40 protein-coding genes (1 of these 40 cut by a window edge) are annotated in these 43288 nt (G+C 45.9%); 26 read left to right on the top strand and 14 right to left on the bottom strand.

Annotated features, from left to right (window positions below):
- Window positions 1–2036: phosphopantetheine-binding protein (locus FS818_RS24530; protein ID WP_260989962.1), on the top strand; the 2036-nt coding region annotated here is incomplete at its 5' end.
- Window positions 2037–2363: 327 nt separating this feature from the next.
- Here FS818_RS24530 and FS818_RS24525 read toward each other — a convergent pair.
- Both FS818_RS24525 and FS818_RS24520 read right to left on the bottom strand, forming a co-directional pair.
- Window positions 2364–3413, bottom strand: a complete 1050-nt coding sequence (locus FS818_RS24525; RefSeq protein ID WP_145335552.1) for a glycoside hydrolase family 53 protein — start codon at window positions 3411–3413, stop codon at window positions 2364–2366.
- A gap of 379 nt (window positions 3414–3792) precedes the next feature.
- Window positions 3793–4020, bottom strand: a complete 228-nt coding sequence (locus FS818_RS24520) for a hypothetical protein (RefSeq protein ID WP_145335550.1) — start codon at window positions 4018–4020, stop codon at window positions 3793–3795.
- A gap of 247 nt (window positions 4021–4267) precedes the next feature.
- On the opposite strand from FS818_RS24520, the gene ppk1 reads away from it, so the two are divergent.
- Window positions 4268–6349 carry a polyphosphate kinase 1 gene (gene ppk1 / locus FS818_RS24515; protein ID WP_145335548.1) on the top strand — a complete coding sequence of 694 codons (2082 nt, stop codon included), beginning with the start codon at window positions 4268–4270 and terminating at the stop codon, window positions 6347–6349.
- Here the strand turns inward: ppk1 and FS818_RS24510 are convergent.
- Window positions 6309–7838: a Ppx/GppA phosphatase family protein gene (locus FS818_RS24510; protein ID WP_186375585.1), complete on the bottom strand. Its 1530-nt coding sequence runs from the start codon at window positions 7836–7838 to the stop codon at window positions 6309–6311. The genes ppk1 and FS818_RS24510 overlap by 41 nt on opposite strands.
- A 25-nt stretch (window positions 7839–7863) precedes the next feature.
- Complete coding sequence (locus FS818_RS24505; protein ID WP_145335544.1) at window positions 7864–8118, bottom strand: hypothetical protein; 255 nt, start codon at window positions 8116–8118, stop codon at window positions 7864–7866.
- Window positions 8119–8354: 236 nt separating this feature from the next.
- Between FS818_RS24505 and FS818_RS24500 the strand changes: the two genes are divergently transcribed.
- Both FS818_RS24500 and sda read left to right on the top strand, forming a co-directional pair.
- Window positions 8355–9014, top strand: coding sequence for a YheC/YheD family protein (locus FS818_RS24500; protein ID WP_145335542.1), 660 nt, complete (start codon window positions 8355–8357; stop codon window positions 9012–9014).
- Between the two features lie 356 nt (window positions 9015–9370).
- Window positions 9371–9514 (top strand): sporulation histidine kinase inhibitor Sda, encoded by a 144-nt coding sequence (gene sda / locus FS818_RS24495; RefSeq protein WP_145335541.1) that lies wholly within the window; start codon window positions 9371–9373, stop codon window positions 9512–9514.
- 21 nt (window positions 9515–9535) lie between these two features.
- On the opposite strand, the gene FS818_RS24490 is transcribed toward sda, so the two are convergent.
- Both FS818_RS24490 and FS818_RS24485 read right to left on the bottom strand, forming a co-directional pair.
- Complete coding sequence (locus FS818_RS24490; protein ID WP_145335539.1) at window positions 9536–9787, bottom strand: hypothetical protein; 252 nt, start codon at window positions 9785–9787, stop codon at window positions 9536–9538.
- 76 nt (window positions 9788–9863) lie between these two features.
- On the bottom strand, window positions 9864–10865 hold the full coding sequence (locus FS818_RS24485) for an NAD(P)/FAD-dependent oxidoreductase (protein WP_145335537.1): 1002 nt from the start codon (window positions 10863–10865) through the stop codon (window positions 9864–9866).
- A 510-nt stretch (window positions 10866–11375) separates the two neighbouring features.
- On the opposite strand from FS818_RS24485, the gene FS818_RS24480 reads away from it, so the two are divergent.
- Both FS818_RS24480 and FS818_RS24475 read left to right on the top strand, forming a co-directional pair.
- Window positions 11376–12569 (top strand): NAD(P)/FAD-dependent oxidoreductase, encoded by a 1194-nt coding sequence (locus tag FS818_RS24480; protein WP_145335535.1) that lies wholly within the window; start codon window positions 11376–11378, stop codon window positions 12567–12569.
- Complete coding sequence (locus FS818_RS24475) at window positions 12566–12820, top strand: hypothetical protein (protein ID WP_145335533.1); 255 nt, start codon at window positions 12566–12568, stop codon at window positions 12818–12820. Before FS818_RS24480 ends, FS818_RS24475 begins: the two co-directional genes overlap by 4 nt.
- A gap of 360 nt (window positions 12821–13180) precedes the next feature.
- Here the strand turns inward: FS818_RS24475 and hemQ are convergent, their stop codons facing one another.
- The gene (gene hemQ, locus FS818_RS24470) at window positions 13181–13927 is read right to left on the bottom strand and encodes a hydrogen peroxide-dependent heme synthase (RefSeq protein WP_145335531.1); all 747 of its coding nucleotides are present in this window, start codon (window positions 13925–13927) and stop codon (window positions 13181–13183) included.
- Window positions 13928–14154: 227 nt separating this feature from the next.
- On the opposite strand from hemQ, the gene FS818_RS24465 reads away from it, so the two are divergent.
- The 4 genes from FS818_RS24465 to dnaI all read left to right on the top strand — a co-directional run bounded on the left by FS818_RS24465 (window position 14155) and on the right by dnaI (window position 18507).
- Window positions 14155–14448: a YuiB family protein gene (locus FS818_RS24465; protein ID WP_090919489.1), complete on the top strand. Its 294-nt coding sequence runs from the start codon at window positions 14155–14157 to the stop codon at window positions 14446–14448.
- 386 nt (window positions 14449–14834) lie between these two features.
- Window positions 14835–16370, top strand: coding sequence for a replication initiation and membrane attachment family protein (locus FS818_RS24460; RefSeq protein ID WP_145335529.1), 1536 nt, complete (start codon window positions 14835–14837; stop codon window positions 16368–16370).
- A 109-nt stretch (window positions 16371–16479) separates the two neighbouring features.
- Window positions 16480–17394 (top strand): tetratricopeptide repeat protein, encoded by a 915-nt coding sequence (locus FS818_RS24455; protein ID WP_145335527.1) that lies wholly within the window; start codon window positions 16480–16482, stop codon window positions 17392–17394.
- Between the two features lie 162 nt (window positions 17395–17556).
- Entirely contained in the window at window positions 17557–18507 is a 951-nt protein-coding gene (dnaI, locus tag FS818_RS24450; protein WP_145335525.1) for a primosomal protein DnaI, read from the top strand.
- 91 nt (window positions 18508–18598) lie between these two features.
- Here the strand turns inward: dnaI and FS818_RS24445 are convergent, their stop codons facing one another.
- The gene (locus tag FS818_RS24445) at window positions 18599–18754 is read right to left on the bottom strand and encodes a YqzM family protein (protein ID WP_090919461.1); all 156 of its coding nucleotides are present in this window, start codon (window positions 18752–18754) and stop codon (window positions 18599–18601) included.
- Between the two features lie 264 nt (window positions 18755–19018).
- On the opposite strand from FS818_RS24445, the gene trxA reads away from it, so the two are divergent.
- Together trxA and uvrC are read left to right on the top strand one after the other, a co-directional pair.
- Window positions 19019–19336, top strand: coding sequence for a thioredoxin (trxA, locus tag FS818_RS24440; protein ID WP_090919457.1), 318 nt, complete (start codon window positions 19019–19021; stop codon window positions 19334–19336).
- A 342-nt stretch (window positions 19337–19678) separates the two neighbouring features.
- A complete protein-coding gene (gene uvrC, locus FS818_RS24435) occupies window positions 19679–21766 on the top strand; it encodes an excinuclease ABC subunit UvrC (RefSeq protein ID WP_145335523.1) in 2088 nt (695 codons plus the stop codon).
- Here uvrC and FS818_RS24430 read toward each other — a convergent pair.
- Window positions 21735–23432, bottom strand: coding sequence for a CPBP family intramembrane glutamic endopeptidase (locus FS818_RS24430; RefSeq protein ID WP_145335521.1), 1698 nt, complete (start codon window positions 23430–23432; stop codon window positions 21735–21737). The genes uvrC and FS818_RS24430 overlap by 32 nt on opposite strands.
- Before the next feature lie 497 nt (window positions 23433–23929).
- On the opposite strand from FS818_RS24430, the gene FS818_RS24425 reads away from it, so the two are divergent.
- The gene (locus tag FS818_RS24425) at window positions 23930–25249 is read left to right on the top strand and encodes a TrkH family potassium uptake protein (RefSeq protein WP_397351814.1); all 1320 of its coding nucleotides are present in this window, start codon (window positions 23930–23932) and stop codon (window positions 25247–25249) included.
- A gap of 33 nt (window positions 25250–25282) precedes the next feature.
- The gene (locus FS818_RS24420; RefSeq protein ID WP_145335517.1) at window positions 25283–25954 is read left to right on the top strand and encodes a potassium channel family protein; all 672 of its coding nucleotides are present in this window, start codon (window positions 25283–25285) and stop codon (window positions 25952–25954) included.
- 28 nt (window positions 25955–25982) lie between these two features.
- On the opposite strand, the gene FS818_RS24415 is transcribed toward FS818_RS24420, so the two are convergent.
- Window positions 25983–26906, bottom strand: coding sequence for a LysR family transcriptional regulator (locus FS818_RS24415; protein ID WP_145335515.1), 924 nt, complete (start codon window positions 26904–26906; stop codon window positions 25983–25985).
- 362 nt (window positions 26907–27268) lie between these two features.
- Between FS818_RS24415 and FS818_RS24410 the strand changes: the two genes are divergently transcribed.
- The 7 genes from FS818_RS24410 to FS818_RS24380 all read left to right on the top strand — a co-directional run bounded on the left by FS818_RS24410 (window position 27269) and on the right by FS818_RS24380 (window position 33681).
- The gene (locus tag FS818_RS24410; RefSeq protein WP_123064670.1) at window positions 27269–27937 is read left to right on the top strand and encodes a succinate dehydrogenase cytochrome b558 subunit; all 669 of its coding nucleotides are present in this window, start codon (window positions 27269–27271) and stop codon (window positions 27935–27937) included.
- Between the two features lie 58 nt (window positions 27938–27995).
- Window positions 27996–29738, top strand: a complete 1743-nt coding sequence (gene sdhA, locus FS818_RS24405; protein WP_145335514.1) for a succinate dehydrogenase flavoprotein subunit — start codon at window positions 27996–27998, stop codon at window positions 29736–29738.
- 189 nt (window positions 29739–29927) lie between these two features.
- Complete coding sequence (locus FS818_RS24400; RefSeq protein WP_145335512.1) at window positions 29928–30107, top strand: hypothetical protein; 180 nt, start codon at window positions 29928–29930, stop codon at window positions 30105–30107.
- 108 nt (window positions 30108–30215) lie between these two features.
- On the top strand, window positions 30216–30980 hold the full coding sequence (gene sdhB, locus FS818_RS24395) for a succinate dehydrogenase iron-sulfur subunit (protein WP_090919432.1): 765 nt from the start codon (window positions 30216–30218) through the stop codon (window positions 30978–30980).
- A gap of 190 nt (window positions 30981–31170) precedes the next feature.
- Entirely contained in the window at window positions 31171–32127 is a 957-nt protein-coding gene (locus tag FS818_RS24390) for a metallophosphoesterase (protein ID WP_145335510.1), read from the top strand.
- A 31-nt stretch (window positions 32128–32158) separates the two neighbouring features.
- Window positions 32159–32890 (top strand): metallophosphoesterase family protein, encoded by a 732-nt coding sequence (locus tag FS818_RS24385; RefSeq protein WP_145335508.1) that lies wholly within the window; start codon window positions 32159–32161, stop codon window positions 32888–32890.
- A gap of 143 nt (window positions 32891–33033) precedes the next feature.
- Window positions 33034–33681 carry a GNAT family N-acetyltransferase gene (locus FS818_RS24380; protein WP_145335506.1) on the top strand — a complete coding sequence of 216 codons (648 nt, stop codon included), beginning with the start codon at window positions 33034–33036 and terminating at the stop codon, window positions 33679–33681.
- Between the two features lie 696 nt (window positions 33682–34377).
- Here the strand turns inward: FS818_RS24380 and FS818_RS24375 are convergent.
- Both FS818_RS24375 and FS818_RS24370 read right to left on the bottom strand, forming a co-directional pair.
- The gene (locus FS818_RS24375; protein ID WP_145335505.1) at window positions 34378–35187 is read right to left on the bottom strand and encodes a histidinol-phosphatase; all 810 of its coding nucleotides are present in this window, start codon (window positions 35185–35187) and stop codon (window positions 34378–34380) included.
- Window positions 35188–35446: 259 nt separating this feature from the next.
- Window positions 35447–36349, bottom strand: coding sequence for a LysR family transcriptional regulator (locus tag FS818_RS24370; RefSeq protein ID WP_090919420.1), 903 nt, complete (start codon window positions 36347–36349; stop codon window positions 35447–35449).
- Window positions 36350–36799: 450 nt separating this feature from the next.
- Here FS818_RS24370 and FS818_RS24365 point away from each other — a divergent pair, with 450 nt between their 5' ends.
- The 5 genes from FS818_RS24365 (at window position 36800) to FS818_RS24345 (ending at window position 41650) form a co-directional block, all read left to right on the top strand.
- Window positions 36800–37258 (top strand): chemotaxis protein CheX, encoded by a 459-nt coding sequence (locus tag FS818_RS24365; protein ID WP_145335503.1) that lies wholly within the window; start codon window positions 36800–36802, stop codon window positions 37256–37258.
- 58 nt (window positions 37259–37316) lie between these two features.
- On the top strand, window positions 37317–38090 hold the full coding sequence (locus FS818_RS24360; protein ID WP_145335502.1) for an SDR family NAD(P)-dependent oxidoreductase: 774 nt from the start codon (window positions 37317–37319) through the stop codon (window positions 38088–38090).
- A 183-nt stretch (window positions 38091–38273) separates the two neighbouring features.
- Entirely contained in the window at window positions 38274–39653 is a 1380-nt protein-coding gene (locus FS818_RS24355) for a DEAD/DEAH box helicase (RefSeq protein ID WP_145335500.1), read from the top strand.
- A 25-nt stretch (window positions 39654–39678) separates the two neighbouring features.
- Window positions 39679–40431, top strand: a complete 753-nt coding sequence (locus FS818_RS24350; protein ID WP_145335498.1) for an ABC transporter ATP-binding protein — start codon at window positions 39679–39681, stop codon at window positions 40429–40431.
- Window position 40432: 1 nt separating this feature from the next.
- Window positions 40433–41650 (top strand): ABC transporter permease, encoded by a 1218-nt coding sequence (locus FS818_RS24345; RefSeq protein ID WP_145335496.1) that lies wholly within the window; start codon window positions 40433–40435, stop codon window positions 41648–41650.
- 173 nt (window positions 41651–41823) lie between these two features.
- Here FS818_RS24345 and FS818_RS29120 read toward each other — a convergent pair whose 3' ends face one another.
- Complete coding sequence (locus tag FS818_RS29120; protein WP_208606778.1) at window positions 41824–41949, bottom strand: YjcZ family sporulation protein; 126 nt, start codon at window positions 41947–41949, stop codon at window positions 41824–41826.
- Window positions 41950–42229: 280 nt separating this feature from the next.
- Window positions 42230–43288 carry the 3' portion of an aminotransferase class I/II-fold pyridoxal phosphate-dependent enzyme gene (locus FS818_RS24340; protein WP_145335588.1) on the bottom strand. The gene runs 240 nt beyond the window's last position, so 1059 of the gene's 1299 nt are visible here — the last part of the coding sequence; its start codon lies beyond the right edge, outside the window — the gene reads right to left on this strand; the stop codon is at window positions 42230–42232.

Below are 43288 nucleotides of genomic sequence, written 5' to 3'. Positions count from 1 at the left end.
TGGTGAGCCGTGGCGTATTTAATGCATCCGAGTTGCGCACGTATTTGAAACGGAGTTTGCCTGAGTATATGGTGCCGCCGTATCTGGTGGAAGTGGAGCAAATTCCACTGACGGCCAACGGGAAGGTGGACCGGAAATTGCTTCTGGGTCAGACAGAAGGTCTACAAAACAGCCCATTACAAGTATTACCTGAGACAGAAATCGAATATAAACTGGCGAATGTTTGGAGAAAAGTATTAGGTATTCCAAGTCCAAGTGTTCTGGACAGCTTTTTTGACTTGGGTGGGCATTCACTAAAAGCATTGGTGTTAAAAGCTGAATTGGAAAAGATTGGTCACCATGTTAATCTAACAGAAATTTATAACTACAAATCAATCCGGGCACTTGCCGCTTACATTGAGTCTGCAAAAGAGCCAGAAAGTCTTATTCAATTGAAAGAAGAACTAGTTTCTTGGCTTCGCCGTGAAAAGGACGGAGTTTATGAACTTGTTTCGTATCAGGTTCGTGGTGTGTTTGAAGAAACACAAAATATCAACGTTCTATATAGTGACGATGTAGGAGAGAATCGCGTCAAAAGCCTAAAACAGATAATGAACAGAAAGGTCTCCAAAGATCTGCTACCACACTACATCATGCCACTGTATCGAAAGAATGGAATGGATTCGAACGAAACTATCGATGAAGAAGTTTTTTACCAGCATCTTGGCTTAAATAAGTTAGAACGGGATGAGGCAATAACTATTCACGAAAAACTGAAGGATGAATACCGTCAGATGAATCGTTTAATAAAAAAGGGTGATGTAGTGCGGGAATATCCGTTGGGGGCGGTACAACAAATGCAAATCAAGTTCCAAACGCCTCCTTCTATCGTTTTCTTCAAGCTTGACGAATACGTGGATTATACGTTACTGGATCAGTCCTACGCTCAACTTGTAGAACATCAAGGTTTGTTGAGAAGCGTTCCCGTCCAAGGTGAACAATGCATTTGCTGGAAAGAATACGCCACACCTTCCTCCTGTCAGCCAAAGCTTCATCTTATCGACGTATCGGATTCCAATTCAAATGGTCCTTTTATGGATATGCTGCAGGATTTCATTCACAACACTCGTTATGAAGGAGAGCGTATCTTATATCAAATGGTCCTGTTGAAGCGTAATTTGCGCGAACATTACGTGATTGGTCTTCTGCATCATGCTATTTGTGACCGGGTTACGGCCGAAATCATCGAACATCAAATGCTCTCTTGCTACAGAGGTCTTCTGCAAGGTCAAGTTCCACCTTCTGACGAAAGAAAAACTTTTGTTGAGTACGTTACTCATATTCAAAGTGGTCCACGAGGAATAAGTGAAGAGGAATTAATTTCCGATTTTGAACTAAAGTCATTTTATCAGAGTAAGCAGGATATTTTGAAGCGGCTAAAGCATCGAACCAGTAACGAAGCTTTTTTGTTCGACGTTGCTATTCCTGTTAAAGAACATTCCTTAGAACTTGCACTTTCCGTTTATACTAAGGGACTGCAGCTTTACTTGGAGACAGATCATTTTCCCTTGCTATTTTTGTACGACGGACGAAGATATGAAGGATCAACGTACTACAATACAATTGGTGAATTCATTGATTTTGTGCCTCTTTTCATCGATGCAGGTTGGACTCCAAATAAAACAATGCGTTCCGTAAGAGCTAGACTAGATTTGTTAAAGGACAAAACTCTTAATTTTATGCATTTGCTCGTTGATCCTACTTGTCGTTACAATTGGTCAAATATCAAGAGATTTGTACAGTTTGGGGAACAGTATGAGTACCTTGATCTGTTCATGTTTAATTATTTGGGCAATAGCGCCAAGGGGAATCTGCAGGAAAGCTACGACGATACTATAATAAAACAGCCCAATCCGTTGCCAATTTATTCGTTGTTCAATTGTATTGCAAAATCATGCTCTGACGGGCTTATTTTTTCTTTTCGCTGTAGCTACAAGATAGATGTTGAAGAAGTCAGAAGGGCTTTTCTCAAGGTTGCAAGCGAACTCAATACTTAGCCGGACAAACATGTAACTATACATGGGAGGGGGATATACACTTTCGTTTGAGTGTTAATTTTCTCACCGATTCGTCTTTTTGAGGTTTTGTGAGACAATTCTTTTATTCTTTTCAAATTTAGTAGACTGTCCCTGAGGAGCAATACATAGTGGAGGGGGCGGGAGCGCTTCTGTAGAAGCGAAGCGTTCGCGTTTGTCATCGGAATTTCCCCTATGAAGGGGAAGTTCCAGAACGATCCGAGGACAACCAGCGATCGAAAGAACGCCCCGCCCCCGGAACGTCCACTCGCAGCTCCCGCCCGCGCTTAAGGCTTCTAACTCCCGTGCTTAGTCAATGAACCCTTCCATGGTAGCCGTTGGCATCATATTGGACTGCCAAGCGCCTTTGCCGTATCCTCCGTTATAGCCTGGTGTAGCCTGCGGTTCCCAGTAGAATACGCCTTTTCCTTTGCCACTTGGCAAATTTCGAATCTGATTTTTCATCGCTGCGACAAAGCTTTTTCCTGCCGCGGCCTGATTATTGTCCATGCCAATTTCGGAGATCATAATTTCTTTACCATAACGATTAATCATGTCTTTTGCATTGTTGACCGTGTTCGTCACAGCTGTATTCCAGCCGGAAGCAGAAGGGTAGAGAGACATGGCAATCATGTCAAAATTGGCCCCATTGTTGATGAGTCCACCGATATTCCAGACAAACAGGGCATTATCGTCTCCGTTTGCAAGATGCACTATTGTTTTGGTACCGCTGCTTATGGATTTTACAGCATTATGTCCTGTGTTCACGAGCCAAGCATAATTTTTCATATTAACCGAAGCTTTACCATCATCCCACAACATACCGTTGCTGGTTTCGTTACCGATCTGTACCCAGTCTGGAGTGACACCTTTGCTCTGCATGGTTGTCATAACGTCACGGGTATAACTCCAGACAACATCCATTAACTGCTGGAAACTGTAATTTTTCCATGCGGCCGGTTTAGTTTGTTTCCCTGGGTCTGCCCAGGAATCGCTGTAATGCAGTGTCAACATGACACTCATACCTGCATTTTTAGCACGTTGTGCGAGAGAGGCAGCTCGATCCTTATTCATGTAACCGTTACCATAATCATTCGAAGGATTAACGAAAACACGGATGCGGACAGAGTTAATCTGGTAATCCTTTTTCAAAATATCAATGATGTCTCGTTGGACTCCGTTTTTATCTTTCCACTTGTACCCTTGAGCTTCCATACCGGGAACCCAGCTAATGTCTGCTCCCTTGGCAAAACTCGGTGCGGCACTGGCGTGCTGGCCTGCAGGTAGCAGGATCGAAGTGAATAATAAAACAAAAGCTAGCAAAATACTTACTTTGAAACCCCTTACATTTTTAAACATAACAACATGCCTCCTTGGTTATAAGTTGAGATGCATCCTCATTATAGCCTTCCGAAATCATGCTCCTAAAGGGTCCGTTTCCAATATTTTGGTTGTTTTCTTAACTTCTCATCTTTTTCACACGTTACATTTCTATATATGCTAAAAAAGACAAAACAAAAAGCCGTCCGAAGACGGCTTTTCTACCCGTGGCGCTTATTAAAACATTGATCCGTATCCCGCGCCTCCATTACCGTCCAATTTATTTGGAAGTAGTGGATCGGGTAAGGGACACGTTCAACATGACATTAGAAATGTTGACGCACCTCCTTTCCTTGTGGCAAGAGTATACAACACTCTGTTTCGGAAAGCTAGTCTTTTTTTCATATTCACGCAAAAATTATTTTTCGGTTTGAAACATCGTGGTTTCCCGTGCATAATGGCTTTTCGTTCCATTATCATTGCGAATCCGTACACTGTCATCACTGATCTGCTCCACAATGCCGCGACCGACTTCGCAATATACACCTGCGGGATCTTCCTGCCATGCCGTCACGATACATTGGGATAGTGCAGCAGTGAAAAATTCGATATTTTTTTGTAACGTTCTAGGTTTGTTCGATTTCATGAGATACTCCTTTAAAATAACGTGAATTTGGGATAATAACGACAGCCGATCAAATCACACTGTAGTTCACTTTACCTTGTCTAATGTGCTTTGTAAAGGGATGGAAAAAGTTGCGGTCATGAGTTATCATTTACATAAATTTAACACTGCGTTAACATTCCGATGACGCTAGGAGCCAATTACGAATAGTACAATTACAGTAGAAGTTCGAATAAGAATTAACATGCATCACATTCGGAGGCCATACATGCATAAAGATCTCAAAACAGGCAACTATGTTAATCGTGATTTGAGTTGGGTTGAATTTAATCGGCGTGTGCTTCAAGAGGCACAGGACGCGACAACGCCTATGCTGGAGCGGATGAGGTTTCTTGGCATCGTTGCCAGCAATCTGGATGAGTTTGTCAGTGTCAGGCTCGCAGAGACCAAGGAGAAAATCAAGGCTGGATTTACGCAAAAAGACTTCACAGGTTATACCCCTTCGGGGCTATACCGCAGACTCATTAAACGAACCGGGGCCATGGTCGCGGAGCAATATAAAACGTACCGTGAGCTCATTCGTCTTCTCGCCAAGAAGGGTGTGCACATCCAGGAGTATGTGGATCTTAATGTGACACAGCAACGGGCAATGGATCAATATTATCATGACATTATTTTTCCGGTGCTTACGCCGATGGCTATCGACCAGAGCCGGCCTTTTCCGCTGGTGCACAACAAGTCCGTTTATTTGTCCGTAATGTTGCAAAAAGAAGACGAGCAGGATGGCGAGCCGTTTATGGCGATCGTGCAGGTACCTTCCAATCTTCCTCGCATTGTTAAGGTTCCCCTAAGGGCTAATAGTAAGAAAAAAAGTTTCATTTTGATCGAAGACTTGATTAAACAGCATGTGCACACCTTGTTCAGCGGATATGTATCGCTGGCTGTGCAGGAGTTCCGGGTAACTCGAAACGCAGATCTCTCCATTAATGAAGAAGAAGCGGAAGACTTGCTGGAGGCCATTGAAAAAGAGTTGCGCCGCAGGCGTCGCGGAGCCCCTGTCAGGCTGGAAGTGTGCAAGGATTTCCGTAGTGACGCGCTACAGGAGTTGCAAGAGGAGTTTGAAATTCAGGACCCGATATTTGAAATTGATGGGCCGCTGGATCTCAGCTTTTTAGCCGGATTTGTAGATAGCCTCGAAGGTTTCTCTCATCTCAAATATGGTTCTGTACAACCTGTATATCCGCCTGAGTTCCTGCCGAGAGAAAGTCATTTTGAGCTGCTTCGGAGACAGGATGTGCTGGTTCACCATCCGTATGAATCGTTTGAACCAGTGACAGATTTTATACTGGAAGCTTCAGAAGATCCGCAGGTTCTGGCGATCAAAATGACACTTTACCGGGTAAATGGTGACTCACGCCTTATTCCAGCGCTTGCGCTCGCTGCAGAGAGCGGGAAGCAGGTTACCGTTGTTGTGGAACTGAAAGCCAGGTTTGATGAGGAACGGAATATTGCATGGGCTCGGAAGCTGGAAAAGGCAGGATGCCATGTCGTTTATGGTTTGGTCGGCCTGAAAACACATGCAAAAATCATTCTCGTTGTACGCCGGGAGCAGCAAGGGCTGCGGCGATATGTTCACGTTGGTACGGGGAACTACAACGAAAGCACGGCCAAAGTCTATACGGATGTCGGTTTGTTCACCTCTAACCCGATCATCGGTGAGGATGCATCCGAACTGTTTAATGAAATTACCGGTTATTCCGGCCCCAAGGCACTGCAAGCATTCCGTGTTGCGCCAGATGGCATGAAGGACGAGTTGTTCACATTGATTCGCCGAGAGACAGAGCATGCATTAAAAGGCAAACGTTCCCGAATCATTGCCAAGATCAACTCTTTATCACATCAGGAAATGATAGATCAATTATATGTGGCTTCGCAGGCAGGGGTGCAGATTGACCTGATTGTCCGCGGCGTATGTTGCTTACGTCCAGGTGTAGAAGGGCTGAGCGAGAACATTCGTGTTATTAGTATTGTAGACCGTTTTCTTGAACATTCCCGGTTGTTTTATTTCGAAAATGACGGTAACCCCGATGTTTTCATTTCCAGCGCGGATTGGATGTCACGGAACTTGAATCGGCGGATTGAGCTGATGTGTCCTGTATTTGATCCTTCGTTGAAAAAGATGCTGGTCGATATCCTCAATCTGTCTCTGAACGACAATGTGAAGGCGAGAGAGCTTATGCCAAACGGCAATTATGTGTTTGTAAAAAATCAAAAGCCCCCGCTGAGAAGTCAGACGGAGGCCATGGGCATTATCCCTTGGAAGCCCGCTGGGTGGAGTGTTTTAACGTAACTCCCCAGGATTCTTGCAAATCTTTGACGGCATCTTCGAGGCCGTTCAGTTCCAGTAAAGGCTCGTCTGTACAGGTTAACGTGACCTGCAGCGAGTCTTTTTCTTTTATTGCATGAATAGCAAGGATACTTTCTGCACGATGGATCGCTTCGACTACACGTAGTAACGAGCCGATGCGGTGAGCATGCTGAGTATCCGAATCTTTCAGAATGTCCTCATGCTTCTGCAGCAGTTGAGGCGTTCTTTTTTTCGGATGATAGTCGGCTGCAATGGCACTTAAAATGGTTTCCCTGTGGGACAGACCGTAAATGCTTGCATTCATAATCCAGTATGCCGAGTGTTGCGTGTACCGGAAATAGTTAATTTGTTTGCCAGCCATATGAAGCATAGAGGATGCGTACAAAATTCGCTCATCAGAGGCATCAGGCGTAGCCTCTTGCAAGGCAGTGTATAAGGTAACCGTATCCTGATGAATCCGGTTCAGGCGTTTCTCCGGAATCTGTGGGCCGTAATAAAGGAAATTACGGATGCTATCCTTTAATGCATCAGGTGCGGAAGGCTGACCAGCAGCGAGATAGTCCCTCAGAAGTCCGTCGCGAAGTCCTGCTCCGCTTACCACATAACGATCCCCCTGGATGATGCGGAAGACGGTACGCAGAATCAATACGCCCGGTACGATGATGTCAGCTCGATCCTTAGCAAGACCCGGTACCTTTTTTCGTTGAGCGGAAGTAAGGTAGGGCAAAGAAAGGGCGATATTTTCCATCGCTTCCTCTCCAATTTCATAATGATGCGTTACCGGCAAAGAATATTGCGTACGCTTTTGTTCTACTTTTGCGAGTGTACGCATTGTACCGCCCAGTCCGATGAGTGGCAAACCGGGATGTTCCTGAGTCCAAGTCTGTCCCTTTAATGCTTCAATAACTTCATTGCAAAGGGATTGTTCATTGGCCTCGGTCCATTGATCCTCGCCTCCATAACGGGCATGTGAATTCACGGCACCGATTGGCAGCGAGACACTGTGCAATCTTTCGCGATTGCGGAATACGGTGATCTCCGTGCTGCCGCCCCCAATGTCAACGACAAAACCGTCGGTCAGGTCAATCGACTGTATCACACCAAGGAATCCGTAATAGGCCTCACGATCTCCCGAGACACATTCAATTGTAAGTCCAGTCTCGCTTTCCAGCCATGCAATAACTTGCGCCGCGTTGGTCGAATTGCGAACTGCGGCAGTTGCTGCCGCCCGAATTAACTCAGTCTGATAAGCATCACAGGTGGCTTTGAATTGACGCAGGACGGTTATGGCAGTGGATAAGGATGGTTTTAGGATACTGCCATCCGATTCCACAACCCCGCTTAGCCGGGCAGCGTATTTGTCTTCATGAATAATTCGGTACGCTCCATCTACACTCACCTCATAGATCACTAGACGAATGGAGTTTGAGCCAATATCAACGATTCCAAGTGTTTTATTATTTCGTGTCATAAGCATCTCCTTCTACAAAGATCAGTTACCCGTAATGCAACAGGGCAGCCAGGGCTTCCGGTGAGCCTGGAGGCGTGGCAGAGAAGGGCGTGGTGAACATCACAACGATGATAAAGACGATGAAACAGGCAAATAAAATACAACTTACGGCAAAGCCGCGATTACGTTTTTTGATAAACAGTCGAATACCGATCACGAAGAGAAGTACCGTTACCGCGACCAATACAACGGACATTGCGAAATAGGCCACGCCATAAAGTGATTTGAAAAATGCTTCCATGTCTTTTGAACGCTCCTTAGATCCTCATTTTTAGCCAAAACAAGTCATTCTTTAGTAGCATACGACAGATTGAACCGTTTGAAAAGTAAACCGGCGTTTGCCCTGGAATCCGCTCAGCATAGCAGGACATGTTCCACAGAAAAGGGGCCTTTGCCTTGGACAATCATCCAAGAAAACCATCCTCGGGGTGAGTATGTATAAAGAAGGATCATGGTTTGGAGAGAGGAGATCAACCTATGTCGAGACAGTTAGCAAGCAAATGGCGGAAGACTGCTGCACTGATGAAATATCCGGTAGCTGCTGCTCATATCCCGCAAACAAAAGTGTTTAATTCAGGCAACCTGATGTACATGCTACAACGTTACGGAATGGTATATATTAAACCCGTTGTTGGCGGCGGAGGGTACGGCGTAATCCGAGTATCCAGCAGCGGTGGAGCTTTTAGATATACACATATGAAAGTTACTCGATCTTTTGCAAGCTTTACTAAGATGTATCGCTCCCTTGTACGGGTAAAGGCCAAGCGAAGATATATCATTCAACAAGGAATTCATCTCGCCACCATTCATGGAAGACCTGTGGATTACAGAGTTAAGGTAGTGAAGACGGGACAGGGCTGGGTATTTCGTTCTTTGGTTGGGAGACTTGCCCGTCCAGGTCTGTGTGTAACGAATCTGAGCAAGGGGGGGACGATGCTGTCGGGCAAAAGAGCCCTCGCCTTATCGCTGCCTCACATCGCTAATCGATACAAACGGCAGGAGATGCGTTCATTAACATTAACTTGCACACATATCATGGAAAGTCAGTTTCCTGGCATAGGTCAGCTGGGATTCGATTATGGATTGGATCAATCCGGCAGAATATGGATTTTGGAAGTGAATACCAGACCTCAATGAAAATTACTGGAAACGCTAAAGAAAACGGAAGAAAAACCGATAGTATATACAAGAGAAATTGGTTGAAAAGCGTTTGAAAATTTTAAGTTTTGGGTAATACATTCGGAGCGTCTATGGAAACTATGAAAATTGCTCTAAATTTTCTTTTAATCTCGAATTTTATAGAGATGCTTTCCATCCTGTGTATAATTAATGTCCACATTATCCACTGATATATATTCTATGTTTTTTCCAATTATCAACAAACTATACACAGGATTTCCACATATTGTTGTGGATAACAAGAACGCTTGTTCTCTTGTTCGATCTCTGATATGATAGTTTTGAGGAAAATAAAGGAAAGGTTGTGGCGGGAAATGGCTATGTTATCCGATGAGATGTTGTTGGATTCCTACCATAAAGCGATCGAATTGGAGCTCGAGAGAGATTTCATCGCGCTGCTATTGGCAGAAATCCATAAGCGCAAACTGGGTACTGACGTATCTGCCATACTTCACTAGAGATCCTCATTGCAGGCAATGTTACAGGTTTCCGGACAAGTCCCATAAAGAGACAGGCAGTAGCATACTTGTCTGACAATGGTGACAATACATCAAGTGATTGCAAACGCTCTCGGTTTCGTCTGCCATGTCAGAGGAAGCTTGAAGTTCGTAGGGGCTGTATGGTCCGGTGTAGTCGTCTAATTTGCCGCATTCTGACAGTCCCTGAAGGCAGTGGGGACAAGCCTGCTCCGGTACAACCAGACCGTTACACAGCGGGCATATATAAGACAAGGGTATCCCTCCTGATCATGAGATTGCTCAGGAGTAAGATACCCTTTTTTGTACCATTATATGTGATTTCTTCGAATTAGCGTTTCATATTACTGCTGTGTCCAGGAGACAATTTGGCATCCGGATCGAAGTACACTTTCGCATTGTTCACTGCAGTCGGAGCTTCACCGAAGCCAACAGCAATCAGTTTCAGCTTGCCTGGATACGTCGTAATATCGCCGGCAGCAAAAATACCCGGAATAGATGTTTCCATGCGGGAGTCGACAACGATGGAATTGCTGTCAATTTCGATACCCCACTCAGCTATTGGACCGAGGGAGGATACGAAACCAAAGTTAACAATGACATCATCCACTTCAATTTCCTGTGTTTCTTTCGTCTTAACATGAGCAAGAGTAACTTTGGTAATGGTGTCATCTCCGTGAAGTTCCGTAATTTCAGTCGGTGTTACAACGTTAACTTTGGAGTTCATCAGGTTTTCCACACTGTGCTCATGTGCACGGAATTTGTCCCGGCGGTGTATCAGAGTAACCTGTTCAGCAATTGGCTCAAGCATAAGAGCCCAGTCTACAGCAGAATCTCCCCCACCGCTAATCAAAACTTTTTTACCCGCAAAAGCGTTTAAATCACTGATGAAGTAATGCAGGTTGGTTTTCTCAAACTTCGCTGCACCTTCAAGTTCAAGGCGACGAGGTTCAAATGCACCAACACCAGCCGTGATGATAACCGCTTTGGCGTGATATTCATTCTCATCTGTCTTTACGACGAAATGCTGTTCTTCTTTTTTCTCTACCGATACCACTTTCTCTTCCAAGCGAATGTTCGGGTTAAAGTGGCTCATCTGCTCGATCAGGTTATTTACCAGTTCTTGAGCAGTAACCTTTGGAAAACCGGCTACATCATAAATGTATTTTTCCGGGTAGAGGGCAGCCAGCTGTCCGCCAAGCTGTGGCATGCTTTCAACCAGTGTAACGGAAGCCTGACGCATACCTCCATAAAATGCAGCGAACAGGCCCGCAGGACCCCCGCCGATAATAAGTAAATCGGTCATTTCATGACCGGACGTCTGTGCAGTCAAAAATCAACAACACCTTTCTTATTTTAATAGGTAGAGAACAGTGATTATTTTCGCAAATTATGTCACATCATCTGCATTGTTGCCAAACTGTCTTTCTTATTATAAACGGTGTAATCTGGGTTGCAAAGTTAGCGGGATCACTAATCTGAAAATAAATGATGAAGTTCTGGTGAGAATAGGATGAAATTGGAAATGAAAGGTTATGAAAAATAACAAAAAAAACCTTGATCTTTACGAGAAATACAGATATCCTTGACCTGTACTATGTGTTTTTTTGTCAAAATTAGAGTCATAACCTCAGGTTAAGAAATAACCTCGTTTTGTGGAAACTTGTGGTTAATTTCACAACTATAATCGTCGATATTATACGTACAGAAGTTAATATACACTCACAAATTTTACATTTGTCGTCATATTGGATAAGACCTGAGCAATATTTGTAAGTAAGAGCATTTTGCATTCCACCTTAATATCAGGAAGGATGCGAGCGAAACCGGAAGGAGTACAGATATGAGCAGCATTCCCAAAATCGTCATTCTCGGAGCGGGATATGGCGGAATTCTGACAGCGCAGCGGCTGCAGAAGGAACTCAACTATAATGAAGCTGACGTCACATTGGTGAATCGGCATGATTATCACTATATTACCACCCATCTACATATGCCGGCAGCCGGCACGGATAAAATAGAGCATGCGAGAGTTTCTATTTCCAAACTGATCGATGAATTCAAGATTGATCTGGTAAAATCATCCGTGAAGGAGATAAGGCTTCAGGATCGTAAAGTCATTCTGGAGGATGGAACGTTGTCCTATGATTACCTGATTATTGGACTAGGCGGAGAGCCGGAAACTTTTGGCATACCGGGTATGTTGGAACACGCGATGACCATTCGCAGCATCAACTCGGTGAGGCTGATTCGGGAACATATCGAATATCAATTCGCAATGTACAAAAACGACAATAAACGAAACCGTATTCGGTTCGTTGTAGGGGGAGCAGGTTTTAGCGGCGTAGAATTTGTCGCAGAACTTGCTGACCGTATCCCGCAGCTGTGCAAAGAATTTGACGTGGACCCGAAGCATGTGCACATCTATAATGTTGAAGCTGCACCTTCGGCATTACCGGGATTTGATCCGGAACTTGTAGATCATGCGATGAACGTACTGAAGAAAAAAGGTGTTACGTTTAAAATTGGTGTTCCCATCAAGCAATGTCTTCCTGATGGAGTAATTGTTGGTGAAGGCGAGAAAATTGACGCAGCCACAGTTGTATGGACAGGAGGCATTCGGGGGAATTCCTTACTTGAACAGGCAGGGCTTGAAGTGATGCGTGGTCGTGTGAAGGTAGATGAGTATTTGCGTGCTCCTGGGCACGAACATGTGTATGTGATCGGGGACAACTCCCTTGTATTTAACAAGGAGGGCAGACCCTATCCGCCAACAGCACAGATTGCCATGCAGCAAGGTGTGAACTGTGCAAAAAATATAGTCGCAGCCATTCGCAACAAGCAGCCTCAGCCTTTTGAATTCACCAGCAAAGGTACCGTTGCCTCTTTGGGTAAAGGGGAAGCAATTGCTGTCGTTGGGGATAAGAAATACAAAGGTTGGAAGGCAGCACAATTAAAAAAATTAGTAGATATGCGCTATTTGTTTATCATCGGAGGTATTCCGCTGGTCCTGAGGAAAGGACGGTTTTTCGGATGAGACATTGCAGTGTACAGGTTCGAGGTCTGTTAACCCGTGAGGAACTGGATCGATACAATGATCTGATGCAGGTCGGTGGGTATCTGGAGGATCAAAATCAATATGACCTGGCTTACATCGTTCAGAAAGAAGTAGATATTCTCATCCTGCCGGCAATTGAACGGCTGAAGGAGAAGAGCCGTGACCGTGATCGTGCAACTGCTGAATTTCTCGAATCTCTGAAAGCGGTTGATGAGGAAGAGCAGGATTAAGATTTTTTATAAGTTTGAGAGATTAATTTACACTTATCACTTCGATGACAGAATAACCTTATAATCGCCGTTATCTCCAAAATTTTCTGATTCCCTTTTTTAAAGGGGAAAATTTGGTGATAAATGCGACCGCTTCGCTTTTCCAGGTTTTTTCTGTCCTCTCCGTTCTTGTGTAAACATTAAACAATTCAAATTATATAGATCCTAATCAAGCTTGAAGTAGGTAACAGGTATGAAAAAAATCACCGCGGAGCAATACGTCCGGCGGTGATTTTTTTGCTGTTCTGAAAATAAAAAAAATCGTTCAACCTACCTTAAGAGAAGGCAAGCTGGACGATTCTTACATGTATAAAAAATAAATTACAGTTTCAGCATCTCTTCCAGTGTGCTTTCGTTCAGCAAGCTTCCTACATAGAAGGAGCCAAATTCACCGTAGCGTGCACTTACTTCATCAAAACGCATCTCGTACACGAGTTTTTTGAATTGAAGCGCATCATCGGCGAACAGCGTAACGCCCCATTCCCAATCATCAAATCCGACGGAGCCGGTAATGATCTGTTTTACTTTACCTGCATAACTGCGGCCGATCATGCCATGACTGCGCATCATGGAGCGGCGCTCGTCCATGGACAACATGTACCAGTTGTCGTTCAGCTCACGCTTTTTGTTCATCGGGTAGAAACAAATATATTGGCGCTGTGGTAAAACCGGTTTAAGACGGGCGACAATCTCCGGATTTTGCATCGGATCTTCGCCCTCTTTGCCAAGATAGTTACTCAGTTCAACTACACTGACATATGAATAAGCTTTAGTCGTGTATTTGGCAAACGTCGTTTTGTTGAAAGCGTTCTCTACTGCCTTCAGATCTTCCAGCGTCTCGCGCAGATGCATCATCACAAAGTCAGCCTTCTGGCCTACGACTGTATAAACTACAGTGCTGCCTTGGGAAGTCTCCTCAACGTTTTTCCAATCATTCCAAAACTCTTGAAGCTCGTCCAGGGCAACAGCACGCTCTTCATCGTCGGCTGCTTTCCAGGCGGTCCAGTTCATCGAGCGAAAATCATGCAGGGCATACCAGCCCTCCAGGGTTGATGCGGCTTCGTTCATGGATATTGTTCCTCCTGCGGATTATATTTCCAAATCCCGGTAAGGGATGGTTTAGTGCTTTATCGTTATATTGTATCCCAATATGAAGCAGAAGGGCAAATGATCTTCTCGTGAAAATCGGTAGATTTGTCCAGAAAGTTCGTTGCTTCGCCACATTTTTTGCGGTAAACTTACTACTATCCAGAAGGGAAAACCGAAAGTGTGAAAGAAGAGGTGAACGTCAGCCGATGCAGTTTATACCTGTGCTTGTATTAATGGTATTATTTTTTGTCATGATGTTTGGTATCGGTTTCATTTTGAATATGCTTATGAAGACCACCTGGTTTCCTTCCTATCTGTTCGTCATCGTTATTTTGCCTGTGGTGGTATATTCCTTATGGGATCATTCATCTACGCTCGTGTCGCATCTTGGATCATTCCAGTTGGTTGATTACATGACCGGGGTTGCAGGTCTGGCGGGTGCGATTATCAGCGGCTGGACGATTCAGAAGCTGCGTTTGGGCGGATATCGGATGTTCTAATGACTGGAAAGTGAAGGCATATGCCGCAATAACTTGAAAAAGTCTTTATCTTTGACGCAAACGCTTACGCGTGCAAAGGGAAGGCTTTTTTGTTGTGATGAACGGGGGAGGAGAATGTTTGTCCGCTTTTTTTCATAAGCATAAGATGATTAGATCTAAACGATTTTCGCTTGTAATCTCGCTCTGTAACTTTTATAGTATTCTAGCGACTCTTTGGCTTTTGCTTATTTGAAAATTCGCCCAATTCTGCGAAAACGTGAACGATGTCGACCTAGGACGAAACGGAGAGAGAACGGGTTGGTTTTTTACCTGTTTTTGAGCATTTGAGGATCGGACATTTATGATAGAATAGAAAAACAACCTTTGGGGAAGAAGGAGATCAGGCTATGCGCATGAAGAATTTGCATCATTATACGGAACATCATCGCTACTGCGTATACAGGGAGTTTGGATTAAGCGCCCTGGACGACCGCATGCTTACAGGAGCTTACCAGCCTATGGTAGGTGCTTTTGCGGTTGGCTTGTATCGGCTGTTATTTCAGCATCTCCCCGGAGAACAGGTCGGTTATTCCCCGCTTGAGCAGCAACGAAGGCTGTTCATGACATTGGGGCTGGAACCTAGCGAGAAAGGACGTAAATATCTCGTTGAACAGGCATCCAAGCTGGAGGCCGTAGGTCTTCTCCAGACGTCACGAGTTTATATTCCAGAAAATGATGATTACATCTATGAGTACGAATTGCAGCCGCCGCTCTCGCCAGGAGAGTTTTTCCGCACACAGCATCTGACACTGTTGCTCCGGGACAAAATTGGCAAGTTTGCTGTGTTGTCCCTGCGATCTGGCTTTTCGGCGGTTGAAAATGGGGAAGCACCTTACGTTGCAGCCAACAAAGAGAATATTTCAGTTCCCTTTTACGATATATTTGAGCTTAACACGCATGTCATTGATTACGAGCTGGAGCAGGCACTATCCGAAGTATCCACAACGGCACAGCGAACAGGCACGAATGATGCTGTGGAAGAAAACACACTGAATTATGCGGACATTATTTTGCGATTCCCGCGTGAGTCGGTGAACCGACGTTATGTGGAACAACTTCGTTTTGATCATGAACAGCTGGGGATCGTCAATTTTGTAGTGAACAAGTTTAATCTTAGCGTGCAGGACGTATGCCGACTACTCGACGAGGACGGTGTATTCAGCCCGCAAGGACAATTATTGCTGGATGATCTTCAACACAAGGCGAGCATGCAATTCAGGCAAACGAAGAAACGTCAGGAACAGCAGACGGTACAAGCCGCCAAGGTGGTTGCACTTCGCCAGAATATGGAGGAATCACAACCATATAATGACTCCGGTGAACCACCAGTGGAGCATGTTGTTCAGATGGAGTATTATGTTGAGGTGCCGCCGCAATTTGCAACCAAGTGTGATATCCATCAATATAACATGATGCTTCGTAACGAGCCGTACACTCGGTTGTTACAGACATTTTTCCCGGGGGCTGTACCGGATAATCTGGTTGATATTTTCGAAAAAATTGATCTGAGCTACAAGTTGCCGGGTGAAGTGATCAATGTATTGATTCATTATCTGATGGCATTGCTTGTATCGGGCGGCGAGCAACGGATTAATCGTAATTTTGTCGAAGCCATTGCCTCCAATATGTTGCTGAAGCAGGTTAATACGTATGAGAAGGCTGTGCAATATATTCGTGATCAGGCGAAGGTCAAAGGCAAACAGGCTGCAGGAGCAGCTGGAACCCGTACCCGTACATACGGCAAAGGAACCAAAGCCAAACCCGAAATTCCGATTGTACAAGACATAAGCCAAGATGGGGAACATGTTTCGGAGGAAGAGTTCGAAGAGATGATGCGATTTGCTCAGGAGATGCAGGCAAGCAAGCAAAAAGGAACGTTATAGTTGTAGATACGTGCGGGTCCCTTGGAAGAGGTGACTCGCTTTTTTTCAATAGATATGATGGATTTTAGACAGCCAGGGGCACCAGGCCATTTAGGAGGGAGCAGAACCGTTGACTACGAATCAGAAAGCCATAGAATGCCTTGAAAATAATGATTATGATGCAGCGTTGACTTTATTTCAAAAAGCATTGAATGATTCAAGGGATGTTCAGTCCTTGACGAATCTGGCCTGGATTTATTATCACGAAGAAGATGAGGTAGAGAAGGCTATACATTTGGCTCAGGAAGCAGTGGCGTTGAAACCAATCTCACATTTTCCATATAGTCTGCTTGGTGAATTACTTGTTCAGACGGAGAGATGGGAAGAAGCCGCGCTTGTATTATCGGACTCTATTGCTGTGGAGCCTTCCAAAGAGGCATACAATAACTTGGCTATTGCGAAGTACCATCTCGGAGAGTTGGAACGGGCTTCAGCTTTATTTTTGAAAAGTGCCGGGCCTTCTGATTACGCCTTGTATAGTCATGTGCACTGTTTAATTCAGCTGGGACATACCTTTGAAGCAAAACACAAACTGGATGCCTTCTTGGAAAGTGATGAAGATTTTGTCGGAGAAGTACATGTGGCAGAACTGTACTTGGAGCTTGCGTGTTTTACCGAATCGTTACATTGGTTCAAAAAGTCCTGGAACACCTACGACAAGTCGCCCGACTGGGTAAGTAGATATATTTATGCCTTGGTTCAAACGAATGCGATGGAACGTGCGGATGAAATTGCACAAGAGTGTATTCGGTTAAAACAAGATGATATTGAGGAAGCACTGGCAGAAGAGTGCGACGAGGATTGGACAGAAAGTGACCAGGCGGCATACGTGATTCGATTGCAAAATGAAAAACAAGAATATGAACACATTCTCGAACAGATTGCCTCGGGTTTTGTCCCACCATTTAAATTCAAGACATCTTTAAGCTCCAAATGTTATTTATTCGGGTGCTCCAGACATGAACATCCGGAATATAAGGGTTAAATGAAATACCTGTATGATATGGGGAGATGTTTTTTCCAAATGTATCAGTTGAGTTATTGTGTGCTTTTCTATAGAATGAACAGTACGAATGATTGAATATTTGGCGATAGACTTGTCCCATGTTTTCATAATATTAATATTTCAAAAAGGGGGCTTGAAGCCATGGAATCCTTGGGAGGACTGCTTCAGCAGCTGAACCCTTCCTTTCGTGAGCAGTCGCGGCGAATTATGGCGGATTTGTTGGAAGACCCGTATGTGCGCGAGTTCCGCGCAGGTCATCCTGAACTGAAAGATGCACAGCTCATGCCCGATCTGAGCAAGCTGTTTCAGTATGCCAAAGATTCGAAGAACTGCGCGAATTGTCCGGGACTCGACAACTGTCCCAACGATTTTCAGGGTCATTTCTGCAAACTGGAAGTAGAAAACTTCAACGGTAAACCCGAAATTATAGATATCAAAGCTCCTTGCTCCAAACAGATCGCCCGGCAAAATGAACATATCATCAAACAGCGGATTCGCAGTTTTTATGTGGATGAGCGTGCTCTAAGCGCTGGATATAATGATGTGGAAATTATGGGCAAAGATCGCATGCGTGCGCCAGCGGTGAACCGTGTTCTTCGTTATATTAGCGAGACCAAGGCCAATGGACTTTCGACTCAAGGGTTATATCTGGAAGGTTCGTTTGGAACCGGCAAAACGTTTCTGATGTGTTATCTGCTACATGAACTCGCGGTTGCGGGTCATACAGGTGTCATTATTTATATGCCTGACTTCGTGGAGGACTTGAAATCCATGATCAGTGAAGGACAGAAACTCAAGGAAATGACGGATGTTCTGAAAAGCTGTGATCTGCTCATCTTTGATGATATTGGTGCAGAGAACCTCAATCCATGGGTACGGGACCATGTGATGGGCTCTATACTCAACTATAGGATGAATCGAAAGCCAACGTTCTATACGTCCAATTACAACCTGGAAGGGCTTGAGAAACACTTGAGCTTTACGAACCGGGATGGCGAGGAATCGAACAAAGGCCAACGTTTGATGGATCGCATTCGTCCATTTGTGGATGTCATTCAGGTGCGGGGCGAGAATCAGCGAGGGAAGAGATAAGATACTGATGAACCAAAAAAAGCCTGGCTTTCGCAATATGCGAGAACCGGGCTTTTCTGGTCTGCGGGAGCCTGAAACTGACTGGAACATCCTATTCGGTCAGGAATTTAAAAATTACCATTCCAAAAAAGATAACAGTCATCAGGCCGCCCATGCCGACAACGCCCATAATCAGATCAAAGAGATCGCTACGCGGCTCCTCGTTCACATGTTCACGCGGGTCGGTCATCCGAATATTAGCGTCCATTTTGTTGCCTCCTTTGAGGATTGACAGCTTGGCCTGCAAGCAGGGCTACAATCCGGAGTATTTTTAGTATACTTGGAAAAGAAAGCGTTTGTAAAGATTATACAGCCGACCTGTTACACCTGTAATTGTGAAGATTTCATGTTGGGAAGATGAACATTATCTGTTCATTTCACATGTCTAACGCACATGTGTTATACTGGAAGTGTCGTTCACGACGTTACAGGTTAAAATAAAACCGTAAGTATATATAAGGAGGACAATTTCATGGCTATTGTTAACGTATCCGATCAATCCTTTAACACGGAAGTCGAAGGAGAAGGAACGGTTCTGGTTGATTTCTGGGCGCCTTGGTGTGGTCCTTGCAAAATGCTCGCTCCAATCCTGGAAGAGCTGTCCACAGAAGTTGGCGATTCCGTAAAAATTGCTAAAGTAAACGTGGATGAGAATCCAGAATCTGCTTCCCGCTTTGGCGTAATGAGCATTCCAACACTGATCTTCTTCAAAGACGGTCAACCGGTTGATAAAGTGGTTGGTTTGAACTCCAAAGAAGCTCTCAAAGGAATCATCGAAAAACATCAATAAGCAGCAAGCCACATCATAAATAAGTGCAGGCTGACACATCGCCTCCGGTTTACATGCCGGGGGCGTTTTGCGTCGATAAGTGATATGTAGGACAATATAAAAGTAAAATTAATTTTTACAACTTCCTTGAACCATTCACACAATAACGAAAAGGACAGAAAAAACCTGAAAAAGCGAAGCGTTCGCCTTTATCACCGGATTTTCCCATTTATAAAGGGGATCAAAAAAATCTGGGGATAACAGCGATTGGAAGGTTCTTCTGTCATTGAAGTGATCGGTGTGAATTCCTTTGTGTAACCTATTATTTTTTACTTTTTTTCGGAAGGGAGGACCCACCGAATTATGGATCCATTTATGCAGGAGTTAGACGCACAGGAAAAGGCACTGGAACAGATCCGTCATAAGCTTGCATTGCTTCCAGACCTGCCGGGCTGTTATTTGATGAAAAACAGTGAAGGCACCATTATTTACGTTGGTAAAGCGAAAGTGCTCAAAAATCGCGTGCGCTCTTATTTTATTGGCAGTCATAACGGAAAGACACAGCGTCTTGTATCCGAAATCCGTGATTTTGAATACATCGTGACAGGCAGCAACATGGAAGCACTGATTCTGGAGTGTAACCTGATTAAAAAACATATGCCGCGTTACAATGTGCTACTCAAAGACGATAAAACATTTCCTTATCTTAAAATAACGAATGAAAAGCATCCGCGGCTCGAAGTGACCCGCCGAGTGCTGAAAGATAAAGCCAAATACTTCGGTCCCTACCCAAACTCATATGCGGCACACCAAACGAAAAAACTGCTGGATCGGATGTATCCGCTCCGCAAATGTGGTGTGATGCCGAAGGAAGTTTGTCTGTATTACCATATGGGCCAATGCCTTGCTCCTTGTGTGAAGGAAGTAGGCAAAGAACAGTATGACGAGATTTCGCAGGAGATCGGGTCATTTCTGAGCGGCGGGCATGAGGAGATTAAAAAGGACCTGCAACGCAAAATGCAGGAAGCCGCTGAAGATTTATATTTTGAACGTGCCAAAGAGCTGCGTGACCAGGTGATTGCAATTGATGCGATCATGGAAAAACAGAAAATTACGATGGCGGATGCCAGAGACCGTGACGTCTTTGGATTTGCGATTGATAAAGGCTGGATGTGTGTCCAGATTCTATATATGCGTCAGGGAAAAATGATTGAACGTCATGTATCCACTTTCCCGTTCTACGGTGAGGCCTACAATGATTTTATGTCCTATGTAACCCAGTATTATAGTGATAACCCGGCGCTGCCACAGGAAATTTTGCTACCGGAGATGCCGAAAGAACTGCTCTCTGGCGAGACAACAAGCGATTCCGCAAAAGTAGATCATGCGAATACATCCGGGGATAAGCATTCTGAGGGAACGGTTGAATCCACTCACGAGGAATTACAAGTCGGGATGAATCAGACCGCTGCTTCGATGCCAGTTGTTGCCGAGACACTTGCGGCTTATGGGTCGGAGGTAACCGAGGAAGAAAAGAGCAATGCTGCCGAATTGCAGGAAACATCCAATGCCAAGCTGCCATCCGAGATGGATGATCCGTCGCAGATGGCTGCTTCTCTGCAAGAATGGTTAGACATTAAAGTGCATATCCCGCAACGCGGACTGAAACGCCAGATGATTACGATGGCACTCGACAATGCACGGGTGGCATTGGAGGAGAAGTTCCGTCTTATTGAGCGTAACGAAGAGCGGACATCCAAGGCTTCCGAGGGATTGGGACGCTGGATCGGTCTGGAGCAGTTAAGACGAATTGAAGCTTTCGATAACTCGAACATTCAGGGGACGAATCCGGTGTCTGCCATGATTGTGTTCACCGACGGTAAACCGGATAAGAAGGAATATCGTAAATATAAAGTGCGCTCTGTCGAAGGGCCGGATGATTATGAAACGATGCGTGAAGTTATCCGTCGCCGTTATGAGCGAGTGCTTAAGGAAAACTTGACCCAGCCTGACTTGATCGTAGTCGATGGAGGTAAAGGACAGATTTCCGCAGCTGTAGACGTGCTTGAAAACGAGCTTGGGCTATTCATTCCGGTGTGTGGATTGGTGAAGGATGCCAAACACAAAACATCACAGCTGATGATTGGTAATCCGCCAGAGGTAATTGCCCTGCCGAGGGACAGTCAGGAGTTTTATCTGTTACAGCGGATTCAAGAAGAGGTTCACCGGTTCGCCATCTCATTTCACCGTGAACAGCGCGGTAAGTCGATGGTTACGTCCCGCCTCGATGCTATTCCGGGTATCGGGGAGAAACGACGTAAGCTACTTTTGAAGCATTTTGGCTCTCTGCGCAAAATAAAAGAGGCCAGTGTCGAAGACTTCCGGCCTCTATCGATTGGTGATAAACTGGCAAATCAAATTATTGCAGCACTTCGTGATGAGGAGTCGTGACATACGGCTTCTCTTTTTGTTTTGGGTTGAAACGGTAGACCACATATCCAACAATGGCAGGTAGCACAATCCAGAAGATTCCGGCACCCATATTCAGTGCGTCTCCCATGAAAATCAAGCTGAGTCCCATCAGCAGACTATCGAAGATGACATGTGCAAAAACGACGGCAATGAAGCCGTGACGCAACATGATCAGACTGAAGAGCAATCCGATGACGGTCAGTTCAATCGGACGTGTAATGACTGGGTAGATTGGATACAAGGTGTGTCCAAGTGCCCAAATAATTGTAGGGATCAGACAGGCGATAAACGTGTTACGCACAACTTTTTGCATCATGCGAATACCGAACAGCCGATATACAGCCTCTTCCCCGATTCCAGCCATCCACGCCATTATCGGGAAGATCCAGGCATACGTCATGTTATATGTCGATTGATCTGCCGATGTGGTGGACCATGTGCCGATGCTACGTTCAAGAATAAAGAACAGAACGGATTGTACGCCTAGCAGAATAAATGCCCATAGATAACCGGTGTACATACTCTGTAACACATATTTGCCGTAACCCGGCTCCTTGGCACGAGGCCATGGATTAAATCCGATTTTGCGCCACATGCCGTCACCAGCGACAAGGGACAGATAGATCGTAGCACTCATCACGATGGTTATGCCGGTCTGAATGAGCATAAGAAACACTAACATGAAGCTTGAAAGCCCCTGTGCCTGGAAGAGAGGCAACATGTTCAGTGTACCAATCATAGAAGCTGCAAAGTACACCAGTGACAATACCACGCCTCGTTTGAACGATGTATTTGCACGAGCCAGAATGCTGTATATGATGGCAAGCACACCAAGAACAAACGTCAGAAAAGCGTAACCACCGTAAGTTAACCAATTGGCTAGTTGGGTCTGGTCTTTAACATAATCCGTGTGGGATTTCGGTACGGAGAACTCCGGATCGAACGAACGGACAGCCCCATTTTCAAAAGTGAAATTCAATTCCAGTTTGGAGTTGCCAATCGTTTTACTTGCATCCGTGTACTTTAGACCCGGCTCGCCATCTCGTGTATCCAGTTGGAGTGTCGGGATATCATATCCGAATTCTTTCAAAACTCCGGCCGCGAGTTTTTCTTTTTCGTTCAATGGCATATTGCCTTCTGCAAGCGACTCTGAAGTGCTTCCGATGCCCTGTTCTTGCTCTGATTCAACGGCCGTATACAGGGAGGAAGGCAATATCCGCTTGAACGCGACTACCTTGCCTGTTTTCATATGTACGTCAATGTTAAGGTAACCCCCGTTGTTCTGATCAAGCAAACGTACGCGGTACACATCGTAAGGATAGGTTGTCTCCCATTTTTTATTGTACGTGGCAAGCTGTTTCGTCTTTGCCATATAACCGTAAATATCCGAGTGGGTCTGATACGTTACAAGAGGTTTACTGGCATTGCCTTGGAGCGTATAGTCATCAACAGAAGCCGCGAATGAACGTGCAGCTTGGATCGCTTGATCCTTGCTAATGAAGGATGTTGACGAAATTTCTGTCGTTTGTGATGAAGTCGCAGGAAAGATCTGAAAGACAAAAAATAAAATCAGGCCGATCACCGCAAGCAACCCCAAACGCTTGAAGTTAGCCTTAAGCTGTAAAGGCTGCCCTAAGGGATTCATGGAATGGTGTTCCTCCTTTTTCAATTAAATCGTAATGTAAAGATAGCACAGGGGATGTCCCCAATGCCAATGACAGGGCGAAAACAGGTGTAAATCTATGAAAACGAATGAAAATGATCGAAAAAATCCGATCTTGTTGTCCGGGTCTAGGTGTTTTTCCCGTTTTGAACAAATTCGATCTTATTTACCCAAAAATCGTTTTGTGTGCATTTGCCGCAGCGCTTATAATTTTGAAGCAAATATGCAAAAATCCGCATGCATCCGGTCTTACAAGGGAACGAATAGAACGGAAAGAGCTAACAAAGCTAACCTGAAGCTAACAGAGCAGACATCCAGAGTAGACATTCTGTAAAAGATGTATACTAACTCTAGTCGGATGCATATCAACTCCAAGTATATGATGTTTTTTATGAATCATACATGAGCTCCACAGGGTGGAGTTATTTTCTTTTTTAGCAGAGGTGGATGATACGGAAGTGAAAGCAAATGTTCAATGGATGCGATTATCGCCGCCCCGTATTCTGGTGTTAGGTTTTGCTGGCATTATTATGCTAGGTACACTGCTGTTGATGCTTCCGGCATCCAGCCGAAGTGGGGACAGCCTGGCCTTTATCGATGCACTTTTCACGGCAACTTCGGCTGTATGTGTGACAGGGCTCGTTGTTGTGGATACTGGAACCTATTTTTCAGTGCTGGGTCAGGTAATTATCGCCATTCTGATTCAGATCGGCGGTCTCGGTTTTATGACGATGTCTACGTTGGTTGCCATTGCGTTCAAACGGAAAATATCGCTTAAGGAGCGATTGATCTTACAGGAGGCCATGAATCAGAGCACGATGGAAGGCATTGTGAGGCTGATTCGCAAGGTCGTGATTTATTCGCTTATTCTGGAGGGGATTTGCGGTACGCTGTTCGCACTGCGCTGGTCATTCGATATGCCAATTGGCCGGGCCATGTATTACGGTTACTGGCACGCCATCTCCATGTTTAACAATGCAGGGTTTGATATGTTTGGTCAATTTAGCAGTCTGACGGGCTATGTCTATGATCCGCTTGTTAATTTTACCGCCATGTTTCTCATTGTTTCGGGCGGGATCGGTTTTGTGGTGTTGTCCGATTTGGTGGAATATCATAAAACAAAGAAGCTATCGTTGCATTCCAAAGTCGTTTTGCTGATGACGGCTTTGTTAATTGTGTTTGGTGCACTGGTCATTTTCGTGTTTGAGTTCAGCAACCCGCGAACGCTGGGCGGCCTGAACTGGGGTGGTAAGTTGCTCGGGTCTTTCTTCCAATCCGTGACACCAAGAACGGCCGGGGCAAATACGGTGGATATCGCCGGACTGCGGCAGGCCACGCAATTTTTCATGATTATATTGATGTTTATCGGTGCATCGCCAGGGTCAACCGGAGGCGGCATCAAAACAACAACGTTTCTCATTATGGCCGGGGCAGTCATTGCCATGATGCGCGGCCGGGAGGATATCGTCTTTTTCCGATATCGGCTTGTGCAGGAACGTATTTTCAAGGCACTCACCATCACGCTACTGGCGCTGTTGTTCATTATTACGGTGACGATGGTACTGAGTACGACTGAAGACAGTAATTTTTTAATGATATTATTTGAAACGACATCTGCTTTCGGTACCGTAGGGCTTTCTCTTGGCTTGACGCTTAAACTCACCACATTTGGCAAGTTATTGATCTGTTTTACCATGTTTGCAGGGCGGCTAGGACCAATTACACTGGCGTATGCACTGGGGCAGAAAAAGGGTAAGGATTTATACAGGTATCCGGAAGGCAAAATGATAATTGGTTAGTGATTATTAGGATAGAGGGGTTCGTGAAGAACGATGAAAAAACAGCAGTTTGCGGTCATTGGACTTGGGCGGTTTGGCTCCAGTCTGGCACAGGAATTAATGGAACTAGGCTATGAGGTGCTTGGCATTGATAAAAATGAAGAGCTTGTCGAAGACATGAGTGACCTGGTCACTCACGCTGTCGTGGCGGACGCTACGGATGAAGAGGTGCTACGCTCCCTCGGCATTCGTAATTTTGACTGCGGCATCGTTGCCATTGGCGACGATATTCAGACGAGTATCCTTACTGCCATTCTGCTCAAAGAGCTGGGTGTCAAAACGGTTGTAGCCAAAGCGATTTCCGTTCTTCACGGACGAGCACTAGATAAGCTGGGTATTGACCGTGTCGTTTACCCAGAACGGGATATGGGCATCCGGGTCGCTCACCAATTGGTTACACCAAACCTGCTGGATTACATCGAATTGTCCAATGATTACAGCATTGTCGAGATGAAGGTACCTGCATGTCTGCACAATAAAACCCTCTCCAGCCTGAATGCGCGCGTACGCTTTAACTGCAGCATTGTGGCCCTGCAAAAAGAAGCCGGGGTCATTATTGCCCCGACGGCGATGGATTCCCTGCAAATGGGGGATATTATGGTCATTATTGGCAATAATGATGATATCGACCGGTTTGAGGAAGAGGTTATTAGTCAAGAGAGCTGAGCAGGTAAGCTGCTTCTTCTGAATTATATCAAGGCGTTGTTGTCCTTCGTGAGGGCAATGACGCCTTTGCTGTAAAAAATGCAGCAGTCTCCCTGACCCATTGTCTGGCGGTTTCGCTGAGGTTTTCTTTTTCCCCATAGATCATGCAAGTCGTTCTTCGGGTCTGTTTCAACTGAGGTAAATGCACGGCAACGAGATCGTTATCTGCCAGCAGCTGTGGACGAAGATAAGATTTGGGGAGAAGGGCAGCGGCTTTACAGGTCGGCAGAAGACGGATAATGGCTTCGAATGAATCAATCTCCATGCGAATGTCAGGCATTACGGTGCAACGCTGGAACAGATCGTCTGTCAGTTTGCGGTACCATGTTCCTTTGGAGAACGTAATCATCGGCAGGTCCTGCAGATGCTCCATGCCTGCTTCCTTGCCTGCCAGTGGGTGCGTTAGCGGCACAACCAGCTCCAGGTGGTCGTCAAACAGTGGCACACAGTTGAGTCCTGCTTCGCTGATGGACGAGGCTACAATGCCCACATCTGCTTTTTTATCACGAACAAAAGAAACGATCTCATGGGTCTTGCCCGTCAACAGCTTTAATTCTGCATGAGGATGCTTCTCCATAAAAGCGTTGACGAGCGGAGGCAAAGTAGTCTGAAGTGTCGTCAGGCTCGCTCCCAGCATAATAATGCTCTGTTCCTCGTCCTTGTATTGGGATAACATGGTGAGAAACTTTTGTTGCTGTTGTTTCTGCTCAACCGCGAAGGTGTAGGCGAGTTGGCCTACGCTGGTTAATTCCAATCGTTTGCCGCGGCGATGAAAGAGGGATACGCCCAGTTCATCCTCCAGCTTGGAGATTTTACGAGAGAGTGCAGGCTGAGACAGATTCAGTAGCTTGGAAGCACGGTTTAGACTGGACTGCTCCACGACCGCTGCAAATGCGTTTAATTCCTCGAACATGAACACTAACCTCTCTTCATTATGAGTGTGATTCTTGCCCTTGATTAATTGTTTGTCTTATTGTATGGCACTTCAACGTGCTACCTTCATTGATATGTTAGGCTACAAACGCATCGTTGCAATACGATAACCCTTACAAAACCTTTGTTTCATCACTTATACCTATAGGTTATAACATTTAATAATTATATTGCAATTCCCTTATAAGAAAAAAAGGAGTAACATGAATTGTGACACAAGTTGTTCACACCTGATCAAAACGGAACAATTTGTCGAACCTTCCCATGTAAGAAGGATTCGTGTCATGATATAAGAATGGATTTATGAAAACGTTGTATTTAGCGAAAGGGGATCGACATTTTATGAAAGGGTTTTACTCGAGAAAGCTGCACTCCTTGCTTGGCGTCATTCCGCTCAGTTTGTTTTTTCTAGAGCATCTGGTGACGAACTTCTCGGCAGTTGAAGGCGGCAAAGAAGCTTTTAATGGTGCGGTTGCCTTCTTGAACAGCCTGCCACTCGTTATTGTTCTGGAAACGTTTCTGATCTGGCTACCGCTGTTCTATCACGGTGTATATGGTTTGTACATCGCTTATCAGGCCAAGCCTAACGTGGGTCGCTACGGCAATGAGCGCAACTGGCGTTATACGTTGCAACGGATCAGTGGTGTCATCACGTTTGTATTTGTGATCTGGCACGTATGGGAGACTCGCGTACAAGTGGCTCTCGGCAACGTAACTCACGAAGAGTTAGGCGGTGTTATCCATAACATCGTGATGAATCCGGTAACATTTATTCTATATCTAATCAGCGTTGTGGCCGCATCATATCACTTTGCCAACGGACTCTGGTCGTTCCTCGTTAGCTGGGGAATTACAGTGGGACCTCGTGCACAGCGCGTGTCCTCGTATGTGTGCATGAGCTTGTTCGCACTGGTATCCATCATGTTTATCGCTTCATTGTTTGCTTTCCGGAATGTAGATTTCCAGACAGCTACTTCAATGATTGACGCGGTAAAATCCGTTCTGGTCTAACATTTACTGATTTTAAATTTCAAGAATAACGCTTACTTACTAAGGGAGTGAACTAGCAATGGCATCATCGAATGTAATTATTGTGGGCGGCGGTCTCGCGGGATTGATGGCGGCGATCAAATCGGCTGAAGCCGGAGTCCATGTTCATTTATTTTCACTGGTTCCTGTTAAAAGATCCCACTCCGTATGTGCCCAGGGCGGTATCAACGGTGCGGTAAATACGAAAGGGGAAGGCGACTCCCCATGGGTACACTTTGACGATACGGTTTATGGCGGAGACTTTCTCGCCAATCAACCGCCCGTTAAAGCGATGTGTGAAGCAGCGCCTGGCATCATCCACCTGATGGACCGGATGGGCGTTATGTTCAACCGTACACCGGAAGGATTGCTCGATTTCCGCCGTTTCGGAGGAACGAAGCATCACCGTACAGCTTTTGCCGGGGCGACAACTGGTCAACAGCTGTTGTACGCACTCGATGAGCAAGTACGCCGCTGGGAAGCAGCGGGTCTCGTAACCAAATATGAGAACTGGGAGTTTCTGCAAGCCGTTATTGATGACGAAGGCGTGTGCCGCGGTATCGTGGCTCAGGATCTGAAAACGATGAAGGTACAAACGTTCCCGGCCGAAGCGGTTATTCTTGCGAGCGGTGGCCCGGGTATCATTTTCGGTAAAACAACAAACTCCGTTATCAATACAGGTACTGCGGCAAGTGCGGTATATCAACAAGGCGTGAATTATGCAAACGGTGAGTTCATTCAGATTCACCCGACAGCGATTCCAGGAGATGACAAGCTGCGTCTGATGTCCGAATCGGCGCGCGGTGAAGGTGGACGGATCTGGACGTACAAAGACGGCAAACCTTGGTATTTCCTTGAGGAAAAATATCCATCCTACGGTAACCTTGTTCCGCGTGATATTGCAACGCGTGAAATTTTCAGCGTTTGTGTAGATATGGGACTTGGTGTAAACGGCGAGAACATGGTTTATCTCGACCTCTCTCACAAAGATCCGAAGGAACTGGATGTCAAACTGGGCGGAATCATTGAAATCTATGAGAAATTCATGGGTGACGATCCTCGTAAAATCCCGATGAAAATCTTCCCGGCCGTTCACTATTCCATGGGTGGCATGTGGGTAGATTATAATCAAATGACAAACATTCCAGGGCTGTTTGCAGCTGGCGAATGTGAATACCAATATCACGGTGCAAACCGCTTGGGTGCAAACTCACTCGTATCCGCAATTTATGGTGGTATGGTGGCAGGACCAAAAGCGGCTGAATATATCAAAGGACTTAAGAAGTCTTCTGCGGATATCTCTTCTTCCGTATTTGATGGTTATACCAAACGTCAAACAGACAAATACGAAGGCATCATGAAAATGCAAGGTACGGAAAATGCCTATGTGATTCACAAAGAGCTGGGCGAGTGGATGACAGCCAACATGACGGTGGTTCGCTACAATGACAAGCTGGAAGCAACCATTGGCAAAATCAAGGAACTGAAAGAGCGCTATGGCAAAATCAACATGTACGACAATTCCGGCTGGAACAATCCGGGTGCGGCATTTACTCGCCAGTTGTGGAACATGCTTGAGCTTGCTGAGGCGATGACACTTGGCGCACTGCTGCGTAACGAGAGCCGCGGAGCGCACTACAAACCGGAATTCACGGAGCGTAACGATGAAGAGTTCCTGAAAACGACTATCGCGAGTTGGTCAAAAGAAGGCCCGCAAATCTCGTACGAGCCAGTCGACGTATCCCTGATTCCACCACGTATCCGGGACTACTCAAAAGACTAATACGGGAGGAAGCGGAAATGCCCGAAAGAAGCAAAGCGTTCGCGTTTATCATCGAATTTTCACCCCGGTAAGGGTGGATCAAAAATTCGAGGATAATGGCGATCCAAGGGGCATTCCGTGACCGGAGCGTCTACCGAGCACCCAAACAAACAGCTTTGCGCACCTTCATTCATTTCAAGGAAGCTCAGCATGAGCAGGCTTCCACAAAAATTTAAAGCAATCCAGATGAATGGATTGCAACTTCCAGCAAAGCAGCACAAGGTGCACGGCGTAGCGCAGGAAGCGGAAATGCCCGAAAAGAAGCAAAGCGTTCGCCTTTATCATCGAATTTTCACCCCGGTAAGGGTGGATCAAAAAATACGAGGATAATGGCGATCCAAGGGGCATTCCGCGACCGGAGCGTCCACCCGAGCACCCAAACAATCAGCTTTGCGCACCAGCAATACAATCATCGTCACCAGAGGAGGGGACAACGATATGGCGGAACAAGCAACAGTGAGTAAAACCGTCAAGTTTATTATCACCCGTCAAGACAGCCCGGAGTCATCTTCATATACTGAGGAGTTTGAACTTCCGTACCGTCCGAACATGAACGTGATCAGCGCCCTGATGGAGATTCAGCGGAACCCGGTAAATAAGGATGGTAAATCCATTGCGCCGGTTTGTTGGGAATCCAACTGTCTTGAAGAAGTGTGCGGCGCCTGCTCCATGGTTATTAACGGCAAACCGCGTCAAGCGTGTGCGGCTTTGATCGACAAGCTTGAACAACCCGTTCGCATTGAACCCATGAAAACTTTCCCGGTGGTACGTGACCTTGTCATTGACCGTACGCGGATGTTTAACGCTCTGAAGCGCGTTAAAGCATGGATTCCAATCGATGGTACGTATGACCTTGGTCCAGGGCCCCGTATGCCTGAGAAGAAACGTCAGTGGGCTTATGAGCTATCCAAGTGTATGACTTGTGGCGTATGTCTCGAAGCTTGTCCGAACGTTAACGAAAAAACGGATTTTATTGGTCCAGCTGCGCTGTCCCAGGTTCGTCTGTTTAACGCTCACCCTACCGGTGAGATGAACGCAGAAGAACGTCTGGAAGCGTTGATGGACGATGGCGGTATTGAAGGCTGCGGAAACTCGCAGAACTGTGTGCGTTCATGTCCAAAAGGCATCCCGCTCACAACGTCCATCGCTGAGATGAATAAACAAACCACCAAGCATATGTTCAAACGTTGGCTGGGTGTATAATGGTGTAATCGAGAAGCAGAGGTTCAATCTGCTCCTCTGAGAAGTCGTGATCCCGCGCAGAATTTGGCGGGTCACGGCTTCTTTTGTCATCAATCGAAGGAAGCAAGCATGCAAGGCAGAATATGGTATACTACAGGGATGGATATGACCTGTAACAACTTTTAAGAAAACTGAGCCGAGGAGGGGAATGATGGGAAAGACACCACGGTTGAACCGCGGCAACTCGCCGTCCCGACACTTGAACGGGCCAAACCGTTCGAATTCACCTCTTTTTCCTGGAGAAGAAAAGGATCATGATCCTTCTCGTCGAATGTTCCAACTACGAAAACATGTAATGACTTTGGTAGCGAGTGTGCTGACACTGGGATACGCGCTTTGGGAGCCGCGGCGTCTACAAGTCAATCATATTGATCTTAAGTTCCCCTCATTTCCTGAAGCGTTTAATGGACTGCGTGTCGTTCATTTCAGTGATGTACACCTTGGTTTTCATACAGGGCGAAAACAGTTGAGCAAACTGGCAGAGCAAATCAAGGATCAGCAACCGGATCTCATCTGTTTTACCGGAGATATCGTTGAGAGACAATCCGAGCCAATGCGTGAGTGTGTACCGATTCTTGCCTCTATGACAGCAAGGTACGGGAAGTTTGCGGTGCTCGGGAATCATGATTATCGAGGACGTCAACAGCAGGATGTGATGGAGATGTTCCGTGAAGCGGGCTTTACCCTTTTACTCAACCAGCATATCGTTATTGAACGTGGAAACGGAAAGTTTGCGGTAGTAGGTCTGGATGATGCGTTAACAGGAGAGCCCGACTTGGAAGAGGCCGTTACAGGGTTAAGTGAGAGTGTGTGGAAACTGCTACTTATGCATGAACCGGATTATGCCGATTATGCCGCTCCGCATGGATTTGGGTTGCAACTCTCCGGTCACAGTCATGGTGGTCAAGTCCGTTTTCCCTGGTTCGGTGCAATGACGACTCCGCGGGGGTCACGTAAATATATCCAGGGATTGCATTATACATCTACGCCCCAGATGCCTGTTTACGTGAATCGGGGATTTGGCATGACGCAGCTTCCCATTCGTTTTCTATGCAGACCTGAACTGACCGTGCTTCATTTAAGCCGGGATGATGTAAGTGAAAGATGAGGCTTAACATACATGAATGGGGGTTAACCAGATGGAACGTATAGCGATTGTATCCGACATTCATGGCAACATGACTGCCTGGGAAGCTGTGATGAAAGATATGCAGCATCGTGGTTTGAACAGGATATTTTGTCTGGGTGATCTTGTGGGCAAAGGGCCGCAACCAGCTGAAGTGGTGGATCAGGTCAGAGCAACATGTGAAGTGGTCATTCGTGGCAACTGGGATGAACTGATCGCGGTGAATCAGGACGTCCGTGATTTCACATGGCAAGCTGAACGACTGGGAGCCGACAGAGTGGCTTATTTGGCAAGCCTTCCCTTCAGTTATGAATTCAAATTAAGCGGACGGACCGTTCGATTAGTCCATGCTTCACCGCAAAGTGTCTACCATCGCGTACAGCCATGGGATGAGATGGACAAGCGGCTGGCCATGTTTGATCCTCCGACGGACGAATCAGAGGCTGGAGCGGCTGACGTGGTGGGTTATGGTGATGTTCATAATGCTTTCCTTCAATATCTGGAAGGGAAAATGCTGTTTAACACGGGTAGCGTAGGTAATCCGCTTGATCTTCCGCAAGCCTCATATTGTATTCTTGAAGGGGAATACGGCGATGATAGCCAAAAGCCGTTTAACCTTCAGTTTGTTCGGGTTCCTTACGATATTGAACATGAAGTACGGATTGCACAAAAAGCAGAAGTTCCGGCACTTGAAGCATATATTCGTGAAATACGCTCAGGTATCTATCGCGGATTACAAGAGTAACTGGAGTATCATGACCGAATAAAGCTGAATAATGACAGGACATACTACAATTTATGTCATTCAATCGTAGGATCATGCCGGATCATCCTTAGAGCTTGCTTGTCTTACCGGACTAGAGCCCGTTAGGCAAAGGAGTGATTGTCATGCTTAATCGAAATATGCTAATCCAAGGGCTACCAGCCTTATGGACAGAGCGTCTTGTACTTCGGTCATTACGTCAAAGTGATTACATCACTTTATCTGAACTCTTATCCGATCCTCAAGTGATTCGATACGTCAATCGAGGGAGCCAACCTCCACCCATTCGGGCGAGAAAACTGTTAAACCAGATTCGGAGCAGCAGCGCCAAGCTGGATTCACTGCATTACGGCATCTGTTGGAAGGGCAGAGAGCAAGTGATCGGCCTTACCTCTTTTCAGCATTGGAATGATCAAAAAGGGACTGCACAGATCGGTTACATCTTGGACAAGGCGTGCTGGGGTAAAGGCGTGGCCACGGAAGCGGTGCATCGTTTGCTGACATTCGGATTTGATGAGCTTCATCTGTGGAGAGTTGAAGCACGCTGTTACGAGGCCAATGGTTCCTCTGAACGGGTACTGCTTAAAATGGGCATGACTTATGAGCGTAATCTTCCGTCATATGGACTGAACGACAGTGAAGACGGGGCATTCGAAAGCTCGATGGATGTTAAGGTGTATGGTATGTACCGCGAACAGTTCCAGCATGATCTGTACCTCGAACAGCTTCCGCAAGCTTACATCGAACAAGCCGGGAATGTCATAACGGAATAGAGGATAAGGTAACTGAAACGAACTTCAATCATTTGTTACACAATTGAAATATAGTTGCAATTGAACTCTAACAGACAAGGGGTAAACTTATCTCATGACCCCCTTTTTGATAATAGATAATGCTGTTGGAACCCGCTCTGAGCGGGTTCATTTTTTTTGACTGAAAATATAATCTACTAGAGTGTGTCTGAAAACGCTGAAGAAAGCCAAATTTGCTGAATTTTCGTTCCAAGCCAGAGATTTTCCCGCAGATATGCTGGGGTACGTTAAGGGAAAGTGGCACAGGAGGAGGTAAAAGGCAGTAAAGGATGCACCACAGAAAGTTTCAAGACACACCTTGATTGGAATTTATGAACTCTGGAATTCTAACGATCTCAGAAAACCTTATTTGCCCCCGAACAGGCCGCCTGGAATTCTAACGATCCCATTGGAGCTTATTTTGCTGAAACTCGGTCAGAATTCTATTATTTACAGCAAATTCACCCGAATAACGCTTCTGGTGATCGTTAGAATGTAAAACCCTCCAATACACGCGAAATAAGGTTTCTGGTGATCGTTAGAGTACGATGGGAACCAGAAACAGGGTGTGAGTTAGATATGACGGGTAGCCTTACCAGGGAATTAGATAAAACAAGAAAAGAAAAGATCCTCACGCTTAGTTCATGCTACGTGGGGATCTTTGTGTTTCACCAGCTTTTATAGCGGAACAATCTGCATTTGCTTTTGTTTGAAATACACCCATTCGGTGAAGCCGATCTCCCGCAGACGTGTGCGAACAAGGTCAAGCTCATCAGCTACCCGGCCCGGGATATGAGCATCTGAACCGAAGGTCACTTTTACGCCGTAATGATTGGCACGTTCCAGGATAGCATCGGACGGGTACCAACCGCCACTAAGCTTGGTTTTGCCCGAGGTGTTGATCTCAATCGCCACGTTGGCATCGGCTATCACCTGAAGAGCTTCGTCAATCGCATGATCTGCAATAATTTCGGAAAATGGCGGATAGTTGCCTTTCATCGCATCGATATGCCCAAGAATCTGGAACATGCCGCTACGGGCCGATTCTGCGATTAGCGCATAGTAGCCTTCTTTCACTTCAATTTTGCGAGCGTTGCTTAGTCCGTTCCAGCGGGTTTTGTTGAAAATACTGATATCCTCCGTGTGATGCACGGAACCGATAATATAGTCGAACGGGTACTGTCCCAGCGTTGTCCGGTACAATTCAGCATGTGATGGAAAGTAGTCGGATTCGATTCCGAGCAAAACGTCAATTTTACCGGCATATTCTTCTTTTAACGCGAGCACTTCAGCTACATAATGTTGTAATTCAGATTTACCCATTGCAATTCGCGGATGAGCCTGCTCCAGTTCACTGCCGAAGTAAGGGGTGTGATCCGAGATTCCAATAGCCTGAAGTCCTGCCTCTATGCCTGCTTCAATGTAATCCCTGATGTTGCCGTCCGCATGACCGCAGCGGAAATGGTGTGTATGAAGATCAAATTTCATATGGAATCCCTACCCTTTCTTTTCATCTATTTAAGTTGAACTGAAGATTTTATACAATCCACTCCGATGACAGAACAACCTTCAATCGCTGTTATCCCCAGATTTTTTTGATTCCCTTTCCGAAGGGGAAAATCCGGTGATAAGCGTATGCTTCCGATGTAGCTTTCTTGCAGAAAGCTTTCAGGCGAGCGCTCCGCTTTTCAGGTTTTTTCTGTCCTCTCCGTTCACGTGTAAAAAGAATAGTTCAACTTATCTAGGCTTATTCCGAGCTGATAAATTGAGTCTCCGGCATGCCTTTGAGATCACTCAGAAACTGATGCATCGCCGAATTCAGATAACGACTGGATTTATAAATGACACCTACAGGGTGGCTGACCTCAAGCTCACTTAAAGGGATCATGCGGAGTGTACCTTGCCGCAGCTCCTGTGCAACAGATTGTTTGGAGATAATGGCTGCACCGAGATCAATCTCCACCATTCGTTTCACTTCTTCGCTACTCGACAACTCCATGACAACATTGGGTTCGATGTTATATTTTTTGAAAACGGCTTCCGTAAACCGGCGCCCAACCGTATCCGGGGACAGGAGAATCAGAGGTGTGCTCCGCAGTACATCAACTGCGGCATGTTTTTTCTTCGCCAGCGGGTGGGAAGGGGATACAACAAGCTCAAATGTATCGTAGTATAGCACCGATGTACTAAGGTTAGGGTTCCGTTCGGTCAAATATCCAATTCCGATATCCACCAGACCATTCTCGACCTGTGTATAAATCTGCGCGGAGGGCAGAGATTGTATGCTTGTTTTAATGAGTGGAAATTGATCCTGAAAATAAGAGAGCACCCTTGGCAATATTTGGATCGCAATGGATGTCGTTGTTCCGAGTACAATACGTCCTTGTGGCGTTTCATCAAGATCGGACAGCTTTTGTTTTAACTCATCTACAATATCGAGCATCCGTTCAGCATGTTCCAGAAAAACCTGCCCACGATCGGTGAGGGTTACGGGTTGATTCCGATCGACAAGAACGGTGTTGAATTCGTCTTCCAGACTTTTGATCTGAGCGGAGACAGCCGGCTGTGTCAGGTTGAGAAGTTCTCCCGCTTTACGGAAACTCATCGTTTTGGAAATAGTAATCAGCGTTTCGAGCTGGCTGATGTTCATATACGGCCTCCTTGCAACAAAATATCCTCTGTATGTCATGTGTCATGCAGTGAATTCCGTGACGGGTTCTGTTTCTTTTATCTTAAATTATAGGGGATTACGGAGATCAGAGCAATGAAGGGCATACGCCTATTTGAAAGTAGACTAATGGACTAAATAAATGGAATAAATGTGAAGTAAGCTAAAATTTAAAATTTTAACTATATACACAACCGGTATAAAAGTCCTACATTCTTTTTACAGTATCAACGAGGGAATAATATTTCTTTCCAAAAGTGTAAAGCGACAAAAACAGCTATAAACATTTGCTATTCTAATGACGATAAATTATAGTACACAAGATTTCCTGAATTCTTAATGAATTCTCGTACGTGATAAAGTATAATAAATTTAATGAATATGGGACTTTTGGTGTGTGACCAATAACCCAGTGTGAGGAGGACATATACAGTGAAAGCGGAAGTAATTAACCCATTCCTGGAATCTGCACGCAACGTTTTTGAACAGCTCATCCAGGTTTCGCCTTCCACCGGGAATCTTGGCGTGAAAAATGTAGAGTACATTGCTGACCATGTCTGGATCGTAATTGGAATGACGGGGCAGTTGAGCGGAAATATTGTTTTTGGTATACAAGAGACGGTGGCTTTGAAAATCGTTTCAGCTATGATGGGTGGTTTTGTCATCACCGAGATGGACGATATGAGTAAAAGTGCGATCTCTGAGCTCGGTAACATGATCAGTGGTAATGCAAGTACAATTCTGTCCAACCAAGGCGTTGTCGTGGATATTACGCCTCCTCAAGTGATGCAATCTGAAATTTTAGCTAAATTCAATGCAACAAAAGCGCTTAGCATTCCTTTGATGATGGATGGAATTGGCGAGATGGATATTCAGGTGATGATCTCGTAAAATAGAAGCATAGGCCTTCAAGAGGCCCAATGTGTTTTATTACGGGAGGACATCAACCATGCTGAAAGATCAGGTTGTTTTTATAACAGGGGCATCAAGTGGAATCGGTGCGCTCTGTGCACAAATGCTGATCGAGGAAGGAGCCATCCCGATTTTGGCTGCCCGTTCGCGGGATAAGCTGGATCAGATTGGTGCTTCACTACGGGGGCGGCATGAACTGCTTACGCTGGATGTCACAGACAGTGAGCAGGTTCAGACGGCTGTAGATGAGATGTTACATAAATACGGACGAATCGATATTTTGCTGAATAACGCCGGATACGGAAAATTTGCTGCCATGACAGACATGTCTGTACAAGAATTCGATGAGATGATGGACGTCAATTACATGGGCATTGTCCGTTGTACCAAAGCGGTGCTTCCACATATGCTTGAACGGGGCAAAGGCCAGATTGTAAACGTAGCTTCGATGGCTGGTAAAATAGGGACGGCCAAATCAGCATCGTATACGGCTACAAAGCATGCTGTACTTGGATTCAGCAACGCACTGCGTCAGGAACTGCGCAAGACGGGAATTACCGTCACGACGATTAATCCAGGTCCCATTGACACACCGTTTTTTGATCGTGCGGATCCTTCAGGGAATTACGTAAACAATGTGCGCTGGCTGATGCTGACACCTCAGAATGTAGCGGGCCATATGATTCGGGCCATGAAGAAACGCAAGGAAGAAGTGAATTTGCCACGGCTGGCATCAGCGGGTATTTGGCTATATCAGTTGTTCCCGAGACTGGCTGACCGCTTGTCACACGGTGTAATGAATCAGAAGTAGAATGTAACGAGTGCACCATATATCGGATGAAGAAGGGCTCCGCCGAGGGGCTTTTCTTTTTTTTGCGCAGACTTGAACATTTCGGCAATAAGATTTGGTAAGCGGGCTTATTTCGCATATAATGAAAGGTAATGTGATGACAGGCTTTTGTTTTTTTAAGAATAAATTTAAAGGATGGAATACATGACGAATCAAACTTTTGCATCAATTGGCGTAGCAGAGGATCTGGGAGCATTGTTAGCTCAGCACGGCATTAACGAGCCTTCCCCGGTACAGGCACAGACCATTCCGGTTATTCTGGAAGGGAAAGATGTGGTGTCCAAGTCACAGACAGGAACAGGCAAAACGCTGGCGTATCTGCTACCGCTTCTTCAATCCATCAAAAGTGATATTAAAGGAACCCAAAAACTGATTATTGCACCAACGCAGGAACTTGCCATGCAAATTGTGCGTGAGGCTCAGCGTTACGGTGCGGATCGCGGCATCGGTGTACAAGGTCTGATTGGCGGCGCTGCCGTGAAACGTCAGATCGAGAAATTGCGTGAGCATCCAGAGCTGGTTGTTGGTACGCCTGGACGGTTGAAGGAACTGATCACACTTAAAAAGCTGAAAATGCACAATGTATCGACCATTGTTATTGATGAAGCAGATCAGGTGTTCCAGCTCGGCGGTGTAAGTGACGTGGAATTTGTGCTGAAAAGTGCGCTGCGCGACCGTCAGTTAATCTTCCTGTCAGCTACAATTGACGAACATACGGCTACGCTTGCTAAGCGCGAGATGAAAGAGCCTGTTCATATCGGTATTGAACCGGATCGTGCGACGGCTGCAGGACTCGAACATTATTATTTTGTGGAAGAGAGCCGCAACAAGATCGATATGCTGCGTCGCCTGGTTAGACAATACAACCCGGATCGGGCAATCGTCTTTGTGAATGCAACGGAGGATATCGGTGAGGTTGAGGCAAAAATGAATCACCTCGGGCTGTCCGCAGCTGCGCTTTACGGAGATGCCGACAAAGTGACTCGCAGCAACGTACTCGCCGCCTTCCGTAACGGCAAAATTCAATTGCTGATCGCCTCCGAGGTGGCGGCAAGAGGATTGGACATTGAAGGTTTGCCAATGGTCATCAACTATGACCCTGCTTTTGACTCAGAGCACTATGTTCATCGCGCAGGCCGGACAGGCCGAATGGGACGTTCAGGAATTGTATTGTCCATCGTCGATGAAACCCAAATTTTCATCATGCGTAAATTCGCTCGCGAACTCGGAATTGAATTACAGGAGCGTACACTCTTCGGAGGTAAAGTGTTGGTGGCTGATCCGCGGCCGGATACGCGCCCTGAAGGACATTCGTTCTCGCGGAAACCGGGACAGTCCCGTGATCGCAAGCCAGCTCAAGGGAACCGGAAACCGGGCACGAGAGCAACCATTTCGAATTCGGGTCAGCGTCCCGCAAGCGGCAAACCTAGTGGTAACGGAGGCCGCACAGAGAGCGACCAGAACCGCAAAAACAAGGGAGCGCCCAAATGGAGCAAAGACAGAGCGCCGCGCTCTGAGGAATAATCGGATGAAAGGGGTGCAGGGATAGATGGAAAATGTTCAATCGCCTGTGCTGCAAATCAGCGGGCTTAGTGGTGGGTACAGTGCCAAACGGCCAGTGCTTCATGACGTGAACCTGGAAGTGGGCCGCGGAGAAATGGTCGGATTGATTGGATTAAACGGTGCTGGCAAGAGTACAACGATGAAACATATTCTCGGTCTGATGACTCCGCAACAGGGAGAAGTTCGGGTAATGGGCAAAAAACGGGATGAGGATGCACAGATCTACCAATCTGCGATGGCCTTTGTACCGGAATCTCCTGAATTATATGATGAAATGACCGTCATGGAGCATCTGGAGTTTACGGCAAGAGCGTACAATGTGTCCGAAGCGGATTTTAAACAACGGACAGAGAAGTTACTGAATTTGTTCCGCATGAATGAGAAAAGCACAAGTCTGTCCACACATCTGTCCAAAGGGATGCGTCAAAAGGTCATGATTATGTGTGCTTTTGTGGCAGGACCGCCACTCTACATTATCGATGAACCATTTCTTGGACTCGACCCGTTGGGTATTCGTTCACTGCTTGATTTTATGCTGGAGATGAAAGCAGCCGGGTCTTCCATTCTGCTGAGTTCACACATTTTGTCCACGATTGAAAATTATTGTGACCGCTTCGTTGTATTGCATCGTGGACAGGTCATTGCTCAAGGAACATTAAACGAACTGCGTACGAAGTTCGGGGAGCCTGACACACCGCTGGAGCACATGTTCTACTCCCTCGTGCAAGGCAGGGATTAGTATGGATCTCAAGCTGTTATGGAAGCAACGTCGGACAGGTTTTTGGAATGGAATTTTACCTTATGTGGGCTATGTCATTCAGAGCGGCGTGGCGATGGTATTTCTGTTTCTCGTCATCGCTTTCTCCGCTTGGTATACCTCCTTCGTACAGAATATTCCTGCGGGATTTCCGATTCGCTGGATTGCTTTATTGTTGCTGGCTCCGCTTGCACTGTTTAGCAGTTATCGTACATATTTGCTTCCGGCAGATATTGTCTTCTTGCGGCCGCAGGAGTACCGGATGCAGGATTATTTGAAAAACAGCTTTGTGCGTGGCGTTATTTATAAGATGCTGTTGTTGCTTTTTGTATTTCTTACTTTGTGGCCACTTTATGTAAGGGCAGATGTAGATGCCAAACCACTAGGCTGGTCGATGTTGTTTCTCGTACTATGGAAAGTGTTGTCCAGTTATGGTGCATGGCAAGAACTGAGGATGGTTCAGGCTGGAGCGTCCAAGGGATATCGGATGCTACGCTGGGCACTGGCTATACTTGCCGTTGCCGCCTGGCTATGGCAACCGCCACTACGCAGCCTTTGGTTTCTGTTGTTACTGGCCGCTGTTTATATCGTTGCGCTGCGTATACCTGTTAAACACCGAGTCGCTTGGGAACGTCTGATTCAGGTGGAGCAGACACAGGCAGGCAGAGTGATGCGTACATTAGGCTGGTTTGTCGATGTGCCATCGTCCGGGCAAAAGGTAAACGCTCGCCGCTGGCTCAGCAAATGGGGCAATGGGCTTCCATGGAATGCGGGACAGGCTTACCGATATCTCATGACCAAAACATTTATTCGAACGGAAGTATTCACCATTGTTCTGCGTCTGATCATTCTGGGTATGTTGCTTTCCTGGTGGACGGCAGGCAGTTACTTCGGAATCGGGGTATATCTGTTCTTCCTGCTACTTACAGGCATTCAACTGGGGGTGCTGCGCCGCAGTCACAGTGAATCCTTCTGGATCATGATCTATCCGATCTCAGGAGAGAGCCGCCGTTCACAGGTGCTCGGTTTCATCTTCCAACTGAATGTGATAGCCGCATTGCTCATGTGGTTGCCGATGCTGGCAGCAGGAATGGAAGGTCTGAGCATAACAGGCATTGCACTTGTACTCGGTGTACTTGTGATTGTGCTGATGCGTCGTTCGCAGGGCAGCAAATGGCTCAAAGAGGAAGAGGACGAGTAGAAGAACCCAATTAGCTTAAGCTTTGGCTGAGCCGTCAGGTTTATTCATCACAAGTGAATGAGTCGTAGAAGCAAGAAAAGAAGGGTATTTCGGGCTGTATCCCGAAATACCCTTCTTTATTGATGTGTGATGTAAACTCATGATGTCGTGTGCGTATACATAGCGAAGGCGTATTAGTACAGGAAGGATTTTGTGATGATTACGAGCAGGATGAACAGTACGAGAATGGCACCAATGTTTGTGAATCCTCCAACGCCACAGTATCCGTATCCGCCTCTTGTATCTTCAACTTGGGACATGGTTCATACCCCTTTCGAGTAATGGTTTGGCACGCCCTTGCGTACATCGTATATTATGTGTCATGGTGTTAGGCTGATTGGGCCTCTGCCCGTGCATATGTGTTTTGGGCATCTGTCCAGTAGGAGGGTAGGAGCCTTAGTGGACGCAATTGAAGTTTTCTGAAAATGTGAATGTACTAAAACGAAAAAACCCTTCGGCGGTGACATTAGCTTTCGCAATGTGCCGCAAAGGGTTCTATTTTTGAGACCATCTAAATTAGAAGGTTATATTACTTATATGCTAAGTCGTTTGTAGATCCTGAACGCCGCGATAGACCGTATCGAACAGTTCTTCCAAACCTGCTTCCTCAATACAAGAGAAGGCAATTCGCAAATCCGATTCACCGAGTGCAATCGTGCCCACACCATATTGGTGCAACAGATGGCTACGGAGTGCTTCAGCACCGACTTGTTTAAGCTTCAGACACATGAAGTAACCGGAGTTGAACGGATAATAATCCCATACGTCTCCATACTTACCGCTGTCCAGGATTGCTTTAACTTTGTTGGCACGGCCTTTCATAATCTCAAACTTTTCTTGTTTCTGTGCTTCAAACTCCGGTGCTTTCAGCGCATCCAGAACAAAAGTCTGTGAAGGATGTGGTCCGCTTGAAATCGTTGCACGGATGATACCAAGTGTTTTTTGCTCCAATGCATGCAAAACAGCAGCATCTTCATGAGCAAATGTAATGAATCCTACACGGAAGCCCCATACGAATTCTTCCTTCGTTGCACCGTCGATTTTCACCGTTAATACACGTGGATGGATATTGGCCAGTTTACCAAAAAGAGACTCATGAATGGAATCTTCAAAGAACAGACCAAAGTAAGCATCATCTGTAACGACAACAACATTTACACCCGCTTCAGCAGCTTGACGAATGGCATCAACGATGGCATCTGCTTCTGCGCCGCCTGGCGTGTAACCTGTCGGATTGTTCGGGAAGTTCAGCAGAACAATGGCTTTCCCTTTGTCCTTTTGTGCAAGCAACGCCTGAAGCAGCCCGTTGCTGTTGAAGTTCATTTGATCATCAAACAATGGATAATAAATCAACTGGCCGTGTCGACGAATTCCGAAAGTCAGCTCGTAATTCTCCCAGTTTTTATCCGGATATATAACAGCGTCCCCTTCTTCAGTGAACAGGTCGGCTACGATGCTGAGTCCATGAGTCAGTGCGTTCGTTACAATTGGATTCCCGAAAGATTTACCTTCCAGAGAAGGGGTTTCTTTCAGCATCTTCTCTCTCCAAACGGTTCGTAATTCAGGTTTGCCTGCAGGCGGTGCGTAAGGATACAGATC

It is taken from the genome of Paenibacillus xylanexedens, from assembly GCF_007680605.1.
In the GTDB taxonomy this organism is placed as follows: Bacteria; Bacillota; Bacilli; order Paenibacillales; family Paenibacillaceae; genus Paenibacillus; species Paenibacillus xylanexedens_B.
This window is presented reverse-complemented; position numbering and strand designations above follow the sequence as displayed.

Bases quoted from the DNA above. Each gene is read 5' to 3' on its own strand.
- FS818_RS24525 (WP_145335552.1), bottom strand. From the start codon at position 3,413: ATGTTTAAAAATGTAAGGGGTTTCAAAGTAAGTATTTTGCTAGCTTTT.
- FS818_RS24520 (WP_145335550.1), bottom strand. From the start codon at position 4,020: ATGAAATCGAACAAACCTAGAACGTTACAAAAAAATATCGAATTTTTC.
- ppk1 (WP_145335548.1), top strand. From the start codon at position 4,268: ATGCATAAAGATCTCAAAACAGGCAACTATGTTAATCGTGATTTGAGT.
- FS818_RS24510 (WP_186375585.1), bottom strand. From the start codon at position 7,838: ATGACACGAAATAATAAAACACTTGGAATCGTTGATATTGGCTCAAAC.
- FS818_RS24505 (WP_145335544.1), bottom strand. From the start codon at position 8,118: ATGGAAGCATTTTTCAAATCACTTTATGGCGTGGCCTATTTCGCAATG.
- FS818_RS24500 (WP_145335542.1), top strand. From the start codon at position 8,355: ATGTCGAGACAGTTAGCAAGCAAATGGCGGAAGACTGCTGCACTGATG.
- sda (WP_145335541.1), top strand. From the start codon at position 9,371: ATGGCTATGTTATCCGATGAGATGTTGTTGGATTCCTACCATAAAGCG.
- FS818_RS24480 (WP_145335535.1), top strand. From the start codon at position 11,376: ATGAGCAGCATTCCCAAAATCGTCATTCTCGGAGCGGGATATGGCGGA.
- FS818_RS24475 (WP_145335533.1), top strand. From the start codon at position 12,566: ATGAGACATTGCAGTGTACAGGTTCGAGGTCTGTTAACCCGTGAGGAA.
- hemQ (WP_145335531.1), bottom strand. From the start codon at position 13,927: ATGAACGAAGCCGCATCAACCCTGGAGGGCTGGTATGCCCTGCATGAT.
- FS818_RS24465 (WP_090919489.1), top strand. From the start codon at position 14,155: ATGCAGTTTATACCTGTGCTTGTATTAATGGTATTATTTTTTGTCATG.
- FS818_RS24460 (WP_145335529.1), top strand. From the start codon at position 14,835: ATGCGCATGAAGAATTTGCATCATTATACGGAACATCATCGCTACTGC.
- dnaI (WP_145335525.1), top strand. From the start codon at position 17,557: ATGGAATCCTTGGGAGGACTGCTTCAGCAGCTGAACCCTTCCTTTCGT.
- FS818_RS24445 (WP_090919461.1), bottom strand. From the start codon at position 18,754: ATGGACGCTAATATTCGGATGACCGACCCGCGTGAACATGTGAACGAG.
- trxA (WP_090919457.1), top strand. From the start codon at position 19,019: ATGGCTATTGTTAACGTATCCGATCAATCCTTTAACACGGAAGTCGAA.
- uvrC (WP_145335523.1), top strand. From the start codon at position 19,679: ATGGATCCATTTATGCAGGAGTTAGACGCACAGGAAAAGGCACTGGAA.
- FS818_RS24430 (WP_145335521.1), bottom strand. From the start codon at position 23,432: ATGAATCCCTTAGGGCAGCCTTTACAGCTTAAGGCTAACTTCAAGCGT.
- FS818_RS24425 (WP_397351814.1), top strand. From the start codon at position 23,930: ATGCGATTATCGCCGCCCCGTATTCTGGTGTTAGGTTTTGCTGGCATT.
- FS818_RS24420 (WP_145335517.1), top strand. From the start codon at position 25,283: ATGAAAAAACAGCAGTTTGCGGTCATTGGACTTGGGCGGTTTGGCTCC.
- FS818_RS24415 (WP_145335515.1), bottom strand. From the start codon at position 26,906: ATGTTCGAGGAATTAAACGCATTTGCAGCGGTCGTGGAGCAGTCCAGT.
- FS818_RS24410 (WP_123064670.1), top strand. From the start codon at position 27,269: ATGAAAGGGTTTTACTCGAGAAAGCTGCACTCCTTGCTTGGCGTCATT.
- sdhA (WP_145335514.1), top strand. From the start codon at position 27,996: ATGGCATCATCGAATGTAATTATTGTGGGCGGCGGTCTCGCGGGATTG.
- FS818_RS24400 (WP_145335512.1), top strand. From the start codon at position 29,928: ATGAGCAGGCTTCCACAAAAATTTAAAGCAATCCAGATGAATGGATTG.
- sdhB (WP_090919432.1), top strand. From the start codon at position 30,216: ATGGCGGAACAAGCAACAGTGAGTAAAACCGTCAAGTTTATTATCACC.
- FS818_RS24390 (WP_145335510.1), top strand. From the start codon at position 31,171: ATGGGAAAGACACCACGGTTGAACCGCGGCAACTCGCCGTCCCGACAC.
- FS818_RS24385 (WP_145335508.1), top strand. From the start codon at position 32,159: ATGGAACGTATAGCGATTGTATCCGACATTCATGGCAACATGACTGCC.
- FS818_RS24380 (WP_145335506.1), top strand. From the start codon at position 33,034: ATGCTTAATCGAAATATGCTAATCCAAGGGCTACCAGCCTTATGGACA.
- FS818_RS24375 (WP_145335505.1), bottom strand. From the start codon at position 35,187: ATGAAATTTGATCTTCATACACACCATTTCCGCTGCGGTCATGCGGAC.
- FS818_RS24370 (WP_090919420.1), bottom strand. From the start codon at position 36,349: ATGAACATCAGCCAGCTCGAAACGCTGATTACTATTTCCAAAACGATG.
- FS818_RS24360 (WP_145335502.1), top strand. From the start codon at position 37,317: ATGCTGAAAGATCAGGTTGTTTTTATAACAGGGGCATCAAGTGGAATC.
- FS818_RS24355 (WP_145335500.1), top strand. From the start codon at position 38,274: ATGACGAATCAAACTTTTGCATCAATTGGCGTAGCAGAGGATCTGGGA.
- FS818_RS24350 (WP_145335498.1), top strand. From the start codon at position 39,679: ATGGAAAATGTTCAATCGCCTGTGCTGCAAATCAGCGGGCTTAGTGGT.
- FS818_RS24345 (WP_145335496.1), top strand. From the start codon at position 40,433: ATGGATCTCAAGCTGTTATGGAAGCAACGTCGGACAGGTTTTTGGAAT.
- FS818_RS29120 (WP_208606778.1), bottom strand. From the start codon at position 41,949: ATGTCCCAAGTTGAAGATACAAGAGGCGGATACGGATACTGTGGCGTT.